The 57671-nt window shown below is 67.6% G+C and carries 50 protein-coding genes and 3 pseudogenes (2 of these 53 running past the window's edge); 23 read left to right on the top strand and 30 right to left on the bottom strand.

Annotated features, from left to right (window positions below; translation table 11 throughout):
• Together ACFQGD_RS18910 and ACFQGD_RS18905 are read left to right on the top strand one after the other, a co-directional pair.
• A protein-coding gene (locus ACFQGD_RS18910; RefSeq protein WP_345402857.1) for an ABC-F family ATP-binding cassette domain-containing protein crosses the window boundary here: on the top strand, nt 1-1365 show its 3' portion. The gene continues 264 nt to the left of window position 1, outside the view; the window shows 1365 of its 1629 coding nt (coding positions 265-1629); the start codon falls outside the window, past its left edge; its stop codon occupies nt 1363-1365.
• Nucleotides 1366-1617: 252 nt separating this feature from the next.
• Complete coding sequence (locus tag ACFQGD_RS18905; RefSeq protein ID WP_345402860.1) at nt 1618-1827, top strand: helix-turn-helix domain-containing protein; 210 nt, start codon at nt 1618-1620, stop codon at nt 1825-1827.
• 6 nt (nt 1828-1833) lie between these two features.
• Here the strand turns inward: ACFQGD_RS18905 and ACFQGD_RS18900 are convergent, their stop codons facing one another.
• A complete protein-coding gene (locus ACFQGD_RS18900) occupies nt 1834-3141 on the bottom strand; it encodes a glycosyltransferase 87 family protein (RefSeq protein WP_345402863.1) in 1308 nt (435 codons plus the stop codon).
• A gap of 78 nt (nt 3142-3219) precedes the next feature.
• Nucleotides 3220-3438 (bottom strand): hypothetical protein, encoded by a 219-nt coding sequence (locus ACFQGD_RS18895; protein ID WP_345402866.1) that lies wholly within the window; start codon nt 3436-3438, stop codon nt 3220-3222.
• Nucleotides 3439-3511: 73 nt separating this feature from the next.
• Between ACFQGD_RS18895 and ACFQGD_RS18890 the strand changes: the two genes are divergently transcribed.
• The 3 genes from ACFQGD_RS18890 to ACFQGD_RS18880 all read left to right on the top strand — a co-directional run bounded on the left by ACFQGD_RS18890 (nt 3512) and on the right by ACFQGD_RS18880 (nt 7452).
• Nucleotides 3512-5404: an ABC transporter ATP-binding protein gene (locus tag ACFQGD_RS18890; RefSeq protein ID WP_345402869.1), complete on the top strand. Its 1893-nt coding sequence runs from the start codon at nt 3512-3514 to the stop codon at nt 5402-5404.
• 45 nt (nt 5405-5449) lie between these two features.
• Nucleotides 5450-6172, top strand: a complete 723-nt coding sequence (locus tag ACFQGD_RS18885; RefSeq protein ID WP_345402871.1) for an alpha/beta hydrolase — start codon at nt 5450-5452, stop codon at nt 6170-6172.
• A 107-nt stretch (nt 6173-6279) separates the two neighbouring features.
• Entirely contained in the window at nt 6280-7452 is a 1173-nt protein-coding gene (locus ACFQGD_RS18880; RefSeq protein ID WP_390183386.1) for an LCP family protein, read from the top strand.
• Nucleotides 7453-7550: 98 nt separating this feature from the next.
• Here the strand turns inward: ACFQGD_RS18880 and ACFQGD_RS18875 are convergent, their stop codons facing one another.
• The 3 genes from ACFQGD_RS18875 to ACFQGD_RS18865 form a co-directional block, all read right to left on the bottom strand.
• On the bottom strand, nt 7551-8030 hold the full coding sequence (locus ACFQGD_RS18875; RefSeq protein WP_345402874.1) for a peroxiredoxin: 480 nt from the start codon (nt 8028-8030) through the stop codon (nt 7551-7553).
• Between the two features lie 74 nt (nt 8031-8104).
• Nucleotides 8105-9829 (bottom strand): EAL domain-containing protein, encoded by a 1725-nt coding sequence (locus ACFQGD_RS18870; protein ID WP_345402876.1) that lies wholly within the window; start codon nt 9827-9829, stop codon nt 8105-8107.
• A gap of 177 nt (nt 9830-10006) precedes the next feature.
• Nucleotides 10007-11464 carry a cytochrome P450 gene (locus ACFQGD_RS18865; RefSeq protein WP_345402879.1) on the bottom strand — a complete coding sequence of 486 codons (1458 nt, stop codon included), beginning with the start codon at nt 11462-11464 and terminating at the stop codon, nt 10007-10009.
• Between the two features lie 233 nt (nt 11465-11697).
• Between ACFQGD_RS18865 and ACFQGD_RS18860 the strand changes: the two genes are divergently transcribed.
• The 9 genes from ACFQGD_RS18860 to ACFQGD_RS18820 all read left to right on the top strand — a co-directional run bounded on the left by ACFQGD_RS18860 (nt 11698) and on the right by ACFQGD_RS18820 (nt 22695).
• Entirely contained in the window at nt 11698-12504 is an 807-nt protein-coding gene (locus ACFQGD_RS18860; RefSeq protein ID WP_345402882.1) for a TIGR03084 family metal-binding protein, read from the top strand.
• A complete protein-coding gene (locus ACFQGD_RS18855; RefSeq protein WP_345402884.1) occupies nt 12501-14189 on the top strand; it encodes an acyclic terpene utilization AtuA family protein in 1689 nt (562 codons plus the stop codon). Before ACFQGD_RS18860 ends, ACFQGD_RS18855 begins: the two co-directional genes overlap by 4 nt.
• Nucleotides 14186-15331, top strand: coding sequence for an acyl-CoA dehydrogenase family protein (locus tag ACFQGD_RS18850; RefSeq protein ID WP_345402887.1), 1146 nt, complete (start codon nt 14186-14188; stop codon nt 15329-15331). The genes ACFQGD_RS18855 and ACFQGD_RS18850 overlap by 4 nt, the downstream gene beginning before the upstream one ends.
• 100 nt (nt 15332-15431) lie before the next feature.
• On the top strand, nt 15432-17030 hold the full coding sequence (locus ACFQGD_RS18845; protein ID WP_345402890.1) for an acyl-CoA carboxylase subunit beta: 1599 nt from the start codon (nt 15432-15434) through the stop codon (nt 17028-17030).
• A 4-nt stretch (nt 17031-17034) separates the two neighbouring features.
• Nucleotides 17035-18996, top strand: a complete 1962-nt coding sequence (locus ACFQGD_RS18840; protein ID WP_345402975.1) for an acetyl/propionyl/methylcrotonyl-CoA carboxylase subunit alpha — start codon at nt 17035-17037, stop codon at nt 18994-18996.
• 3 nt (nt 18997-18999) lie between these two features.
• Nucleotides 19000-20163, top strand: coding sequence for an acyl-CoA dehydrogenase family protein (locus ACFQGD_RS18835; protein WP_345402893.1), 1164 nt, complete (start codon nt 19000-19002; stop codon nt 20161-20163).
• Nucleotides 20164-20173: 10 nt separating this feature from the next.
• Entirely contained in the window at nt 20174-21010 is an 837-nt protein-coding gene (locus ACFQGD_RS18830; RefSeq protein WP_345402896.1) for an SDR family oxidoreductase, read from the top strand.
• A gap of 2 nt (nt 21011-21012) precedes the next feature.
• On the top strand, nt 21013-21627 hold the full coding sequence (locus ACFQGD_RS18825; protein ID WP_345402899.1) for a TetR/AcrR family transcriptional regulator: 615 nt from the start codon (nt 21013-21015) through the stop codon (nt 21625-21627).
• A gap of 186 nt (nt 21628-21813) precedes the next feature.
• Nucleotides 21814-22695 (top strand): hypothetical protein, encoded by an 882-nt coding sequence (locus ACFQGD_RS18820; RefSeq protein WP_345402902.1) that lies wholly within the window; start codon nt 21814-21816, stop codon nt 22693-22695.
• Between the two features lie 62 nt (nt 22696-22757).
• Here the strand turns inward: ACFQGD_RS18820 and ACFQGD_RS18815 are convergent, their stop codons facing one another.
• Together ACFQGD_RS18815 and ACFQGD_RS18810 are read right to left on the bottom strand one after the other, a co-directional pair.
• Nucleotides 22758-23735 carry a helix-turn-helix transcriptional regulator gene (locus tag ACFQGD_RS18815; RefSeq protein ID WP_345402905.1) on the bottom strand — a complete coding sequence of 326 codons (978 nt, stop codon included), beginning with the start codon at nt 23733-23735 and terminating at the stop codon, nt 22758-22760.
• A gap of 324 nt (nt 23736-24059) precedes the next feature.
• Nucleotides 24060-24506: a heavy metal-responsive transcriptional regulator gene (locus tag ACFQGD_RS18810; RefSeq protein ID WP_345402908.1), complete on the bottom strand. Its 447-nt coding sequence runs from the start codon at nt 24504-24506 to the stop codon at nt 24060-24062.
• A gap of 177 nt (nt 24507-24683) precedes the next feature.
• Here ACFQGD_RS18810 and ACFQGD_RS18805 point away from each other — a divergent pair, with 177 nt between their 5' ends.
• The gene (locus tag ACFQGD_RS18805; RefSeq protein WP_345402910.1) at nt 24684-27293 is read left to right on the top strand and encodes an AMP-binding protein; all 2610 of its coding nucleotides are present in this window, start codon (nt 24684-24686) and stop codon (nt 27291-27293) included.
• A 69-nt stretch (nt 27294-27362) separates the two neighbouring features.
• Here the strand turns inward: ACFQGD_RS18805 and ACFQGD_RS18800 are convergent, their stop codons facing one another.
• The 6 genes from ACFQGD_RS18800 to ACFQGD_RS18775 form a co-directional block, all read right to left on the bottom strand.
• Nucleotides 27363-27986 (bottom strand): superoxide dismutase family protein, encoded by a 624-nt coding sequence (locus tag ACFQGD_RS18800; protein WP_345402912.1) that lies wholly within the window; start codon nt 27984-27986, stop codon nt 27363-27365.
• Between the two features lie 194 nt (nt 27987-28180).
• Nucleotides 28181-29434 (bottom strand): PucR family transcriptional regulator, encoded by a 1254-nt coding sequence (locus ACFQGD_RS18795; RefSeq protein ID WP_465261639.1) that lies wholly within the window; start codon nt 29432-29434, stop codon nt 28181-28183.
• 142 nt (nt 29435-29576) lie between these two features.
• Nucleotides 29577-30191 carry a GTP-binding protein gene (locus tag ACFQGD_RS18790; RefSeq protein WP_345402917.1) on the bottom strand — a complete coding sequence of 205 codons (615 nt, stop codon included), beginning with the start codon at nt 30189-30191 and terminating at the stop codon, nt 29577-29579.
• Nucleotides 30172-30543: a DUF742 domain-containing protein gene (locus ACFQGD_RS18785; RefSeq protein ID WP_345402920.1), complete on the bottom strand. Its 372-nt coding sequence runs from the start codon at nt 30541-30543 to the stop codon at nt 30172-30174. Before ACFQGD_RS18785 ends, ACFQGD_RS18790 begins: the two co-directional genes overlap by 20 nt.
• The gene (locus ACFQGD_RS18780; RefSeq protein WP_345402923.1) at nt 30540-30971 is read right to left on the bottom strand and encodes a roadblock/LC7 domain-containing protein; all 432 of its coding nucleotides are present in this window, start codon (nt 30969-30971) and stop codon (nt 30540-30542) included. Before ACFQGD_RS18780 ends, ACFQGD_RS18785 begins: the two co-directional genes overlap by 4 nt.
• A complete protein-coding gene (locus ACFQGD_RS18775) occupies nt 30968-33643 on the bottom strand; it encodes a sensor histidine kinase (RefSeq protein ID WP_345402926.1) in 2676 nt (891 codons plus the stop codon). Before ACFQGD_RS18775 ends, ACFQGD_RS18780 begins: the two co-directional genes overlap by 4 nt.
• Before the next feature lie 334 nt (nt 33644-33977).
• On the opposite strand from ACFQGD_RS18775, the gene ACFQGD_RS18770 reads away from it, so the two are divergent.
• Both ACFQGD_RS18770 and ACFQGD_RS18765 read left to right on the top strand, forming a co-directional pair.
• The gene (locus ACFQGD_RS18770; RefSeq protein ID WP_345402929.1) at nt 33978-36161 is read left to right on the top strand and encodes a xanthine dehydrogenase family protein molybdopterin-binding subunit; all 2184 of its coding nucleotides are present in this window, start codon (nt 33978-33980) and stop codon (nt 36159-36161) included.
• A gap of 11 nt (nt 36162-36172) precedes the next feature.
• Nucleotides 36173-36619 (top strand): annotated as a pseudogene (locus tag ACFQGD_RS18765) ((2Fe-2S)-binding protein); the annotation flags it as partial.
• 374 nt (nt 36620-36993) lie between these two features.
• On the opposite strand, the gene ACFQGD_RS18760 reads toward ACFQGD_RS18765, so the two are convergent.
• Nucleotides 36994-38388: a KamA family radical SAM protein gene (locus ACFQGD_RS18760; protein ID WP_345402932.1), complete on the bottom strand. Its 1395-nt coding sequence runs from the start codon at nt 38386-38388 to the stop codon at nt 36994-36996.
• A gap of 146 nt (nt 38389-38534) precedes the next feature.
• Between ACFQGD_RS18760 and ACFQGD_RS18755 the strand changes: the two genes are divergently transcribed.
• Genes ACFQGD_RS18755 through ACFQGD_RS18745 form a run of 3 tightly spaced genes read left to right on the top strand, consistent with a single transcriptional unit; the run spans nt 38535 to nt 42519 of the window.
• Complete coding sequence (locus ACFQGD_RS18755) at nt 38535-40154, top strand: amidohydrolase (protein WP_345402935.1); 1620 nt, start codon at nt 38535-38537, stop codon at nt 40152-40154.
• Complete coding sequence (gene lnt, locus ACFQGD_RS18750) at nt 40151-41758, top strand: apolipoprotein N-acyltransferase (protein WP_345402938.1); 1608 nt, start codon at nt 40151-40153, stop codon at nt 41756-41758. Before ACFQGD_RS18755 ends, lnt begins: the two co-directional genes overlap by 4 nt.
• Nucleotides 41755-42519, top strand: coding sequence for a polyprenol monophosphomannose synthase (locus ACFQGD_RS18745; protein WP_345402941.1), 765 nt, complete (start codon nt 41755-41757; stop codon nt 42517-42519). The genes lnt and ACFQGD_RS18745 overlap by 4 nt, the downstream gene beginning before the upstream one ends.
• 120 nt (nt 42520-42639) lie before the next feature.
• On the opposite strand, the gene ACFQGD_RS18740 is transcribed toward ACFQGD_RS18745, so the two are convergent.
• Both ACFQGD_RS18740 and ACFQGD_RS18735 read right to left on the bottom strand, forming a co-directional pair.
• Nucleotides 42640-42984 (bottom strand): RNA polymerase-binding protein RbpA, encoded by a 345-nt coding sequence (locus ACFQGD_RS18740; protein ID WP_345402943.1) that lies wholly within the window; start codon nt 42982-42984, stop codon nt 42640-42642.
• A gap of 335 nt (nt 42985-43319) precedes the next feature.
• On the bottom strand, nt 43320-44744 hold the full coding sequence (locus tag ACFQGD_RS18735) for an MFS transporter (RefSeq protein ID WP_345402946.1): 1425 nt from the start codon (nt 44742-44744) through the stop codon (nt 43320-43322).
• A 248-nt stretch (nt 44745-44992) separates the two neighbouring features.
• Here ACFQGD_RS18735 and ACFQGD_RS18730 point away from each other — a divergent pair, with 248 nt between their 5' ends.
• Nucleotides 44993-45700: a transglycosylase family protein gene (locus ACFQGD_RS18730; protein ID WP_345402949.1), complete on the top strand. Its 708-nt coding sequence runs from the start codon at nt 44993-44995 to the stop codon at nt 45698-45700.
• Here ACFQGD_RS18730 and ACFQGD_RS18725 read toward each other — a convergent pair.
• Nucleotides 45630-46481 (bottom strand): glycerophosphodiester phosphodiesterase, encoded by an 852-nt coding sequence (locus ACFQGD_RS18725; protein WP_345402952.1) that lies wholly within the window; start codon nt 46479-46481, stop codon nt 45630-45632. The two genes, ACFQGD_RS18730 and ACFQGD_RS18725, sit on opposite strands and share 71 nt — an antisense overlap.
• A 67-nt stretch (nt 46482-46548) precedes the next feature.
• Between ACFQGD_RS18725 and ACFQGD_RS18720 the strand changes: the two genes are divergently transcribed.
• Nucleotides 46549-46938, top strand: coding sequence for a hypothetical protein (locus ACFQGD_RS18720; RefSeq protein WP_345402955.1), 390 nt, complete (start codon nt 46549-46551; stop codon nt 46936-46938).
• A 457-nt stretch (nt 46939-47395) separates the two neighbouring features.
• Here ACFQGD_RS18720 and ACFQGD_RS18715 read toward each other — a convergent pair whose 3' ends face one another.
• The 5 genes and pseudogenes from ACFQGD_RS18715 to ACFQGD_RS18695 all read right to left on the bottom strand — a co-directional run bounded on the left by ACFQGD_RS18715 (nt 47396) and on the right by ACFQGD_RS18695 (nt 50839).
• Nucleotides 47396-47983 carry a TIGR03086 family metal-binding protein gene (locus ACFQGD_RS18715; RefSeq protein WP_345402958.1) on the bottom strand — a complete coding sequence of 196 codons (588 nt, stop codon included), beginning with the start codon at nt 47981-47983 and terminating at the stop codon, nt 47396-47398.
• A gap of 30 nt (nt 47984-48013) precedes the next feature.
• Complete coding sequence (locus ACFQGD_RS18710) at nt 48014-48625, bottom strand: SRPBCC family protein (protein ID WP_390183393.1); 612 nt, start codon at nt 48623-48625, stop codon at nt 48014-48016.
• 9 nt (nt 48626-48634) lie between these two features.
• Nucleotides 48635-48730 (bottom strand): annotated as a pseudogene (locus ACFQGD_RS18705) (helix-turn-helix domain-containing protein); the annotation flags it as partial.
• A gap of 30 nt (nt 48731-48760) precedes the next feature.
• Nucleotides 48761-50031, bottom strand: a protein-coding gene (locus ACFQGD_RS18700) for an IS3 family transposase (RefSeq protein WP_345398866.1) whose coding sequence is annotated in 2 segments (ribosomal slippage) — nt 48761-49749 and nt 49749-50031 — 1272 coding nt in all. Because the reading frame shifts where the segments join, the coding sequence is not laid out codon by codon here.
• 271 nt (nt 50032-50302) lie between these two features.
• On the bottom strand, nt 50303-50839 hold the full coding sequence (locus ACFQGD_RS18695) for a VOC family protein (RefSeq protein ID WP_390221077.1): 537 nt from the start codon (nt 50837-50839) through the stop codon (nt 50303-50305).
• Here ACFQGD_RS18695 and ACFQGD_RS18690 point away from each other — a divergent pair.
• A pseudogene (locus ACFQGD_RS18690) lies at nt 50817-51675 on the top strand (IS5 family transposase). The gene ACFQGD_RS18695 and the pseudogene ACFQGD_RS18690 overlap by 23 nt on opposite strands.
• On the opposite strand, the gene ACFQGD_RS18685 reads toward ACFQGD_RS18690, so the two are convergent.
• The 8 genes from ACFQGD_RS18685 to ACFQGD_RS18650 form a co-directional block, all read right to left on the bottom strand.
• Nucleotides 51659-51946, bottom strand: a complete 288-nt coding sequence (locus ACFQGD_RS18685) for a VOC family protein (RefSeq protein ID WP_345393317.1) — start codon at nt 51944-51946, stop codon at nt 51659-51661. The pseudogene ACFQGD_RS18690 and the gene ACFQGD_RS18685 overlap by 17 nt on opposite strands.
• A gap of 33 nt (nt 51947-51979) precedes the next feature.
• Complete coding sequence (locus ACFQGD_RS18680; protein WP_345393320.1) at nt 51980-52771, bottom strand: ABC transporter permease; 792 nt, start codon at nt 52769-52771, stop codon at nt 51980-51982.
• Nucleotides 52768-53742 carry an ATP-binding cassette domain-containing protein gene (locus ACFQGD_RS18675; protein WP_345393323.1) on the bottom strand — a complete coding sequence of 325 codons (975 nt, stop codon included), beginning with the start codon at nt 53740-53742 and terminating at the stop codon, nt 52768-52770. Before ACFQGD_RS18675 ends, ACFQGD_RS18680 begins: the two co-directional genes overlap by 4 nt.
• A gap of 98 nt (nt 53743-53840) precedes the next feature.
• Complete coding sequence (locus tag ACFQGD_RS18670; RefSeq protein ID WP_345393326.1) at nt 53841-54251, bottom strand: PPOX class F420-dependent oxidoreductase; 411 nt, start codon at nt 54249-54251, stop codon at nt 53841-53843.
• Nucleotides 54252-54419: 168 nt separating this feature from the next.
• A complete protein-coding gene (locus tag ACFQGD_RS18665; RefSeq protein ID WP_345393329.1) occupies nt 54420-55712 on the bottom strand; it encodes an SPFH domain-containing protein in 1293 nt (430 codons plus the stop codon).
• 94 nt (nt 55713-55806) lie between these two features.
• Nucleotides 55807-56235 carry an NfeD family protein gene (locus tag ACFQGD_RS18660; protein ID WP_345393331.1) on the bottom strand — a complete coding sequence of 143 codons (429 nt, stop codon included), beginning with the start codon at nt 56233-56235 and terminating at the stop codon, nt 55807-55809.
• A 55-nt stretch (nt 56236-56290) separates the two neighbouring features.
• Nucleotides 56291-57106 (bottom strand): DUF3097 domain-containing protein, encoded by an 816-nt coding sequence (locus ACFQGD_RS18655; RefSeq protein ID WP_345393334.1) that lies wholly within the window; start codon nt 57104-57106, stop codon nt 56291-56293.
• 71 nt (nt 57107-57177) lie between these two features.
• Nucleotides 57178-57671 carry the 3' portion of an MBL fold metallo-hydrolase gene (locus ACFQGD_RS18650; protein ID WP_345393337.1) on the bottom strand. It continues 427 nt past the right edge of the window, so 494 of the gene's 921 nt are visible here — the last part of the coding sequence; its start codon lies beyond the right edge, outside the window; it ends in the stop codon at nt 57178-57180.

The raw sequence follows: 57671 nt of genomic DNA, 5'->3' as shown, positions 1-57671 counted from the left end.
GGCCTCGATCAGATCGCCCGCGATATGGAGAAGGTGCAGCTCGCGATGGCCGAGCTGGCCGACGACGCGGAGCGGGATAAGGCGGTGCGCCGTTACGGCAAGCTGGAGGAGCGTTTCGCCTCGCTCGGCGGATACGCGGCAGAGAGCGAAGCCGCCCGGATCTGCACCAATCTGGGTCTTGAGGACCGCGTGCTCGGGCAGCCGCTGCGCACACTCTCCGGTGGGCAGCGCAGGCGCGTCGAGTTGTCGCGGATCCTGTTCGCCGCGTCCGAGGCCGGGGCGAGCGGCAAGTCCAACCGCATCCTGCTGCTGGACGAGCCAACCAACCACCTCGACGCCGACTCGATCTCCTGGCTGCGCGGTTTCCTCAAGCAGCACGCGGGCGGCCTCGTTGTGATCAGCCACGACGTCGAGTTGCTGGACGAGGTCGTCAACAAGGTCTGGTTCCTGGACGCGACGCGCGCCGAACTGGATGTCTACAACATGAACTGGCGACGCTACCAGGACGCGCGTGCCACCGACGAGAAGCGGCGCAGGCGCGAACGTGCGAACGCCGAGAAGAAGGCGTCGGCACTGCAAGCGCAGGCGGCGAAGCTCGGCGCGAAGGCGACCAAGGCGGTGGCGGCGAAGAACATGGCGCGCCGCGCGGACGAGATGTTGGCGAATCTGGACGAGACTCGTCAGGCGGACAAGGTAGCCAAGATCAGCTTCCCGGCGCCCGCGTCGTGCGGGAAGACGCCGCTGACGGCGTCCGGGCTGTCGAAGTCCTACGGTTCACTGGAGATCTTCACCGGCGTCGACCTGGCCATCGACCGGGGTTCGAAGGTGGTCGTGCTCGGTCTCAACGGCGCTGGCAAGACGACGTTGCTGCGGCTGCTCGGCGGCATGGAACAGCCGGACACCGGCGAGCGCGTGCTCGGCCACGGGCTTCGGCTGGGCTACTACGCGCAGGAGCACGAGACGCTGGACCACGATCGCTCGGTGTGGGAGAACATCCGCGGCCTCGCGCCCGACACCGGCGAGCAGGAGCTGCGCACGCTGCTTGGGACGTTCCTGTTCACCGGGGAACAGCTGGACCAACCGGCCGGGACACTCTCCGGTGGTGAGAAGACCCGGCTGGCGCTCGCGGGACTGGTCTCGAGCGCGGCCAACGTGCTGTTGCTGGACGAGCCGACCAACAACCTCGATCCGGCCAGCCGCGAGCAGGTGCTCGACGCGCTCCGCAGCTACACCGGCGCGGTCGTCCTCGTGACCCACGACCCGGGCGCGGTGGAAGCGCTGGAACCCGAGCGGGTGATCTTGTTGCCGGATGGTACCGAGGATCACTGGTCGGACGAGTACCTGGAACTGGTCCAGCTCGCCTGAGTCGCGTGCCCTAGCTGTCCCGCGAATGGGGTACCGCTGGCGTCAACGGGATGGAGATGTTCCGCGTCCCATCGTGGGGCCGATCGCATACCGGCAGGTAGCCGCCACTGAGCGCGTTCGAGATTAGGCCGTACGTGGTGCGTTAGCCGCTATTTGCGTTCCCGTCTGGCGTTAAGCCGCGCAGTGTTCGATCATTGCGGCTAGAAGGGGCCTCTTCTGGCCCAGAACACTCCGGCGGGAGGCGTGACAACCGTGGCTGATCTGAAGAAAGGCGCGCGCATCACCGGTAACACGCGCGAGAAGTTGGCGTCTGACCTGAAGAAGAAGTACGAGAAGGGTGCGAGCATCCGTGCCCTCGCCGAGTCGACAGGGCGGTCTTACGGTTTCGTGCACCGTGTGCTGTGCGAGTCCGGCGTACAGTTGCGCGGCCGTGGCGGGGCTACCACGCGAAAGAAAAAGTAGTCGCACTTACCCGGCGCGTGGACGGGTGTGGTGCGGCGCCGTGGTCGGCTGCCCACGGAAGCACAGCCACGCGCCGAGCAGCACCAACGGATAGACGAGGTAGCCCCACCTCGTTGCCGGTGTCAGCAGGGTGGCGGCACCGAGACCGACGGCGATTCGCAGGGCCGCGTCGGAGGCGATCATCGGAGGTCGCAGCACGAGCCATCCCGTGATCGCGACGGCCGCGACGCCGAGCAGCGTAAGCGCTAGCGCATGCCCCAGCGGTCCCGTGCTCGCGAGCAGATGTCCCGGCAGCGGGCTGGCGGCGGGTGAGGCGACCTCGGCCGCGCCCAACGGGAACCGGAGGACGTTCTCGACGAACGCCCGTGGTTCCGTTGCCAGGAACGGCACGGTCACGGCCGCGCCCGTGATGAACAGCGCGCCGGCGAACGCCGCTGTCACACGGGCACCGTACCGGACCACCAGCAGAATGAGCAGCACCAGGATCGCTGGTGCCGCCGTGAGTTTCGCGCTCACCACGAGTGCCAGCGTCAGCCCGGACGTGATCGGGTTGCCGCGCGCCGCCAGCGCGATCGCCACCAGCAGCAGCCCGAGCACCGCGAGGTCGGGTCCGGCGGCGGCGAAGGTGAGCGCGGTCGCGGGGGAGACCAGGGCCAGCTGCGCTGCCCCGATCGGCACCGACGGCCTGCCAAGCAGCCGCCACGCCAGCAGCGCGCCCGCCGCCGCGACCAGTGCGAACCCGATTCTGGAGTCGGTGAGCGCCAGCGCCGCGGCGTTGTCTGCGCCGAGTTCGGTCACCAGCGCTCTCGGCAGGCCGAACAGGGCCATCACCGGGCCGTACGGGGTGTAGTCGTCGACCACCGGTTGCCGGTCGAGCGCCGCGACGTCGAGATACGGGCTACCGTCACGCAACAGCAACAGCGCCGATCGCTCGATCACCCACACCTCGGGCTGCGCCCCCCACGCCGCGGGGTTGTCGCTCCAGTCGCCGCCCCCGAGCCGGCGAAGCACGAGGTGTGCCAGTGGCGCGAGGAGGCCGAGCACCGTCGCTAACGCCACCGAGACCCACCGCGAGTGGAACCACTGGCGGGGCACGGTGGCGCGGTGTGCGTACCCCACAAGGACGACGGCGTGGACGGTGGCGAGCCCGTAGCCAACCGCCGCGTAGCCGCCCCAGATACGGTGGGTCGCGAACTCCGAGGCGAGCGCGGTGATCACCGCGAACCCAGTGAAGCCCACGTAGACGGCGAGATCGAGCCAGCGCGCGCGAACCGCGGCGTGGCGGTGCGCCTGCCGCTCTGCCGTGTCCGTCACGCCGCACCCCACTTTTGTCCGCTCGGCCCGCGCTCCGCAGCCTACTGCCGTGTCGGTGTGCGACACGGCAGTAGGTTGTCAGGTGCGGTGATCGCGGTTTCGGAGCGGGACCTTGTTCGTAAGGTCTCGCAACACATCCGGCGTGTACGAGAACGGTGCCCGCGCCGCCCGACGCAGTTGGACGTCGCGGTCTTCTCGGCGACGGTTGCGCTGCCTGTCGGTCCCGGCGTGCATGATGGAGGACGCCGTAGCGACGAGATCGGGAATGAACATCTGGATCTCGACGTTACGCTGCACGGACGGCGCGCGATCTTGGAGTTAGGTCAAGGTTTGCCGCGCGGGCGATGGCGACGACGAGGAGCTGATCGGCGTGGACAACGCGTGGATGTTGATGCGGGGCAGTATGCGCAGCGCGGACGCGCCTCGAAGTCTCCGGCCAGGCACCGTGAGCAGGATCGTGACGTTCGCGCGACCCCACTGGCGCAGGCTGATCGTCTTCTTGCTGCTCACCGTGATCTCCGCCGTGCTCGCCGTGAGCACCCCGCTGCTCGCGGGTCGCGTCGTTGACACCATCGTCAGCGGTGAGGACGCCAGTATCGTCGTCCTCCTCGCGCTCGCTATCGCGGGCATCGCCATCGCGGACGCCGGGATCGGGCTCGCCGAAAGGTGGCAGTCCGCCCATATCGGTGAGGGGCTGATCTACGACCTGCGTCGCGCCGTGTTCGAACACGTCCAGCGCATGCCGATCGCGTTCTTCAACCGCACTCGCACTGGCGCACTGGTGAGCAGGCTCAACAACGACGTCATAGGCGCGCAGCGCACCTTCACCGCGACGCTCTCCGGGTTTGTCACCAACATCATCCAGCTCGCACTGTCCCTTGTGGTCATGATGACGTTGTCGTGGCAGGTGACCCTGTGCGCGCTCGTGCTGCTGCCGATCTTCGTGCTGCCCGCGAGGCGGATTGGCCGCAAGATGGCTGACCTGCAACGTGACGCCGCGACACACAACGCCACGATGACCACCCAGATGACGGAGCGGTTCTCCGCACCGGGTGCGACGCTGGTGAAACTCTTCGGGCGACCGGTGGCCGAGGCGGACGAGTTCGGCGAGCGCGCGGGCAAAGTCCGTGACATCGGTATCCGCACCGCGATGCTCACTCGCTGGTTCTTGACCAGCCTGACGCTGGTGTCCTCACTCGCGCTCGCGCTGGTGTACGGCCTCGGCGGCTGGCTGGCGATCGGCGGCGACCTGCGAGCGGGCACCGTCGTCTCGCTCGCGCTGCTGCTCACCCGGCTCTACACGCCGCTGACCGCGCTGGCCAACGTTCGCGTGGACGTGATGACCGCGCTGGTGTCGTTCGAGCGGATCTTCGAGGTGCTCGACGTCAAGCCACGCATCACAGAGAAGCCCGATGCCACGTCGCTGCCGGACGGTCCCGTATCGGTCGAGTTCGAGAACGTGCGGTTCTCCTACCCGTCGGCGGAAGAGGTCTCGCTCGCATCGCTGGAGGAAGTCGCCACACTCGACACCCGGGGCGGCGAGGAGGTACTGCACGGCGTTGACCTGCACGCGGCGGCCGGGCAGATGGTCGCGCTGGTCGGCTCGTCCGGCGCGGGCAAGTCCACCATCGCCTCGTTAGTGCCGCGACTCTACGACGTCGACAGCGGGTCGGTTCGCCTCGGTGGGATCGACGTGCGGGATCTGCGTTTCGACACGCTGCGGCAGACAGTCGGCGTCGTTACCCAGGACGGCCATCTGTTCCACGACACGATCCGCGCCAACCTGGCCTATGCCCGGCCGGAGGCCAGCGACAAGGAGATCTGGAGCGCGCTGCGCAGGGCGCGGCTCGACGATCTGGTGCTGTCGCTGGCGGACGGGCTCGACACCGTCGTCGGCGAGCGCGGTTACCGGCTCTCCGGCGGCGAGCGGCAGCGGCTCACGATCGCTCGGCTGCTGCTGGCGCGGCCGAGGGTCGTCGTGCTGGACGAAGCCACCGCGCATCTGGATTCCGAGTCGGAGACGGCGGTGAGTGCCGCATTGGCCGATGCGCTCGATGGCAGGACGTCGATCGTCATCGCCCACCGGCTCTCCACGGTGCGGGCCGCCGATCAGATCCTCGTGGTCGAGGACGGCACGATTGTCGAACGCGGGACGCATGAGGAACTGCTCGGGGCATCCGGCCGCTACGCTGAGTTGTATCGGACTCAGTTCGCCACCGATGGTCCGAAGAATGACGAAGCGTTGGACTCGGTGGCGTCGTGACGACCCGCCGTGCCACCGGGCTCCCGCGTGGGTGAGGATGCTCGGGTGAGTGACGAAGCGGTCGAGATCGAACACGATGCCAGCCTGACGGTGCTGCGGGCACGCACGACGGTGCGCGCGGTGGCGCTGGTGCTCCACGGTGGAGCCGAGCACGGCCATGAGCGCATCCGGCCGTGGTCGCACGCCTACCTGCGGATGGTGCCGTTCGCTCGTGCGCTGCACCGGGCGGGCAGGACGCACGGGCTCGAGGTGCGGCTGGTGCGTAACCGGGTGCGTGGCTGGAACAAGCCCCACCTGCATCCGGTACACGACGCAAGGGACGCGTTGGCCGAGATCCGTCGCGACCACCCTGACGTGCCGGTCGTGCTCATCGGGCACTCCATGGGCGGCCGCGTCGCACTGCGAGTGGCCGACGACCCGAACGTGGTCGCGGTGTGCGCGCTGGCTCCGTGGACCACTGAGAAGGACTGGGTCGAGCCGGTCGCCGACGTGCGGGTGTTGATCGCCCACGGTACCCAGGACGCCATCACGTCGCCGGAAGCGTCGCACGAGTACGCGCGGCGGGCCGACCACGTGACCGACGTCGTTCGCGCGGAGGTACGGCGCGAGGGTCACGCGCTGCTGCGGCGACCCGGAATCTGGACGCGACTCATTCTCGAGTTCACACTGGACGCGGCGGGAATAGAAACCCGAAACAGGCAGCGAGAACCCCTCCTGACCCGGGCGTGGGATCTTCCCGCGCCCGACAGACTCCGCTTCCGGGTGTAATTCACCGCCTCGCCGGGGCACCTCTGCGGCTCTCCCGACGTTGGTGGAATGATGCGCCCCATCCGAACGCGGCTTGACGCCGTCGGCACGGCGGCGTACGGGAGAGGATGAGGCTGATGGCAGACATGCGTGGATCACGGGGCGGCCCCGCGGGCGGGGGGAGAGCCAGACGGCACCAGGACGCGCAGATGATGCCGCTACCGGGCGCGCAGCGAAACCAGCCCCCGAGAACCCGCGCGATGCCGACGCCTCCACGGCAGCCGCCGCCCGCGCCAGCGCGATCGTCGCGGCGCGGTGGGCAGCCCCCTGCCCCGCCCGCGAATCGGAAGCGCTGGGGCTTTCGCCGTGTGGCGAGCCTGATCGCGATCGTGCTGGTGGCACTACTCGTCGCCATGTGGCTGTACCTGGAGTTCTCGATCAATCGGGTCGACGCGCTCCCGGACTACGAGGGCAAGCCCGTCGCCGCCGAGGGCACCAACTGGCTGATCGTTGGCTCCGACAGCAGGGCCGGGCTGACCCCGGAGCAAGTGAAGCGGCTGCGCAGTGGCGACGAGAGTGCCGCGAGCGGGCAGCGTACTGACACGATCATGCTCGCGCACCTCCCGGATAACGGCACCAAGCCCACCCTTGTCAGCTTCCCGCGTGACTCGGTGGTCGACATCCCCGGCCATGGCGCGAACAAAATCAACGCCGCGTTCGCGTTCGGCGGCCCGACGTTGCTGGCACGTACCATCGAGCAGGCTACGGGGCTGCGCATCGATCACTACGCCGAGATCGGATTCGGTGGGTTCGCGCGGATCGTCGACGCGATCGGCGGCGTCGAGATGACGATTCCGGAGAAGATGGTCGATACCAAGACGGGCGTGACGATCCCGAAGGGCAAGCAGGAACTCGACGGCGCGCAGGCGCTCGGCTTCGTCCGGATGCGCCACAGTTCGGCGACACCGCGCTCTGACCTGGACCGGGTGGTCAACCAGCGCAAGTTCATCGGGGCGCTCGCGGGCGAGATGGCCAGCCCCGCCACGTTCCTCAACCCGTTCGACGTCGTGCCGCTGCTGGGTGCGGCGCCGGACGCGTTGACGATCGATGAGGGCGACCACTTGCACAACGTCGTCGGACTTGGCTGGGCGCTACGCGGGATCTCGTCCGGCGGGACGGTCACCACGACCGTGCCGGTCACCTCCGGCGCGGCGACGAACTGGGACCCGGCGAAGTCCGAGCAGCTGTTCACCGCGTTGCGCAACGACAAACCCATTCCCAAGGACGTCATCGTGAACTGACGCGATGGACGTCGACACGACGCGGGCCCGGCACCGAAACAGGTGCCGGGCCCGCGTGACGTCGTGACCGTGAGGTGGACGTGGATCGTGTCGGACTCCTAGCCGCCGGCGCTGTCCGTGCCGTCGGTTCGCAGCGCTCGGAGCGTCGCCAGCGCCTTGTCGGCGTGCACGCTCATGCGAAACTCGCTCTTGATGACGTCGACGATGCGACTGTCGGTTCCGATCACGTACGTCTTGCGCTTGGTCCGCAGTGGGCCGAGGTCGCGGTTGGCGCCGAATCGCGCGGCGATCTCGCCGTCCGGATCGGACAACAGCGGATAGTCGAAGTCATAGCGCTGGGCGAACTTGGCCTGGGTGTTGACCGAATCACGGCTGATGCCGATGCGCTGCGCGCCAACCTCCGCGAACTCGGTGGCGAGGTCGCGGAAGTGACAGCTCTCCGCGGTGCACCCCGGCGTCATCGCGGCGGGATAGAAGAACAGCACGACCGGCCCCTTCTCGAGGAACTCGGACAGGCTGCGGGGCGTGCCGTGCTGGTCCTGCGCCGTGAAGTCGGCGACGAGATCACCTCTCTGCATACCCGACATCGTGCCTGATCACCTCGGGTTACGTGTTCGGCGTACTGGGTGGGCGCGGCACGGCTTCGCCGCGGTCAGTTCGCGTTGATCAGCTCGGCCAGATCCTCGGCGGGCAGCGGGCCACGGAAGAACCGGCCCCGGGCCGCCACCACGCCCATGCCCGCGAGCGCGTTGGCCTGCTCCTCGGTGCGCACGCCTGCCGCGCCGATCCGCACTCCGAGCTGCTGCGCGCTGCGGACCAGGTGTGCCAGGTGCTCGTACTGCGTCGACCCGGACTCGACCGCGTCCAGCAGCGCATCGACGATCTGCCCGTTCAGGGACACGTAGTCCACCGGCATGTCGTTGCGACGGATCAGTTCGAGATCGGCCGCCGCCGAGACCGCTAGCACCAGCTTGACGCCGATCTCGTTGAGCACGCTCAGCGAGTCATGGACCTCGCCTCGGGCGTCGACAAGGGTTCCGCCGTCCGCGCACAGCCGTAGGGCCGTCGACGGGACGTCGTGCTTGTCGAGCTGGGAGCGGACGATCTTCACTAGGTCGTCGTCGATCGCGAGTCGTCGAGGGGGCCGCACGCACAGGTCTGGCGCGCGGTCTCCCGCATGCCGCCGCCACTCGGCGTAGTCCTTGAGTGCCTGGTCGAGCATCCACGTGCCAATGCGGACGGTCATGCCTGTCGCGTCTGCCAACGGCACGAAGTCGTCGCAGTCAAGGCGGCCCTCTGTGGGATGGTTCCAGTACAGCATGGCGTTGACCACCGGCACGACCCGTGACCCGTCCAGGCGCACGGTCGGCTGGTAGTGCACCTCGAATTCGCCGCGTTCCAGACCGCCCGCGACACCAGCGCCGAGCCGGTAGCGACGCCGGTCCTCGGTGTCGAGGTCGGTCTCGAACAACATCCATCTCGCTCTGCCCGCTTCCTTCGCGCGGTGCAGCGTGACCTCGGCGGCGCGCAGCATGTCCCTGTCCGACGCGCCGCCGGGAGCGCGCAATACGATGCCCGCGCTGGCGCTGATGCCGACACCGGTGTCACCGAAGTAGATCGGCTCGGCGAGCCGGTCGAACGCGTGCTCGACGCGCTTGATGACGTGTTGCGGTGTGAGGTCGCCCTTGAGCAGCACGCCGAAGCCGTCCCCGGTCAGCCTGGCGACGTTCTCGTCTACGCCGTCGAACACCTGACGCAAAGTGGTCGCGACCCCTTTGAGGATCTTGTCGCCAGCCTCGGAACCAAGACCGTCATTGATCACGCGGAAGCCGTCGATGTCGAGCAGGACCAGCGCCACGACAGCGCGCGACGTATCGACCATGGCCGACTCGAGCTGACCGTGGAAGCTCGTTCCGTTGGGCAGCCCGGTCAGTGGGTCGTGCAGGTTCTGATGCCGCAACCGCTCATGCAGCAGGTTCAGATCCGTGACGTCTTCGACCATTACGACCGGGTAGGACATGCCCGCTTGGTCGGCGGGCAGCGAACTGAGCGTGAGTCTGGCGCGCATGTCGCCGTCGTCGGTTTGTTCCAACGCGGTCTCGAACCGGGTCGGCTCGGCGGGGTCGGTGCCGAAATAGCTCCCGAGCAACGCGTCCAGTGCGGCGGCATCGGGTTTGCTCGTGACGTAGCTGGTGAATTTCGTGTCAGCCAACGCTTCGGGCGCGATACCGAGCAAAGTGCCGAGCGCGGGATTGGCGCTCACGATGCCGCCGTCGGCATCGAGCAGCGCGATACCGACGGGAGCGTGGGAGAAGAGGGCGACGAACCGATCGCTGGCCGCGCTTCGCGTGTCAAGCGGAGCACACGGGTCGTTCAAGGTGCACCTCGTCGGGGTGTTGCCGATTGAACCGCTGCGCGTGCGGCCCAGTCGGGGTGGGCAGGCCGGACAGAGCCAACAGTGAGTATGGCGGAGAGCGAACCCTTGCTAAATCACCATGAACCGTGTGACGTGTCTACCGGCCGATAGAGTGACCTTGAGCTATTACCGGTTACATTATGTGGTTTCGCGGGAAATCCTGTGCAGATGCACTGGAAGGCCGTCCACCGGTACCGGCAATGCGACATAATCCCACCGAGATTCGTACTTTTCCGGCAGTTTCCAACGGTAGGTTCGCACCAATTCGTGTAGTAGGGCTTTCACTTCGATGGTGCCGAATTGCATCCCGATACATTTGTGAGCACCCCCTCCGAAGGGAACCCAGGCGAACCGATGCGACTTGTCCTCCCTGCGGTGCTCGGCGAAGCGCTCCGGATCGAACCGCATCGGGTGAGTCCAGTACTCGGGCAGGAAGTGCGTCACCATCGGTGACAGGCCGACGAAAGACCCCGCTGGTATGTAGTGCCCGAGGACGTCGACGTCCTTGACGGTCTTGCGCGGCAGGCTGGGCACCGGGGCGATGAGGCGCAGGGCCTCCTTGATCACCAGGTCGAGCGAGTGCAGTGACTCCAGCGCGGCGAGATCGGGCAGGTCGTCGCCCAAGGCGAGTGACTCCTCCCGGACCCGTTCCTGCCACTCGGGGTGCTTGCCGAGGTAGTACAACGCGGCGGTGCTGGTGATCGTGGACGTGTCGTGCGCGGCCATCATCAAGAAGATCATGTGGTTGACGACGTCGGCGTCGTCGAAGCGCTCGCCGTCCTCGGTCGTGGCATGGCACAGCGCGGTGAACAGGTCAGAGCCGTCACTGGCGCGTTTCGCGGGTAGCCGCTCGGTGAAGTAGTCCTCAAGTAGCCGCCTGCCGCGCAGGCCCGCCGACCACCGGCCGAACGGCACCGGGTAGCGGACGACGGCGGTGCTCGCGCGCACCGTGTCGACGAACGCGCGGTTGAGGCGCTCGGTCTGCCCACCGGGCTGCGCGTCCATGAACACTCGTGCGGCGATGTCGAGAGTGAGTCGCTTGAGCCGCCAGTACATCCGCAGTCGTTGGCCCGTGGGCCAGTCACGCATACCTTCTCGCACGGCGGCGGCGACGTGGTCGGCGTATCCGGCCATGCGAGGGCGGGTGAACGCCTGCTGCATGATCCTGCGGTGGAACTTGTGCTCGTCGAAGTCGAGCAGCATCAGGCCCCGGTGGAAGAACCGGTCGATGAAGAAATGCCAGCCCTCCTGGGAGAACGCCTTGTCGCCGTTGGCGAGCACCTGCTGCGCGGCGTCCGGGCCGACCAGGTTGACCATCCGCTCACCGAGAATGCCCGACCACGACACCGGGCCGTAGCGCTCGTAGCGACGCAGGGCGAAATCGAGCCCGTAACGCATGTACTCCAGGCTGTGTCCGACGAACGGCATGCCGAAGTCGCCGGGCACCGGTTTGAGGCCGCTGCCGGATGGTGGTTCGGCGAACGGTTCCGATGGCCAGGTCTTGTTGAGCACCTTGTTGTCGACGGCGCGGGGGAGTGGCACCGAGGTCAGCGTCGGGACGCGTTCGCGGAGGCCGGTCACGAGTTCGTTCGGCATCGAGTCCTCCCAAGAGGTGCGCTATACGCATGTACAGCTCACCGTTCCCCGTTGTTGGCCGCGCGTCAAGAGGGAGCAGCTGGGTGGGCGACGTCGCGTTGTAGGTGAGTTCACCGTCCCGGTGCTGCGCGACTGGTCCAAAACAAGCACGCATGCTTGCTTTTTTCTTGTCCGAGTGCCAGGGTGAGCGAACAAGCGCAGGATGCGTCCAGGCAATGAAGCAGGAGGACCGCATGGTCGAACTGTCGGCTGTCCTCGCCGATCTGGCGGCCGAGAGCGAAGAACTGGACCAGGTCGTGGCCGGGTTGTCCGATCAGCAGTGGAGGCTCGACACCCCGGCTGCCGGCTGGACCATCGCGCACCAAATCGCCCATCTCGCCTGGACTGATGAGCAGGCGCTGCTCGCCGCGAGCAAGCCGGACGTCTTCGTCAGCGAGTTGGAGCGAGTCGCCGCCGAGGCCGACCCACAGACGCTGGTCGACGACGCCGCGGCAGCCGGGGCGCGACGTGACCCGGCCGAGCTGCTGGCCGCGTGGCGGCAGGTCCGGGCCGAGTTGAGCGACGCGCTGGCCAGCGTGCCCGACGGCACCAAGGTGCCGTGGTTCGGGCCGCCGATGAGTCCGGCGTCCATGGCCACCGCGCGCATCATGGAGACCTGGGCGCACGGCCAGGACGTCTATGACACGCTCGGCCTGACTCGCCAGCCCGCCGCCCGGCTCCGGCACGTCGCCCACATCGGCGTGCGCACTCGAGACTTCGCCTACGCCGTCAACGGCAGGCCGGCCCCGTCCGAGCCGTTCCGCGTCGAGCTGACCGGCCCGGACGGCGACATCTGGACCTGGGGACCCGACGACGCCACCCAGCGGGTCACCGGCGACGCGCTGGAGTTCTGCCTACTGGTCACGCAGCGCAGGCATCGCGACGACACCACCCTGACCACCGAGGGCAGCGATGCGGACACGTGGCTTAGCATCGCGCAGGCCTTCGCGGGTCCGCCTGGCGGCGGCAGGGAACCACAGCACGGTGGGGGTGCGTCGTGATCCGCATCGGCAACGCCTCCGGCTTCTACGGCGACCGCTTCGCCGCCGTCAACGAGATGCTCACCGGCGGTGAGCTGGACTACCTCACCGGCGACTACCTCGCCGAACTGACCATGCTCATCCTTGGCCGCGACCTCATGAAGGACCCGAACCGCGGCTACGCCAAGACGTTCCTGCGGCAGATGCGGGAGAACCTAGCGCTCGCCGTCGAGAAAGACGTGAAAGTCGTCGTCAACGCTGGCGGGCTCAACCCGGCCGGGCTCGCGCACGCGCTGCGGGAGCTGGCCACTGAACTGGACGTCGACGCCAGGATCGCGCACGTCGAGGGCGATGACCTGCGGTCTCGCGCCGAGGAACTGGACCTCGGCCAGCCGCTGACCGCCAACGCCTATCTCGGCGCGTGGGGGATCGTTGAGTGCTTGCGCGGCGGCGCGAACGTCGTCGTGACCGGCCGGGTCACCGACGCGTCGCTGGTCGTCGGACCCGCTGCCGCCCACTACGGCTGGAGCCCGGAGGACTACGACGCGCTCGCGGGCGCGGTCGTCGCGGGCCACGTCATCGAGTGCGGTGCGCAGGCAACGGGCGGCAACTACGCGTTCTTCACCGAGTTGGACTCACTCGACCGGCCTGGCTTCCCGATCGCGGAAATCGCTGCGGACGGCAGCAGCGTCATCACCAAGCACGACGGCACGGGCGGCGCGGTAAGCCTCGGCACGGTCACCGCGCAACTGCTGTACGAAATCGCGGGCCCGCGCTACGCCGGACCGGACGTCACCGCGCGGTTCGACACGATCCAACTCGCCGAGGACGGCCCCGACCGCGTCAGGATCTCCGAAGTGCGCGGTGAGCCGCCACCTCCGGATCTGAAAGTGTGCCTGAATACCCTCGGCGGGTTCCGCAACGCCGTGATGTTCGTGCTCACCGGACTCGATATCGAGGCTAAAGCCGAGCTGATCAAACGTCAGGTGCACGCGGCCCTCGCGGACAATCCGCCTGCCGAGATCGACTGGACCCTGGCGCGCACGGACGTCGAGGACGCGCCAACCGAGCAGCGGGCCAGCGCGCTGTTGCAGTGCGCGGTCAAGGACACCGACGCCGCCAAGATCGGCAGGCCGTTCAGTGGCGCGGCGATCGAGCTGGCGCTGGCCAGCTACCCAGGCTTCACCGTCACCGCGCCGCCGTCGGACGCCTCGCCGTACGGCGTGTACCGGGCGGCGTTCGTGGACGCCAAGGCGGTGCCGCACGTGGCGGTAGCACCGGACGGAACCCGCACCGACATCGCCCCGGCGGCACGCACGCAGCAACTCACCGAGGTTGCGGAACCCGCGCTGCCTGAGCCGCTGGCAGTCGGACCGACGCGCCGCGTCCCACTGGGCACGATCGCTGGCGCACGCAGCGGTGACAAGGGCGGCAGTGCCAATCTCGGCGTCTGGGTGCGCTCCGAGCAGGCCTGGCGCTGGCTGGTGCACACGCTCACCGTCGACGAGCTGCGGCGGCTGCTGCCGGAGACCGCCGAGCTGCCGGTCACGCGGCACGTGTTCGGCAACCTGTTGGCACTGAACTTCGTCATCGACGACATCCTCGGCCAGGGTGTCGCGTCCCAGGCCCGGTTCGACCCGCAGGCCAAGGGCCTCGGCGAGTGGCTGCGGTCCCGCCACATCGACATCCCGGAGGAACTTCTGTGACCGACTTGTTCGAGACGCCGGAACGCATGGCGTTGCGGGAGACCGTGCGGCGGTTCACCCGTGAGCAGATCCTGCCGCACCAGGACGACTGGGAGCGCGAGGGCGAGCTGCCGCGCGACCTGCACCGCAAGGCGGCCGAGATCGGGCTGCTGGGGCTGGCGTTCCCGGAAGAACACGGCGGCGGTGGTGGCGACGCGATCGACGCGCTGGTCGTGGCCGAGGAGATGATCTACGCGGGCGCGTCCGGTGGCCTGATCGCGTCACTGTTCACGCACGGCATCGCGCTGCCGCACATCGCGACCGCGAACGACCCGGCGCAGATCGACCGCTGGGTACGGCCCACGCTCGCCGGGGAGACGATCGGCTCGCTGGCGATCACCGAACCGGATGGCGGCTCCGACGTCGCTGGTATCCGCACCACCGCCAAGCGCGACGGCGATGACTACGTCGTCAACGGCGCCAAGACGTTCATCACCTCCGGCTGCCGGGCGGACTTCGTGACGACGGCGGTGCGCACAGGCGGGCCGGGAGCACATGGCGTGTCGTTGCTAGTGATCGAGCGGGACACGCCGGGCTTCACGGTGTCACGCAAGCTGGACAAGATGGGGTGGCGCTGCTCGGACACCGCCGAGCTGTCGTTCGCCGACTGCCGGGTGCCCGCGTCGAACCTGGTCGGTGAGGAGAACACCGGCTTCGTCCAGATCGCGCAGAACTTCGTGAGCGAACGGCTCAGCCTCGCGGTGCAGGCCTACGCGGCGGCGCAGCGGTGTCTCGACGTGACCGTGGCGTGGTGTCGTGACAGGGAGACGTTCGGACGGCCACTGATCTCGCGGCAACTGGTGCAGCACAAACTCACCGAAATGGCGCGGCGCACCGATGTCGCCCGGGTCTACACCCGCGACCTGGCACGCCGGTACATCGCGGGCGAGAACGTGCTGACGCAGGTGGCGTTCGCGAAGAACACCGCCGTCGAGGCGGGCGAGTGGGTCGCCAACGAGGCGGTCCAGCTGCACGGCGGGCTCGGCTACATGACCGAGTCCGAAGTGGAGCGTCAGTACCGGGACATGCGGATCCTGGGCATCGGTGGCGGCACGAACGAGATCATGAACGGTCTCGCGGCGAAGTTGTTGGGGTACTCATGAGGACTGCTCGCGGGTCCGAATCATTGGGCTTTGGGACTGCTCGCAGGCGTGAGGGCCGCTCGCGGGCCCGAACTGAAGCGCCGGAATCATCGGAGGCAGCATGACGGCACTGCGCACCAGCGTCGATCCGGCGGCAGAGGACTTCGCGGAGTACCGCGATGCGATGCTGACCAAGCTCGACGAGCTGGAAACCGAACACGCCAAGGCCATCGAGGGCGGTGGCGAGAAGTACACCGAACGGCACCGCAAACGCGGCAAACTGCTCGCGCGGGAACGTATCGAGCTGCTGATCGACGAGGACTCACCGTTCCTGGAGCTGTCGCCACTCGCGGCGTGGGGCTCGGACTACAAGGTCGGGGCGAGCATGGTCACCGGCATCGGCGTCGTGGAAGGCGTCGAGTGCATGATCATCGCCAGCGACCCGACGGTCAAAGGCGGGTCGATGAACCCATGGAGCGTCAAGAAGGGCTTCCGCGCCGCCGACATCGCCGCGCAGAACCGGCTACCGACGATCAACCTGGTCGAGTCGGGCGGCGCTGACCTGCCGACGCAGAAGGAGATCTTCATCCCGGGCGGCCGCACCTTCCGTGACCTGACCCGCGCGTCGAAGGAGCGAGTGCCCACCGTGGCGCTGGTGTTCGGCAACTCGACAGCAGGCGGCGCGTACCTGCCTGGCATGTCGGACTACGTCGTCATGGTCAAGGAACAGGCGAAGGTGTTCCTGGGCGGTCCACCGCTGGTCAAGATGGCCACCGGAGAGGAATCGGACGACGAGTCGTTGGGCGGCGCGGAAATGCACGCCAGGACTTCTGGCCTCGCGGACTATCTCGCGGTGGACGAGGAGGACGCGATCAGGCTCGGCCGCAGCATCATCAAGCGGCTCAACTGGAACAAGAAGGGGCCGTCGCCGAAGCCGTCCTACTCCGAGCCGCGTTACGACGCCGAGGATCTGCTCGGCATCGTGCCCACCGACCTGAAGGTGCCGTTCGATCCGCGCGAGGTCATCGCCCGCGTCGTGGACGGCTCTGACTTCGACGAGTTCAAGCCGCTGTACGGATCGAGCCTGGTCACCGGGTGGGCGGACATCCACGGCTACCCGGTCGGCATCCTCGCCAACGCGCGTGGCGTGCTGTTCAGCGAGGAATCACAGAAAGCCACGCAGTTCATTCAGTTGGCGAACCAGTCAGACACGCCGTTGCTGTTCCTGCACAACACCACCGGCTACATGGTCGGCAAGAACTACGAGCAGAACGGCATCATCAAGCATGGCGCGATGATGATCAACGCGGTGTCGAACTCGACGGTGCCGCACATCTCGGTGCTCATGGGCGCGTCGTACGGCGCGGGCCACTACGGCATGTGCGGGCGCGCGTACGACCCGAGGTTCCTGTTCGCGTGGCCGAGTGCGAAGTCCGCCGTGATGGGTGGTCAGCAGCTCGCCGGGGTGCTCTCGATCGTCGCGCGGGCGTCCGCCGAGAGCAGGGGACAGGCCTACGACGAGGACCAGGACGCCGCGATGCGCGCCATGGTCGAGGGCCAGATCGAAGCGGAGTCGGTGCCGACGTTCCTCTCGGGGATGCTCTACGACGACGGCATCATCGACCCCCGCGACACCCGCACCGTGCTCGGCATGAGCCTGTCCGCGATCCACAACGGACCAGTCGAAGGAGCGAGGGGCTATGGCGTCTTCCGCATGTAACCCAATGATCAACTCCGTGCTGGTGGCCAACCGGGGTGAGATCGCGCGCCGCGTGTTCCGCAGCTGCGCGGACGCCGGGATCGGCACCGTCGCCGTGTACTCGGACGCGGACGCCGATCTGCCGCACACCCGCGAGGCCGACGCCGCGGTCCGGCTGCCGGGCAACACGCCCGCCGAGACATACCTGCGGGGAGACCTCATTATCGAGGCCGCGCGGCAGGCGGGCGCGGACGCCATTCACCCCGGCTACGGCTTCCTGTCTGAGAACGCCGACTTCGCGCGGGCCGTCGTCGATGCCGGACTCACGTGGATCGGACCACCACCCGCCGCGATCGCCTCGATGGGGTCCAAGGTCGAGGCCAAGCGCATCATGGCGGACGCCGGTGTACCGGTGCTGTCCGAACTGGACCCCGCCGAGATCACCGAGGACCAACTCCCGGTGCTGGTCAAGGCGTCCGCCGGTGGTGGTGGGCGCGGCATGCGCGTGGTCCACGACCTCAACGCGCTGGATGACGCTGTGAAGGCCGCTTCCGCCGAGGCGGGGTCCGCGTTCGGCGATGCCACGGTGTTCTGCGAGCGCTACCTACCCACCGGACGTCACATCGAGGTGCAGGTGCTTGCCGACGAGCACGGCACCATCTGGGCGGTTGGCGAGCGCGAGTGCTCCATCCAGCGCCGCCACCAGAAGGTCATCGAGGAAGCGCCGTCGCCGCTGGTGGACGACGCGATGCGGCAGCAACTCTTCGACGCCGCTCGCGCCGCCGCCAAGGCCATCGGCTACGTCGGCGCCGGCACGGTCGAGTTCCTGGCGACCGACGACGGCGAGTTCTTCTTCCTCGAGATGAACACCCGCCTCCAGGTCGAACACCCGGTCACCGAGTGTGTCACTGGCCTCGACCTGGTCGGGCTGCAACTGCGGATCGCGGAGTCCGACCGTCTGCCACCGGAGCCGCCTGCCCAGCACGGACACGCCATCGAGGTGCGTCTCTACGCCGAGGACCCTGCCCATGCCTGGCAGCCGCAGAGCGGCACCATCCACGCGCTCGACGTCCCGCGCGTCGCTACGGAGTTCCGCATCCCACCGCGCGGCGGCATCCGGCTCGACTCCGGGTTCGAGAGCGGCTCGGTCGTCGGGGTGCACTACGACCCAATGCTGGCCAAGGTCATCGCGATGGCACCCACGCGCGGGGAGGCCGCGAGGGCGCTCGCGGCGGCGCTGGCGGGCAGCAAGATCCACGGCCTCGTGACCAACCGGGACCTATTGGTCACCGTGTTGCGGCACCCGGCGTTCCTGGCGGGGGAGACCGACACCGCGTTCTTCGAGCGCCACGGCCTCGACACGTTGGCCACACCGCTGGCCGACGACCGCGCGCGCCAGCTCAGCGCGTTGGCGGCGGCGCTCGCGGAGGCCGCAGCCAACCGGGCGCAGGCGAAGGTCCTCGCGGGACTGCCGAGCGGCTGGCGCAACGTCCCCTCGCAGCGGCAGCGCAAGAGCTACCGCGTCGGTGAGGACACCGTCGACGTCGACTACCGCATCACGCGCACCGGACTCACCGCGGCGGGCTACGACGACGTCGAGCTGGTGTCGTCCACACCGGACCGGGTCGTGCTCACCGTCGCCGGGGTGCGGCGCACCTTCGACGTCGCCCGCTACGGCGACCTCACCTGCGTCGACTCACCACTCGGGCCGGTCAGCCTGCGCAGACTGCCGCGCTACACCGACCCGGACGCCGCCGTGCCCGCCGGGTCGCTGCTCGCGCCGATGCCCGGCTCGGTGCTGCGGGTCGCCGTGGCGCAGGGCGACACCGTCCAGTCAGGACAACCGCTGCTGTGGCTCGAGGCGATGAAGATGGAACACCAGATCAGCGCACCGGCTGACGGCGTCGTCGCCGAACTACCGGTCAGCCAGGGACAACAGGTCGACGTCGGCACCGTGCTCGCCGTCGTGCACGCCGAGGAGGGCTAACGCATGAACAACTTCACCGAGACCGAAGAACGCCAGGCGCTGCGCAAGGCGGTGTATGACTTCGGCAGCAAGTACGGCCACGAGTACTACCTCAAGGTGGCCCGCGAAGGTGGCCACACCACCGAGGTCTGGGACGAAGCCGGCAAGCTCGGCTACATGGGCGTCGCCGTGCCGGAGGAATACGGCGGCGGTGGCGGCGGCATCGGTGACCTCGCCGCCGTCTGCGAGGAGCTGTGCGCCGCGGGGACGCCGCTGCTGCTGATGGTCGTCTCGCCCGCGATCTGCGGCACGGTCATCGCCCGCTACGGCACCGACGAGCAGAAGCAGCACTGGCTGCCCCGGTTCGCCACCGGCGAGCTACGGATGGCGTTCGCCATCACCGAGCCCGACGCGGGTTCCAACTCGCACAAGATCACCACCACCGCGCGGCAGGACGGTGACGACTGGGTCCTCAACGGCCAGAAGGTGTTCATCTCCGGCGTCGATGAGGCGGAAGCCGTGCTGGTGGTCGGCCGCACCGAAGACGCGAGGACCGGCAAGCTGAAGCCCGCGTTGTTCATCGTGCCCACCGACGCGCCCGGCTTCGAGGCCCAGCACATCCCGATGGACATCGTCTCCGCCGACAAGCAGTTCACGCTCTTCTTCGACAACCTCAGGCTGCCCAAGAACGCGCTGGTCGGGGAGAGCACCGACACCGCGCTGCTGCAGCTGTTCGCCGGGCTCAACCCGGAACGCATCATGGGCGCGGCGTTCTCGCTCGGCCTGGCGCGATTGGCGCTGAACAAGGCCACCGAGTACGCCAAGACGCGCAACGTGTGGGGTGCGCCGATCGGCTCCCACCAGGGCATCGCGCACCCGCTCGCGCAGATCAAGGTGGAGATCGAGCTAGCGAAGCTGATGACGCAGAAGGCGGCCGCGCTCTACGAAGCCGGCGACGACATGGGCGCGGGCGAGGCAGCCAACATGGCCAAGTACGCCGCCGCCGAAGCCGCTGTGCACGCCGTTGACCAGGCGGTGCACACCCACGGTGGCAACGGGCTCGCCACCGAGTACGGCCTGGGTGCGATGATCGCGGCCGTGCGGGTCGGGCGAATCGCGCCGGTGAGCAGGGAGATGATCCTGAACTTCGTGGCGCAGCATAGCCTTGACCTGCCGAAGTCGTACTAAGGAGTCATCCATGACATCGCTCGCGGGCAAGACGCTCATCATGTCGGGCGGCAGCAGGGGCATCGGTGAGGCGATCGCCCTGCGCGCCGCCGCCGACGGCGCCAACGTCGCCATGATCGCCAAGACGGCCGAGCCGCACCCGAAGCTGCCCGGCACGATCTACACCGCCGCGAAAGCCGTGGAAGAAGCAGGCGGGCAGGCGCTGCCGATCGTTGGTGACATCCGCGACGACGAGTCCGTCGCCAAGGCGGTCGAAGACACCGTCGCGCGGTTCGGCGGCATCGACGTCGTCGTCAACAACGCCAGCGCGATCGACCTGTCACCGACCGAGCACATCAAGATGAAGAGCTACGACCTGATGCTCGACATCAACACGCGTGGCTCATTCCTGCTGTCGAAGCTGTCGATCCCGCATCTGCGGCACTCCGACAACCCGCACATCCTGACGTTGTCGCCGCCGATCAGCCTCGACCCGAAGTGGTTCGGCCGCATCGGCACCGGCTACACGATCGCGAAGTACGGCATGAGCCTGGTGACGCTCGGACTGTCCGAGGAACTGCGCGGCGACGGCATCGCGGCGAACTCGCTGTGGCCCCGGACCACGATCGACACCGCGGCGATCCGCAACGTCGTCGGCGCGGAACTCGCGAACACGTCGCGTACGCCGCGGATCATGGCGGACGCGGCGCACGCGATCGTCACCAAGCCCAGCAAGGAGACGAGCGGGCAGTTCTTCATCGACGATGAGGTGCTGGCCGCCGCGGGCGTCACCGACTTCGCGCAGTACCGGCTGTGCGAGCGAGAGGAAGACCTCTCGCCGGACCTGTGGGTCGAGGGGAGCCGCTGAGTATGACGTCGGTGCGGCAGCCGCAGCAGGATCGGAGCAGGCAGACGCGGCGGCGGTTGCTGGAGGCCGCCGTCGAGTGCCTGACCGAGCTGGGCTGGACCCGCACCACCGTGGTGGTCGTCGCCGAGCGGGCCGGGGTGTCGCGCGGCGCGGCACAGCACCACTTCCCGACCCGTGAGGACCTGATCAACGCCGCCGTCAACTACGTCTCCGAGGTGCAGCTCGAAGAGCTGGCGGAGCAGGTGGCGGCGTTGCCCACCGACGGCACTCGACGTCGTGCCGTGGTGGAGATGCTGCTCAACCTCTACACCGGGCCGTCGTTCCGCGCCGCGCTGCACCTGTGGGTGGCCGCGTCCACGGACGAGCCGCTGGGTGCGGTGATCAAGCCGTTGGAGCGGCAGGTGGGTCGGGAGGCGCACCGGATGGCGGTGAGCCTGCTCGACGTCGATGAGTCCGTGCCTGGCGTGCGCGAGACGGTCCAGGCGACGCTGGACCTCGCGCGCGGGCTCGGGCTGGCGAACCTGCTTTCCGACGACACCGCCCGTCGCGCCCGTATCGTCGCGCAGTGGACGTCGATGTTGGAGGCGGAGCTGGGCGCCGCCACGATGTCGTCGTAGCGCTCGGCCTGCTCGAAACTCACCCCGCGCCGAGTGTGAGTCATTGTGGTCGCGCCAACGACCAGAATGACTCACACTCGCTCCGCGCTGTGGACAGCAATCCCACCAAGAACGCGCCGAGCCCGAGTTGTCCACAGATTTGCGATAACGGCCCGCGCGGTCGGCCGCTCCTGGATCGTTGCTGGGATGAGCCCTTTCGACGTCCAGTGCGGGGTGGTGACGGTCGCGCAAGCGCTGGCCTGCATGAGTCGCGGACAGGTTCGTGCGCGGGTCGCTGCTGGCCGGTGGCAGCGGCCGCACCATGGTGTGCTTGTCACGCACAATGGCCCGCTGACCTGGGAACAGGAGCTGTGGGTGTGCTTGCTGGCCGCACCGCCGGGTTCAGCGCTCGCCGGACCGACTGCCGCGCAACTCGACGGTCTGCTCGGCCTGGAATCGCGGCGGCCGTGGATCGTCGTCCCGTATGGACGACGCAAGCCCCAGCGCGGCGGTGTCGTCGTGCTCCAGTCGCGGCATCTCGGCGACGACGACGTGCACCCGGAACGGAGTCCGCGACGTACGCGGATCGAGCGCAGCATCCTGGACATGAGCACCAACGCCGTGAGCGCGAAGGCAGCGCGCGTGCCCGTGTTGGCGGCTGTGCAGCAGGCGCTTACTGTGCCCGAGAAGTTGCGCGCGGCACTGGCGCGTCGTGCCACCTGCTCCCATCGCGCGCTGATCGCCGAGACTATCGATGATGCCGAGGGTGGGGTCCACTCACTGCCAGAACGGGAGTTCGCCCAGATTCTTCGTGGCCGTCGCTTACCGGCGCCGGTACGTCAGCGGCGGCTGCGCAGACCGGACGGCCGATACTACCTCGATGCCGACTGGGACACCTACGACCTCTCGGTAGAGATCCACGGCCTTCCGCACCTGGAGATTCGCAACTGGGACGCGGATCTCGACCGGCACAACGAGCTGAGCATCGACGGTAGACGACTGTTGCAGTTCGCCTCCTACGCCGTGCGTCACCACCCCGGTCGCGTCGCCGACCAGGTCGAACGAGGTCTCAGCCGGGGCGGACTGTGAGTCGTTGCGGTTGTTGACGCGACCATAATGACTCACACTCCTGAGCAGGCGCGAGGACGTCTTCAGATCCAGCCGTTCCGGCAGGCGTAGACGGCCAGCTGGAAGCGGTTTACCACTCCAGCGCGAGTGGTCAAGCTCTCCAGGTTCCGCGACAGCGTGCGACGGCTGATACCAAGCAGTTCCGCGATCGCGTGATCGGTGATGCCGCTCGCGAGCAGTTCGATGATCTTGCGTTCGATCGGCCGCAGCGAGGACGGCTCCTTGGTGCCAAGGTGCATCGGCAGCGCCGCGCGCCAGGAGCTCTCGAACAGCCCGATCAGCGCGTCGAGCAGGCTGGACTGCCGGATCAGCAGGCTGGATCGACTGATCTCCATCTCCGCGTCCGACAGCGACACCAGCGCGAGGCGGCCGTCATAGATGCTGAGTTTGACCGGCACATCCGGCAGCACCCGCGCCTGCTCACCGGCGGCGATACAGGGCTGGATGTTCTCGGCATAGTAGTCCGGCTGCCGCACCGCCGCGCGGGCGTACACGCAGCGGTACGACACGCCGCGCCCCAGATTCTCCACCTCGAGGTCGTTCGGGCCTCGCTGCGTGGTGTACGGCGGCGAGTCGAACCGCAGCACCTCCTTGGTGGCGGCGGATTCCTCCAGGTGTACCCGCTCCGCGACGTAGGGTGCGGTGATCACCTCGACCAGATCGTCCGGCGATTGCTGCCACACCGAACGGCGGAACTGCCGGTAGGCGTTCGTGGCGGCGAGTTCGGCGGCGCGCAGCTCGGATTCCCGCGCCCGCGCGAGCCGTTGCAGACCGGTGCTTGGCTCGATCGGCGCGATGGTGTCGACGTCCGTTGTCGCGACAAGCCCTGCTTTGGTCAGACTCTCCACCGCGGCCGCGGTGTCCGCTTCGGACAGGTCGAGCGCGCTGGCGATCGCGCTGTGCGTGGCGGGGCCAGTACCGAGTAGCCACTGATACAGCCGGACATCCTCGCGGCCAAGCCCCAACCTGCGCAGATGGATGTCCAGCTCATCGTCTGACATGAAGAACCTCACCCATGTATCGCCTGCCGATCACGATGGTACGGGCAGGCGGCACGGGCCGCTGAGGCGGTACGGGCGCGACAAGGGCTCCGGCAGCTTCTGACTGTCGGAGCCCTTCTCGCTGATCCCGTGCGGGGCGAACCACGACGCCCCGGAGAGGATCACCCTCGGATCCGAAGAAATTTCTACATGCTCCGACGGGTCCGTGGTGTCGCAGCGTTGCCAGTGGCCTCAGATCGCCACGAACCCGGCCGGTTCAGCAGCAGTTCTCGCAGTCCTCGCAGCAGTCGTCGCCACCGTTGAGCAGCGGGTTCGTGTCGCGCATCACTCACACCTCCCTTCCGATTGGTCGTTCGAGTCATCGGGTGGACACCATTCGCCGGGACTGACGTCGGGGCACCGCCCGCTCGGCAGTCCGGCGAGCGTCTCGGCCAGCTCGGCCCGCAACGCGGTGAGCCGTGCCAGCTCGTCGTCGATGTCGTCAATGCGCCTGCGCAGCAACCCTTCGGCGGGCTCGCACGGACATACGCCGGTATCGCGCACGCTGAGGAGGTCGGCGATCTCCCGCAGTCGCAGCCCGAGCCGTTGACAGCCTTGAATGAAGCCGACCCGCTCCACCGTCTCGGTGGGGTAGAGGCGGTAGCCGGACGGCGTGCGCGGCGGTGGAGCGAGTAGCCCTGCGCGCTCGTAGTACCTGATCGTGTCCGGCCGGACCCCGACACGGGCGGCCAGTTCGGCCACGCGCAGGCCCGGTGCTGTCTTCGTCGTCACGCTATCGACGGTAAACCTGGGAGCGCGCTCCAAGGTCAAGCAAACGAACCAGAAAGATCCGATGCCAATGCGGTCGCGGCCCGACATGCGTCGTCTGCGCCACAGGACTAGGTTATCCGGATTGGTTAGCCTATGCTTGCTTAGCGAAGCCTAAGCTCCGCTATGACGAGGTGGCCCATGTCGGTCGATGCCGCACCGCACCGGACGGTGGAGGACCGCGGCGTCGCTGGTGTTCCGTTCGCGACGAGCTTGGCCCAGCACGGCGAGCGCACCGCGCTCATCGACGCGCACGGGCAGCGCCTGACATATCGTGAGCTCGCCGACAGGGTCGCGGCGATGCGCGCCAGGCTCGGCACCACGCGCAGGCTAGTGCTGGTCGCCGCCGCCAACGACGTCGATCCGATCGTGGCTTATCTGGCGGCGCTGTCCGGCGGACACCCCGTGCTGCTGGCCAGCGCGCACGACGCCGCGTACCGCGAGGAACTGATCGCCAGCTACGACCCCGATGTCGTCATCGACGAGAAGTTCACCGAGCGCCGCGTCGGCACCGCCCATACGCTGCATCCCTCGCTCGCACTGCTGCTGTCGACGTCCGGCTCCACCGGTTCGCCCAAGCTGGTGCGGCTTTCGGCGCGCAACGTGCAGGCCAACGCCGAGTCAATCGCGCGATACCTGGAGATCGAGCCGACCGATCGGCCGATTACCTCGCTGCCGATGCAATACTGCTACGGGCTGTCAGTGATCAACAGCAACCTGCTGCGCGGCGCGGGCCTTGTGCTGACCGACGCGTCGGTGATCGAGCCGGAGTTCTGGGCGCTGTTTCGCGAGCACGGCTGCACCAGTCTGCACGGTGTGCCCTACACGTTTGACCTGCTTGACCGCGCGGATTTCGCGGAGATGGACTTGCCGAGCTTGCGGTATGTCACCCAGGCAGGCGGCAAGCTCGCACCCGAGCGGGTACGAGAGTTCGCCCGCCTCGGGCGACGCGACGGCTGGCGGCTGTTCGTCATGTACGGCCAGACTGAAGCCACCGCCCGCATGGCGTACCTGCCACCCGAACAGGCCGAACGCCATCCCGATGCCATCGGCGTCGCCATCCCCGGCGGCGACTTCGAACTCGCCTTCGTGTCGGACGGCGGTGATCAGGGCGAGCTGATCTACCGGGGCCCGAACGTGATGCTCGGCTACGCCGAACACCCGGAAGACCTCGCCGAGGGCAGGACCGTCACGGCGCTGGCGACCGGTGACCTCGCGCGCCGCACCCCGGACGGGCTCTACGTCATCACCGGGCGTGCCAGCCGGTTCGTCAAGGTCTACGGCCTACGCATCGACCTGGACCGTGTCGAGCGGCTGTGCGCCGAGCAGGGGATCGTCGCGCACTGCACCGGTGAGGACGAGCGGGTGCTCGTCGCGGTATCCACGGACGACGATGTCGCCCCGGTGACTGACCTCGTCACCGCGGCGCTCGGATTGCCCGCCGCGTCGGTACGGGTGGGCGTCGTTGGCGAGGTGCCCAGATTGGCGTCCGGGAAGGTCGACTACGCGGCACTCTCCGCCAGCCTGGCAGCCTCCGACGTCCAATCCGAGGACCCACCACCCGCCGCGGGGGTGCGGGAAATTTTCGCGTCGGTCCTGCCGCACTACACGCCTGGAGACATCCGCGACGGCGACAGTTTCGTCACCCTCGGCGGGGACTCACTGTCCTACGTGCGTGCGTCCGTCGCCCTGGAGAAGCTGCTCGGCGAGCTTCCTGCCGACTGGCCGTCGCTACCAGTGGCGGAACTGGAGCGGCACCGGCCGCGGCGCCGGGCGTTCGCCGTCGTCGAGACCAACATCATTCTGCGCGCGATCGCCATCGTGCTCGTCGTCAGCGGTCACGTCGGCTTGTTCCACATCCTCGGCGGGGCCCATCTGCTGCTGATGCTCGCCGGGTGGAGTTTCGCCCGGTTCGTCCTGGGGGCAGGTGCGGCGAAGGGCTTCCTTATCGCATCTGACGCAAGAAAGGAGCCCTTCACGACGCCCCGCGCCATCCTCCGCAGCGCCGCCCGCATCGCCGTACCCAGCGTGGCGTGGCTGGCGTGGCGGGCAGCGGTGACCGAGGACGTCGGATGGGCGAATGTCCTGCTCGTCCACAACTACCTCGGCACGTCGCCGGCCAACGGGTATTGGTTCGTCGAGGTGCTGGTGCAGACGTTGCTGCTGCTGAGCCTGCTGTTCGCGATCCCGGCCGTGCGGCGGTTCGAGCGGCGCCACCCGTTCCTGATGCCGCTGGTGGTATTGGCGGTGTCGCTGACCGGGCGGCTGTTCGTCGGCGACATGGCGCACTTCTTCGACTGGGCGCTGACCACCCACGCGATGCTGTGGTTCTTCGCATTGGGCTGGCTGGTGTTCCGTGCGCGTACGTGGCCGCAGCAGCTCGTCGTCGTGGCCGCGGCGCTGGTGACCGTCCCCGGATTCTTCGACGACCTCGCCCGTGAGGGCATCGTCCTCGTCGGACTGGTGCTGGTGCTGTTCGTCCCTCGGCTGCGGGTTCCCCGTGTCCTGGTCGCACCGATCGGGCTGATCGCCAGCGCTTCGCTCTACATCTACCTCACGCACTACGTTCTGTTGCCCGGCATGCTCGCCATCGCGTCGCGGCTGGTGGTGACGGCGGCCGGCATCGCGCTCGGCGTCGCGGTGTGGTTCATCGTCGAGCGCGGGACGGCGACCGCGGTGCGGCTCTGGCGGAGCAAGGTCACCAGCGGCGAACAGCTAGGAATCGAATCCGACGTCCGTGCGGGAGGCTGACGCGGCGCTACGAGGTCCACGAACAGCGAGGGCCCGCCACCGTGAGGTGACGGGCCCTCGTGTGCGGTGTTAGTGCGAGTGTGGCAGGGAAAGACAAGCGATCCGGTCGCCCGAGGCACCGGCGTTGCCTGGTGCGGCCGACGTCTTCTGGGCGGAGTGCACGACAACCGACCTTGGTCGGTCCCAGTCGGTGACCTCGAAGTCGAGCGTGACCTCGGAACGGCCGTTACCGTCGGCGTCGGTGTTCAGATCCAGCCAGAACTCGTTCTCCGGGTTGACGTACTTGGGATCGGGCGTGTTCGCCCCGTTCTCAGGGGCGGTCTGGTGCTGGTAGTGCCCGCCGGACGCGTCAGGGTTCGGTCCGCATTTGTCGGTGTGCGCGTGTGCGGCGTAGCCCCGGTTGGGAAGCATTCCGCTGACCTCGAGCGAAAACGTCGTGCTGCTATCAGTGGGCGTCATCTCGATGGCCATCTCGGCGCCAACCGGTGCGAGTCGCTGGTTGTAGGTGAAGGCGTCGCTGGCATTCGCAGGAGTTTCCAGCGCGCCCGAATGGCTCAGGGCATGACCCGAATGGGCGTCCGCTGCCTGGGTGTCCTCGTTGGCGCCCGCGCCGGAGTCACACGCGGTGGCAAGCAGGCCGAACGCCGCCACGGCCAGCACCACCGGAGTTTTGCGGTGGAATGTTTTTCGCATACCGCGAGTATTACCGATGGGTAAGTACGGCCCGGTACGTACCCCCATTTCCTGTGCTCCGTTTCCGGGTGTTAGCCACGGTCGGCTTGTGGATTGTGACGAATAATTTCGTGACGCAAGGTTGGTTTTTGTGCGGCGCGAGCAAAAACCACTTTTTTATGGGTTGACGGCCGCTTGTGACGTGCGGGGCGACGTCACAAGCGAATGTCCGAGCCGTCGGAGCCGCGCACGTGGACGGCCCGCAACGCTATGTCGAGAAGGAATCGTTCGTCCGGATTGTCGAGTGTGCCACCAAGCAGGTTCGTGATCTGGTTCATGCGATAGCGGACTGTCTGCGGATGCACGTCGAGGCGGGCCGCGACGTCGCTGATGCCGCCGCCGGCGTCGAGCCACGCCCGCAACGTCTCGGACAGCCGGGAGCGTTGTCGGGTGGTGAGATCGGCGAACGGTCGGAACGCACGTTCAGTCAGCTGCTTGAGGATGAACTCGTCGGCGTGTATCGCGAGGGTGGGCAGATGCTCCGAGCAGTCGATCACGCCACTGCTGGGCAGCACGCCTTTACGTCCGAGTTCGAGCGCCTTGTGTGCGCACTCGAGCGACTTGACGGCCTGGGGGATCGGGACCAGCGGGCCGACTGCCGCAAGCCTGCCGCGCAGGGTGCGTCGCAGCTCGGAAAAGTGACGCTCGGGCTGGCCGAGCACCAGACACGGCTCGGCGCGGTCCGCGTCGGCGAGTACGTCAGGGCCGAACGCGCTCGCCTGCAGCGGGCGCTGTCCCGGGCGCTGGTCGACGGCGACGAGAGCGACGGAGTCGGGCATTGTCCAGCCTGCGTCCGCTGCCAGATCCGCGATCGCCTGCGGTGAGATCGGTGGGTCGGCCAGGATCATGCGTACCAGCCGCTGCCTGATCCGCTCGGCGGTCCCGTCCGCACGCGCCTGCGCCTCGCTGTGTCCGGCGATGGCCGCCGCGGACAGTTCGTCCGAGTAGTGAAAGAGCGCGTCCGCGAGGGTGTTGAAGGTGCTGCTCGGCACCCCGGCGGCGGCGCCCGCTCGCCACAAATGCCGCCACGCCACTCGGGTGCCGATGCGTACGGCGGTTTGCATCGCGTCCATACTGCGGCCCGCGTAATATTCCATTCGTCCGATTCGTCGAAACCAATCCTCGTTGGTGCGACCATCGGTACGCGGTGTGTCTTTTCCGTCGACGAGTCGGCGCACGGCGCGTTCGACCGATGCCACGAGCAGCTGCGTCAATTCGTCGTCGCGTGGTTGACCATACGCGGGCACACTCGCTCGGATTTCCTTGACGATTTCAGTGATCATTCGTCCCGCGACCGGCCGCACGATAGCCGCTATCTGCGAAGGCGGAATCGTAGACAGGATCTCCTGTGCCGTCCCGCCCGCGCGCTCGCCGGGAACGTGGACTTGCTGGCGATGAGCTGATGTCAACGAGAGCCACCCCAGGTGTTCAAAGTTACCAAGCCTTTACGCCGTATGGGCGACAACTATCGATCGGCGCGGTGATACTAGGGATGATCAACTGCCGAGTCAAGCCGCCCTGCGTAGGCAGGGTGTCCGCGGAGTGGGTGACTCAGTTGTCCACGGCGGCGGCGCGCTGCGCGTGGCCCGTGAGCGACATGATGTGCTCCAGCAGGGTGGTGAGCACCTTCTTCGTCGACTCCCGCTGTCTGACGTCGCAGAGCAGCACCGGGACGAACGGGTCGACGTCGAGGGCGGCGCGTACCTCGTCGACGGTGTACATCTGGGTGCCGTCGAAGCAGTTCACCCCGACGACGAACGGCACGTGACGTTCCTCGAAGAAGTCGATCGCGGCGAAGCAACTGGCGAGGCGCCGGGTGTCGGCGAGGACGATCGCACCGAGCGCTCCTTGGGCGAGCTCGTCCCACATGAACCAGAACCGGTCCTGGCCGGGGGTCCCGAAGAGGTACAGGATCAGTTCCTGGTTGATCGTGATCCTGCCGAAGTCGAGCGCGACGGTGGTGGTGCGCTTCCGCTCGACGCCGGTGATGTCGTCGACGCCCGCGCCGCGCTCGGTGAGCTGCTCCTCGGTACGCAGCGGCTCGATCTCACTGACCGAGCCGACCAGCGTGGTCTTGCCGACGCCGAACCCGCCAGCGATCAGTATCTTGAGCGCCGTCGCGTTGATCGCGGGTCGAATCATGCGGTCAGAGCTCGCGAATTCCATCCAGCACCTTCTGCAGCGTGTCCGGGCTCGCAGCCGATGAGTGCTTGGCCAAGCCGGTCCGGAAAATGACGTAGTTTTGCTCGATCAGGTCGCTGAGCAACACTTTGACGACGCCGAGTGGTAGATCAGCGCCGGCGGCGACCTCGGCGATCGAGATGGGGTCCTGACAGCACTCGAGGATGCGTTCATGGGCGTGGTCCAGCTCGCCGCCGTGATTTCCGCGTAGCGCGACGACGAGCGTGATCATGTTCAGGTCATCGCGCGCGACGTGGGTCCGGCCACGGGTGAACGTGTAGGGGCGGGCGAGCGGTCCAGCGTCTTCGTCGAACCAGGCGCTGTCTTCGCCGCTCATGATGCTTCGGAGTTTCTCGCATAGTCAGCGGCCGGGTTGCGCGGCGCGGTCGCCATGTGCTTCCCGACACTCGCCACCATGCGGTTCACCTCGTAGGCGATCAACCCGAGGTCCGCGTCCGCCTGTGCGAGCACGGCGATGCATGCGCCGGTTCCCGCCTCCGTGACGACGAGGAAGGCGCGTTCCAGTTCGACGACCGTCTGGTGGACCGCGCCGCCGTCGAAATACTTCCCCGTGCCTTTGGCGAGGCTCTGCAACGCGGACGCGACCGCGGCCAGATGTTCCGCGTCCGCCACGGACATGTCGTGCGACTTGCCCATGAGCAGGCCGTCCGAGGAGAGCAGTACCGCGCGGTTGGCGCCGGTAGCTCGGCGCAGCAGATCATCGAGCAGCCAGTTGGACTCCTTCGGTGACAGATTGACCGTCATGACGTCTCGCCTCCGGGCCAGCGTGGTGGGTGAGGGGTATCCGTGTCGTCGGTGCGCGCCCGTCGCGTTCCGCGCTGGAACGCCGACATCGTGGCCTGGAATCTCTCCGGGCTCGGGTCACCCGGTTGTTCGTCAGGTGGTTCCGGTTTCGCGGGCGGTTCCGGTTCGGTGGACTCCTCGGTGTCGGCCTGCAGTTGCGGAGCGAGGCTCTCCCGCCGCCTGCGCTGCGGCAACGGCGGCTTGCCGTTCCCGCCGTCGCCGTTGCCCGCCGCGGGACCCGGCCTTGGCGGTGTGTACTGCTCGGTGTGCGAGGACGCGCCCGGCGAACCTGCTGCGCCATTGCCGACTGCCGAACCCAGGGAGGAGAACCGCATGGTGTCGTTGCCGCCACTGGCGTGGCGGCCCGTGTGGGTTGACGGGCTACCGTTGCCGTTGGTCGGCGGTCCCGCGTTCGCGGGTGCCATGCCGTTGTCGTGCTCCGGCGGCACCGCGGGGATGTCCTTCTGGGTGTCCTCGAACCTCGGTTCGGGAAGGCGTTCCGGCTTGGCGCGCCGCTGCGACGGCGGTGGCATCGGGACCACGCGGTCGTTGATGTCGGGATCAGGGTGCCCGCCAGGAGCGGGCGCGTAGCCGGAGTCGTACGCCCGTCCCGTGCCAGGAACGAAGCCCGGCTCGGCGTGGCGCCTCGAGCCGCGGCCAGCGTCGGCACCGTGCCCGATGGTCGTTCCGCCCGCGGAGTCGGCGCCGAAGTCCGTACTGAAGTCGGGACCGAATTCGGCGCTGGCGTCCTCTGGCGCGGGAGCTGGCATGGTCTCGGACGCGAGCGTCTTGGTTGGGATCAGCACGACCGCGTTGATGCCGCCGTACAGCGACTCCCGCAGCGTGACCTTGGTGTCGTGCTTGGCGGCCAGCCGGGCGACAACGAACAGCCCGATCCGGGCTTCCTCCGACAGCGACATCACACTGAAGTCGGGCGGAGTGCGCAGCATGGCGTTGATCTCGTCGAGCGTCTCGGCGTCCATGCCGAGTCCCTGGTCCTCGATCTCGATCACGACGCCTCTGCCAACGATCGCAGAGCGCACGTCGACGTCGGTCTGTGGCGGTGAGAACGACGTCGCGTTGTCCAACAGCTCGGCGAGCAGGTGGATCATGTCGGCGACGGCGTCGCCGCGCACCGCGACGTCGGCGACCTTGCTGATGTTGACCTTGGTGTACTGGGCGGTTTCGGCGACCGCCCCGTTGATCACGTCGCGCAGTTCGACCGGCTTGCGCCACTGCCTGCCGGGCTGTTTGCCGCCGAGGATGATCAGGCTTTCCGCGTTGCGCCTGCCTTGGGTGGCGAGATGGTCGAGCTCGAAGAGGAGCTGCAGTTGCTCCGGGTCTTCCTGGGAGCGCTCGGCCTGATCGAGCACCTGCAGCTGCCGGTGTGCGGTGACCTGGTTGCGGTGGGCGATGTTGAGGAACACCGCCCGCACACCGGACCGGATCTCATTCTCTCGCACCGTGGCGGCGATGGCCTGGCGTTGTGCCTGGTTGAAGGCGGTGGCGACCTGACCGATCTCGTCATCACCGTGATCGAGCCACGGCACGTCAGTGTCGATGTCGACTGGCTCACCGTGGTTGAGCCGGTCGACTACCTCCGGCATCCTGTGCTCGGCGAGGTCGAGGGTGTCGTCCCGCAATCGGGTCAGCCTGCGGGCGAGCTTCCTGGACCACCGCAGCGCGACCACCATCGACGTCGCGGTGACCAGCAACAGGATCCCGCCAGCGGCGAGTGAGGTGGTGAGGAGCTGGTTACCACTGTTGGCGCCGAGTCCTGCGGCATGGGAGGAGTGCGACGCGTACAGCCCGCGCAGTCCGTCGGACAGCTTCGCGGCCGCGTTTTGCCAGGCCCTGAAGTTGAATGTCACCGGGTGCTGGCCGGGGCCGCGGGCCATGATGCTGTTGTCGCCGGAGACGACCGTGTCCCACCACCGCGCTTCCTTCATCTGGTCGTAGCGCTGCTGCTCGGTGGGGGTCATGCGCGGATACATGGTTTCCGCGATCTCGTGGTAGGTACCCATCTGGTGCGCCAGCTCGTGGAACTCGTCCAGGTCGAGACCCTGGGCGATGCCACGCAGCAGCAGCGCGTGTGAGCGGGACTGCGCTTCGGTCGAGCGGAACAGGTCGTAGCTGATCATCTGCTCGAAGCCGACCTCGGCGTCACTCGCGGATCGGGCGACACCCTGGATGCCAGCGCCGACCAGCTCGATCATCTCGCCGTAGAACTCGTAGACCTGCTCGGCGTCCGCGCCGCCGGAGTCGATGCGCTGCCGGAACGCGGGCAGCTCCGCGGTGAGGGCCTTTAGGTCCTGCAGCGGACCAGCTAGCTGGTCCGGGGCGGTCTCGGCCAGTTCGGCGGTGACGTCGGTCATCTCGCGCACCGCACCATCCACTTTGGTGCGTTGGTCGGCGAGCAGCCCGTCACCGGGCCGGAGACCGTCGACGACTTTGAGCGTGCTGAGCCTGCGTTCCTCCTGCACCGTCGCGATGAAGTGGGTCGAAGGCTCAAGTGACTTCCGCACGTTCTCCGCGAACGTACGGGTGTTGAGGCCTTGCAACGCCAGGTAGCCGGACAGTCCAATGCCGACGATCATCAGCGCGACGCTGGGAATCAGTGCGATGCGCAGCACGCGAGCGTTGATCGTGCTAGATCCGCGCGAACGCGAGAGTACTCCCATAGGGGTTATTCCAGAACCTTCCATCATTACTGTGCGTGAGCATCCAGCGTGCATCGCAGATGTCTCGGCGCAGGGTAGCGACAGCCACGATGGCGATCGAGAGCGCCTCCGGATGTTTTGCGCTAGCTACAAGAAAAACCGGTGCCATGCCGAGAAAGTTCGTTGTGTGGCGACAACGAAACGCGACATGCGATTAGATGCGTGACGCACCCGGTCGGGTGACGAAATGCTTGCTTGCCATTGACGCTGACATCTCGTGTTTTTTGGCGTTTTGAGAGGAGATTGGATGGCTGAACCGGAGCCAGCAGCCCAGGACAAGGGTCGTGGGCTGAGGCGGCGAAAGTTCCTGACGTTCCTTGTCGCCGCCCCAACGCTCACTGTCGCGGGGCGGTTCGGGTTCGATGCGTTGACCGAGGCGTCAGCGGTGCCGAGCCTGCCGTCGCTGGAGGAGGTCGCGGACCTCGGCGAGGTGATCCGCCTGGCCAGCATGCCGACGACCCACCTGATGGTCCTCGAGGTCACCGAGGACACCAGGGTGCGGTTCGAGCTGCCGAGGGTCGAGGTTGGTCAAGGCATCTCGACCTCGATCGCGATGGTCCTCGCCGAGGAAATGGACGCCAGGCTCGATGACGTCGACGTCGAGCTGGCCGATTCCCGGCCAGCGCTGCACTTCAACCAGATCACCGCCGCGTCGACGACGATGCGGGTGCTGTGGGACCCGGTGCGGCGGATGGCGGCTGATGCGCGTGCGCGGCTCGTCAACGCGGCGGCGAAGCAGTGGGACCTGCCCGCCGAGCGGTTGACCACGAACGACTCGGCGGTGCATGCCCCCGACGGGCGCACCCTCAGCTACGGGGAACTGTCGGCCGCGGCACGGGAGGAATCCGGTAACGGCGAACCGAAGCCCGCGTCCGAGTACACAGTGGTCGGCACCCCGGTCACCAGGACGGACGCCCGCGACGTCGTGACGGGCAAGGCGCGGTACGCCATGGATCTGAACATCGAAGGCGCACTGCCGACGGTGGTGGCACGGCCACCGACGATCAATGGCACCGTTGGCGCTGTCGATGACGCGAAGGCGAGGGCCATGCCTGGTGTCGTCGCGGTCACCGAGATTCCCACCGGTGTCGCGGTGAGCGCGGAGACGTTTTATGACGCGATTCGTGCCAAGGACGCGCTGGAGATTTCCTGGAATCCGGGCCCGATCGACAATGTGTCGGATTCGGACATTCGTAAGAAACTGAAGAATGCGTCCCATCCGCTCGCCGCGCCGAAATTGCGCGGCAGGCATCTGGACGCGAGTTTCGACTTCGCGTTCGTCAATCACGCGCCGATGGAAGTCGAAAGCGCGGTCGCATCGGTGCCCGGTGACGGCACGGCCGAGGTGTGGATGCCCTCGCAGACACCGATCTGGGCGCAAGGCGCCATCGCAACGGAACTCGGCCTCAGCCGTGATGCCGTCGCAGTGCATGTGACCCGTGCTGGCGGCTCGTTCGGGCGCAGGCTGTTCGCGGATGTGGGTCTTGAGGCAGCACGGGTGTCGCAGGCGATCGGTCGCCCGGTCAAGCTGATGCGGACCCGCGAGGATGACATGAAGCACGGCAGGATGCGTCCCGCGTATCACCAGAAGATCAGGGCCAGCTACACCAAGGGGGAGGTGCTGTCCTTCGAGCACCGGGTCACCGGTGTCGGGCTCGACTTCGATCACGGTCTCGGCGAGGCGCTGACGTCGACGTTGGCGCAGACCGTGGAAGGCGGCGCGAGCCAGTACTACTTCACCGCCTCCCAGTCGATGCCGTACCACGTCGGCATCGTGAACCACACACTGCAGGAAGTGCGGCTCGACATCCCCACGAGCAGCTTCCGATCGGTGTTCTCGGGCACGGTGCGCGCGGCCGAGGAAGTCATCATGGACGAACTCGCGGAGCGGATGGGCAAAGACCCGCTCGAGTTTCGGCGTCAGGTGGCCAAGGCGGACTCCGGCAAAGCCGTGCTGACGAAGGTCGCCGAGGTGGCCGGCTGGGGTAGGAAGCTGCCGCCAGGGCACGCGCTGGGGGTTGGCTATCACTCGGAGTACCGCTCGCACGCCGCGTGCGTCGTCGAGATCAACGCGACGGACAAGGCGAACCCGAGGGTCACCAAGGCGTTCATCGCCGCCGACGTCGGTCAGGTGGTCAACCCGAAGGGCCTTGAGGCGCAGCTGATGGGCGCCACGATGGACGGAATCGCCACGATCCTGCAAGCGGGTGTGCACATCGACAACGGCGCGGTACGGGAGAGCAGCTACGGCGACTACCACTGGACGAAGCAGGGCGACTCCCCGACGCGGTTCGAGGTCCACCTCATTCGCACGGATTGGGAGCCAGGTGGCGCGGGCGAACTGGCCCTGCCTGCCGCGGCGGGTGCGGTGGCGAACGCGTACGCCAGGGCGACCGGCACAAGGCCCCGTAGCTTCCCGATCAACCACTAGAGGAGACTTTCGTGCCGAAGAAGCACACATTTCGCGTCAACGGCGAGCAGGTCCAGGTTGACGCCGACGAGAACATGCCGTTGTTGTGGGTGTTGCGGGACAAGCTCGGCATCACCGGCCCGAAGTACGGCTGTGGCGTCGGCCTGTGCCGTGCCTGTACCAGCCATCTCAACGGCGACGAGATTCAGCCGTGCGTCGTGCCGGTCTCGGAGTGCCAGGGCCAAGAGGTCACCACCATCGAGGGGCTGGCCAACGGCGACGAGCTGCACCCGGTGCAGCAGGCGTGGGTCGACGCCGACGTCGGTCAGTGCGGGTTCTGCCAGCCTGGCCAGATCATGGCGGCCGTCTCGCTGTTGCGGCGCAAGCCCAAGCCGACCGACGCCGACATCGACGCCATCGAGAACATGTGCCGGTGCGGCACCTATCCTCGGCTACGTGCCGCGATCAAGGAAATCGCTGGCATTCCGACCGACCCGCCGGGCAACGGCGAGCCGCCGAAAGGGCCGCCGGGGGACAAGCCGCCGAACGGTAAGGGGCCGGACGGTAAGGGCCCAGACGGGCGTCCCGGTAAGCAGCCGCGCCAGGACGACGCATCGTCCGCTGAGGGCGAGCAGTCCGGCGAGAAGGAGTCGGGCGGGCTGTTCGACGGCATCAAGTCGGCGTTCGGCTGAGCGTCCTGACCGTCATGCCCGAAGTCGGGGTCGGGCATGACGATCATGAGGCTTCGTGGCGATACGGATCGTTGGGACGCCTCAAGATCCATCCACACGGGCGCTGCTCGTGCGGTGACAGACGTCTTCGCTGCGGTGAAGGCGTCTGCCACCGCACCGGCTCAGCTCGCGCCGTGCTCTGCCCACCAGCGCTGGCCCGACTCCGGCAGCGTCGAGATGGGGTCGTAGTACTCATAGCGGCGCTCCAGCGCCTCCGGGTCGTCCAGCTCGATGCCGGTGCGATAGTTCTTCGTCCAGTACGAGATGCCGCGCTCGCGGTCGTACTCCGCGACCTGGTGGACCCAACGCTTCCCGACGTACGGCACGTCGCAGATGATGCGCGGTGTCGCGTAGCCCGGCAGGTACCCCATGATCGAGTGCTGTAGCCGTTGCGCCTCCCACACCGCGACGCGCCAGTGCTCCGAGTTCGGGATCATGTCGCACATGTAGAAGTAGTACGGCAGGATGCTGGCCTCGCCTTGCAGCGCGAAGCACAGGTCGAGTAGCGCGTCCGAGGTGTCGTTCACCCCGCGCATCAACACACCCTGGTTACGGACGTCGCGCACGCCGACGTCGAGCATCGCCCGCGCCGCCTCCGCGACCAGGGGCGTCACCGACTGCACGTGGTTGACGTGGGTGTGGATCGCCAGGTTCACGCCGCGCCGCGCCGCCGTGCGGGCGACCCGCTCCATGCCCTCGACGACCTTCGGCTGCAGCCAGTGCTGCGGCAGACCGGCCAGCGCCTTGGTGGCGAGCCGGATGTCACGCACCGTCTCGACGTCGAGCAGCCGCATCAGGAACGACTCCAGCTGGTGCCACGGCACGTTCGCGACGTCACCCCCAGAGACGACGACGTCCCGGACACCGGGAGTGTTTCTGAGGTAGTCGATCATCGCGTCCTGCCGGTCCACCGGTTTGAGCGCGAGCTTGTGCTTGTCGATCTGCGGCGTCGAGTTGCCCACCAGGTCCATGCGCGTGCAGTGCCCGCAGTACTGCGGACACGTCGACAGTAGCTCGGCGAGCACCTTGGTGGGGTAGCGGTGGGTCAGGCCCTCGACCACCCACATCTCCGCCTCGTGCAGCGAGTCGCGCTCGGCGTGCGGGTGCGACGGCCAGCGCGGGTCGCGGTCGGAGCGCACCGGCATCATGTAGTGCCGGATCGGGTCCGCGAACAGCGCGTCGGTGAGCTCGCCTCCGCTGGCCTCCGGCGCCATGGTGTTGAGCATCTGCGGCGGCAGCAGCATCGACATGGTCGCCATGTCCTGCTGGTCGGCCGCCAAGTCCTCGTAGAAGCGCTCATCGACGGTGTCACCGAGCACCTTCCTGAGCTGCTTGATGTTGCGCACGCAGTTCACCCGCTGCCATTGCGCGTCGCGCCACTGCGCCTCGGTGACGTCGGCCCAGCCGGGGAAGCGGCGCCAGTCGGGCTCGGTCAGCTCTCTGCGCCGGTAGACGTAGGGCTGCTCCAGGTGCTGATCGCTGGTGACGGCCTGTTCTGGCCCGGCAACGGCGGTCATGTGTTCTCCTCCTTATGGGGGCGAGTAACACAAATAATCCTGTCATACTGAGTTAAGAACGCAAATCTTGCGGCGTTGCGTGATCGTGCTGTGATGCGGAACGACCGGCCCTGCGCCGCTGAGCTGCGACAAGGCAAACTGCACTCGTGACCGATACGACCCTGCTGACCGGCGGACGGATTCACTCACCCAGCTCACCCGACGCGACCGCGATGGCCGTCACGGACGGCACCGTGGTGTGGGTGGGCCAGGACGGTCCCGGTCGCGCGTTACACCCGGACGCCGAGGAGATCGAGCTGGACGGCGCGTTCGTCGCGCCCGCCTTCGTCGACGCCCACGTGCACGCCACCGCTACCGGACTGCACCTGTCGGGCGTCGACCTGGAGCGGGTCCGGGACGCGGGTGAGCTGCTGGCCGCTATCGCCGACGCCGCGCGCGACGTGCCACCGGGCGGGGTGCTGATCGCGCACGGCTGGGACGAGACCACCTGGATGTCGCCGCGGCTGCCGAGCAGGGCCGACATCGACGACGCCGTTGGCGCGGTGCCCACCTACCTGAGCCGCATAGACGTTCACTCCGCGCTGGTTTCCACCGCGCTGCTCGACCTCGCGCCCGACGTCACCGACGTCGGCGGCTACACCCCGGACGGTCCGCTCACGGCCGCCGCGCACCACCACGTGCGCGCCATGGTTCGCCACAACATCGCCCCTGAGCAGCGGGCCACCGCGCAGCGCGCGTTCCTCGACACCGCCGCCGCGCACGGCATCGTCAGCGTCCACGAGTGCGCCGGACCGGACATCAGCGGCCAGGCCGATCTCGCCGCGCTCATCGACCTCGCGGAAGACCCCGGTCTGCCGGACGTCGTGCCGTACTGGGGCGAGCTCGCCACTTCCGAGGACAGCACCGACGTGGTGCTGCGCGCCAAGGAGCTCGGCGCGCGGGGCCTCGCGGGTGACCTGTTCGCCGATGGCGCCATCGGCTCGCGCACCGCGTGTCTGCACGAGCCGTACACCGACGCGGGCGGCATCGGGGAGCGCTACCTCGACGCCGAGCAGATCGCCGCGCACGTCATCGCCTGCACCGACGCCGGATTGCAGGCCGGGTTCCACGTCATCGGCGACGCCGCGCTGTCCGAGATCATCGCCGGGTTCGCCGAGGCGGAACGCCAACGCGGCAGGCGCGCCATCGTCGCGGGCAGGCACCGCCTCGAACACGTCGAGATGATCGACGAAGATCAGGCCGCCCAGCTCGCCGCGTGGAACGTCACCGCGTCGGTGCAGCCGCGGTTCGACGCGCTGTGGGGTGGCGAGAACGGCATGTACGTCCAGCGCCTGGGTGCCGACCGCGCCGAGCTGATGAACCCGTTCGCGATGCTCGCCGCCACCGGCGTGCTGCTCGCGGGCGGCTCCGACGCGCCGGTCACGCCGATCGACCCGTGGGCCAGCGTGCGCGCTGCCGCGGCCCACCGCACACCCCGCCACTCACTGTCCGCCCGCGCCGCGTTCAACGCCCACACCAGGGGTGGGCACCGGGCGGCAGGCGTCAACGACGGCGTCAGCGGCAGCCTTGTGCCCGGCGCGCCCGCGCACTACGCCGTGTGGGACGCGGGCGAGCTGCACGTCGCCGCCGCTGACTCGCGGGTGCAGCGCTGGTCTACCGACCCGCGCTCCCGCGTGCCACCGCTGCCCGCGCTCGGCCCGGACGACCCGCTGCCACGCTGCATGCGGACCGTGCGGGCGGGCGTGACCATCTACGAGTCGTCATGACCGACACCATGAGCGCTGCCGCCCAGCAGACGTCGCCAGCGCCAAGCCGCGCGCGGCTGCTGCCGGTCGCCGGACTGGTGCTGGCCGCCGCCGCGTCCGGTGTGCTGCTGTTTCTGAGCCACCCGCCGCGCGAGCTGTGGTGGCTCGCCCCGCTGGCGTTCGCCGGGCTGGGGCTGGTGCTGCACGGCAGGCGCGCCCGCGCCGGGTTCGGGCTCGGGCTGGTGTTCGGGCTCGCGTTCACGCTGCCGCACCTGGTCTGGATCAACGACTTCCTCGGCGCACAGCTCGGTCTCGCGCCGTGGCTGGCGCTGAGCACGATCGTCGCGTTGTTCGCGGCGTTGGCGGGAGCGGCGATGGCCGTGGTCGCGCCGCTGCGCGGTGGGCCGGTGTGGATGGCGGCGTTGTGGCTCGTATTCGAAACCGCGCGCGGTGCGGTGCCGCTCAACGGCTTCCCATGGGGGCGGGTCGCCTACAGCCAGCCGGAAGGCGTGTTCACGTCGTTGGCCGCGCTCGGTGGTGTCCCGCTAGTTACCTTCGCCGTGGTCCTCACCGGATTCGGCCTCGCCCGGCTGGTGCTCGCCGTCGCCGACCGCGCGCGGGGCCGGGCGCTCGCGATCGCCGCGCTCGCCGTCGTCGTCCCGGTCGCCGCAGGCGGGATCATGTGGCCGTTCATCGGCACCGCGTCGACGTCCGGCACCGTCACGGTCGCCGCCGTGCAGGGCAACGCCCCCAATGTCGGCCTCGATTTGCTCGGCATGCGCGACGTCCTCCGCCGCAACCACCTCGCCGAGAGCGAACGACTCCAGGCGGCCATCGAGTCAGGCGAACAGCCGCGGCCGGACCTCGTCGTGTGGCCCGAGACCGCCACCGCCGTCGTAGGCGAGGACCCCGGACTGGACGCCATGGTGGAAGGTTTCGGTGTCCCCGCCCTGATCGGTGCGCTCTACGGCCGCGACGACGGCAAGTCGGAGAACGCCGTCATCTCCTGGGATCCGGAGACCGGGCAGGACGGTCGCTACGCCAAGCAGGAACTGGTGCCGTTCGCGGAGTACGTGCCGCTGCGCCCGATCGCGGCGTGGTTCACGCCGTTCCTGGACAACACCGCCGACATGCGCTGGGGGAGCGGCCCCGCCGTGCTCGACGCCGGTGAGGTGCGGGCGGGGCTGGCGATCTGCTACGAGGTCGCCTACGACTATGTGCTGCGTGACGCGGTGCGCGACGGGGCAGAGCTGCTGGTCATCCCCACCAACAACGCCTGGTACGGGCCGGGGGAGATGACCTACCAGCAGCTGTCGATGTCCCGGTTGCGCGCGGTGGAGCACGGCAGGGCGGCCGTCGTCGCGGCGACCAGTGGGGTGAGCGCTATCGTCGCGCCGGACGGCAGCGTGCTCCAGGAGACCGGTCTCTACACCCCGGACTCGCTCGTGGCCGACATCCCGTTGCGCGATACCACCACCATCGCCACGGTCGTCGGCGCGTGGCCGGAGTGGATCATCATCGGTGCCGGACTTGCCGCGTTGCTGGGTCGGATAGGGTGGCGGGTCCGTGGCCGCGGTTCCTCGAGAGGATCCAGCGGCCGGGCCGAGTCGGGGAGGAGTCCATGAGCGAAATCGGTGACACCACGACACCCGTGTTGGTGGTGATCCCGACCTACAACGAGCGCGACACACTGGGCGGCGTCATCGAACGCCTTCTCGAGACCGTGCCCGCGGCGCACGTGCTGGTCGTCGACGACGGCAGCCCTGACGGCACTGGAGAGCTGGCCGACGAGCTCGCGGCGGACGACGAGCGGGTGCACGTGCTGCACCGCACCGAGAAAGCAGGGCTCGGCGCCGCCTACATCGCGGGATTCCGCTGGGGGCTGGCACGGCAGTACGCCACGCTCGTCGAGATGGACGCCGATGGCTCGCACGCGCCGGAGGACCTGCCGCGCGTCCTGGCCGCGCTTCAGGGCGCCGACCTGGTGCTGGGCTCGCGCTACGTGCCCGGCGGCAGGGTGGTGAACTGGCCGAAGCGGCGGCAGCTGCTCTCGCGCGGCGGCAACCTGTACTCCCGGCTCGCCCTCGGCGTCAGCATTCGCGACATCACGGCGGGCTTCCGGGCGTACCGGGCGTCGGTGCTGGAGAAGCTGCCGCTGGACGATATCGCCTCGCAGGGCTACTGCTTCCAGATCGACCTCGCCTGGCGCACGGTGCGGTCGGGGTTCACCGTCGCCGAGGTGCCGATCACGTTCACCGAACGCGAGCTGGGGCAGTCGAAGATGAGCAAGGACATCGTGCTCGAAGCGGTGTTGCAGGTCGGCCGCTGGGGGTTGCGCCGGCGCGGTGAACAGGTCTCCGGGCTGCTGCGACGTCTGAAACGGTAACGGTCGCCAGCACACGGTGAAGGCCCCGCAGCAGGTCGCTGCGGGGCCTTCACCGTGTCTACGCCGATGCGGGGCCGATCGCGGAGCACGGCGTGCGTAGGCACGCACGCCGGTCAAGCATCAGGCACTGCGGGAACGGCGCTCCTTCAGCTCGGTCAGGCGCTCGTCGAGCAGTTCCTCAAGCTCACCGATGGTGCGGCGCTCCAGCAGCATGTCCCAGTGGGTCCGTGCTGGCTTGGCCTTCTTCTGCTCCTCCTCGGAGCCGTCGATGATCTTCGACTCGGTACCGTGCAGCCGACACTCCCAGACTGAGGGGATCTCGGCGTCGTCCGAGAACGGAACCTCGAACTCGTGGTCCTTGGGGCAGGCGTAGCTGACGGTGCGCCTCGGCGCGAGGTCGTGGTTGCGGTCGGTCTCGTAGCTGACCGCTCCCAGTCTGCTGCCACGGAGAACACGGTCGGCCATGTTGTCGTTCCTTTCTGTTCAGGCTCGCGTCAGCCTGTCGGCGCTTACCCTATGCAACGGTGGGCAGGCCGTCAGGATTCCCGAGTACACCGTCGGAGCGCACTATGCATCGCATCACGCTGTTGTTCTAGCTTGCGGGACTGAGACGCCACTGAACCGCATACGTGATGACGTCGTGCCCTTCGACATGCGGATAACCCCCGTTTGGGTTAAGCATTGTCTTAGCCAGCTTGACAGATAACGGTTGCGGTCAACACCTCCGCCATGAGGGACATCACTCAAGTAACGCTCCGTAGCTGAGTGGTCGCATGCGTCGTGCGACGGTGCGGATGGGCCTAGAGCAGCTCCGGTGGCTGGTTGCCCGCCGCCGTGATCGCCCTGCGTACGGGTACCAGTGCGAGCAGGCAGAAGCCGACGACGAAGAACACCGTCAGCGCGATGATCGCGGGCCGGAACGAGCCAGTCGCATCGGCGATGACCCCGAACAGCAGCGGCCCCATCCACGACGTTCCGCGCTCGGTCATCTCGTAAAGGGAGAAGTACTGGCCCTCCTTACCCGGAGGGATGAGCTGGCTGTACAGCGAGCGGGACAGCGCCTGGGTGCCGCCGAGGACGAAGCCGATGCCGGCCGCGACCGTCCAGAACATCAGTTTGTCACCTGGCTGCAAGTTGTACGCGGCGATCAGGACGCCGATCCAGAGCACAAGACATCCAAGGATGGTGCGTTTGGCGCCCACGCGGAGGGCGACCCTGCCGAGCGCCCACGCGCCGACGAACGCGATCAGCTGGACCACGAGGATGGTCACCGTCAGCACCTCAGGGCCGAACCCGAGCTGCTGGTCGCCGTACTGCGCGGAGACGTTGATGACCGTCGCGACGCCATCGTTGTAGACCAGGTACGCGCCGAGAAACAGCAGCGTCAGCGGAACCGCGACGGTCCCGCGCACCGTGTCGCGCAGTTCGACGAAGCCGCTGACCAGTACCGGACGGCCTTGCACGAGTGGCGGCGGGTCGCTGCGTTGGACGATGCGGCGCAACGGGATCAGCGTGAAGCCCGCCCACCACAGGCCGGACAGCAGGAACGCGATCCGTACCGCCTCACCCTGCGTGAGACCGACGGAGTCATGCAGAAACACCAGTATCAGCTGGATCGCCAGCGCGAGCGCGCCCCCGAGATAGCCAAGCGCCCAGCCGCGCGACGACACGGCGTCTCGTTCGTCGGGATCGGCGATGTCGATCAGGAACGAGTAGTACACGATGATCGACGCGCCCGCAGCGACCTGCCCGATCAGGTAGAGCAACGCGGCGAGTTGCCAGTTGTCACCAGCCGCGAACACCATCAGACCGATCGATGTCGCACCGGTGAACGCGAGCGCACCGAGGATGCCCTTGCGGTTGTGGCTGCGGTCGTTGATCGCCCCAGTGATGGGTAGGACGATGACCTGGGCGATCAACGCCGCCGCGACGAGGTAGTTCCACACCACGCCCGCCGACATCGTCCAGCCCAACAAGCTGACGTCGCAGCTGTGCAGACTGCTCTCGCTGCCATCCGGCATCACGCACGGATTCGGACCGTTGCGGGCGGTGTTCTGTTTGGCGTCTTCCGTGGCCAGCGCGTTGAGGAACAGCGCGCCGAAGGTTGTCGTGACCGACGTGTACATCGGCTGGCTGGCCCAGTCGTAGAAGTACCAGCCGCGCTGTTCGCGCTTGCGGGCTCGAGGGTCGGTCGCCGGAACGGGGCCGACACGGTCGCTGTGCATGCCACCTCGTCAGGGGTTGTCTCGTCTGGTGGGGCAGACATTACTGTGCGCCGCCCTAGCTCGTGGCGCTTGCTGGAGGATCGTGGCCAATTCGCAGTCCCGATGTGGACGCCGCGCCGAACGGACACCGCCGGACGACGGCATCCGTTCGGCGGTGTCGCTCAGGTGGGTGCTTTTCGTCGCGTGTGATGCTGATGTGCTTGTTGTGACTCTTGTGGTGGTTAAGCCCCCTGCTTACCGTGCTGGCTATGGGCCGAGGCTGGCGTGTTCTCCCGCGCATCAAGCGGGGTGCGGTGGTACTCGTGGTCGCGCTGGCGGCGAGCGTGGTGACAGCGCTGCCCGCGGCCTCGGATCCAACCTGGGAGCAGTGGGCGCGGTTGCGCATGTGCGAGTCCAGCGACCGCTATGACATCAACACCGGGACCGGCTACTACGGCGCCTACCAGTTCGACTTGCCGACCTGGCGCAGCGTGGGCGGCACCGGCAAGCCCCACCAGGCCAGCCCCGCCGAGCAGGACTACCGCGCGCTGTATCTGTACCGGATGCGCGGCTGGCAGCCGTGGGAGTGCGCGAACAAGCACTTCCTGAACCTGCGGGAGGATGCCGACGCGCGGAGCAAAGTGGTGCCCTCGTATGAGGACGCGGCCTACATCGGTGGTGAAGGCGAGCTGCCGCCGTTGCCAGACGGCACCGACGTCGATACCGGGCCGGCGGAAATGCCGCCATGGCCGGGCGTCGTGTACGCCTATGGTGACTGCGCGGTGCCGCTGAAGGACTTCCAACTGCGGATGAACGTGTTCGACCTCGGCTACACGTTCACCGGATCGGGCTGCTACCGCGACCAGACCAAACGGGCGGTGCTGGCGTTGCAGCGCGCCAACGGGATCAATGACTCGGGTCGGCTTGGTCCGAAGACGTGGCGTGCGGCGTGGGAGGGGAAGCCGCCTCGTCCGTAGCGCCGTGCGGCCACGCGCCGCGTTCGCGCAGCACGGTGCGCAGGATGTCTGGCCGGTCGGTGATGATGCCGTCGACGCCGATGTCGAGCAATTTCCGCATGGTCGGGGCGTCGTCGACCGTCCAGACGTGCACCTCGGCGCCCATGCGGTGTGCGCGGCGGACGAACGCGGGGGAGACCACGGGGAGTTTGCCCTGGCGCAACGGGACTTGCGCCATCGCGCCTTTGGCGAGGAAACCAAGAGGAACGAGCGGGACCTTGCTGGTCGCCCAGACGATGCCCGCGGAGACCGGGTCCATCGCCTGCACGAGTTGGGGGCCGCCGAACTTTCGGATCCTGGCGAGCCTCCTGGCGGAGAACGACGCCGCCGCGACCCGGTGCACGGCCTTGCATCGCCGAATCGTGCGCAAAAATGGTTCCACCGCGGCATCAGTCTTGATGTCGACGTTGAAGTGCGCGTTCGGTAGCTCCTCGAGAACGTCCTCGAGCCTGCTGACCGGCACCTGGCCGCCGATCTTGGCGCGGCGCACCTCCGACCAGGTGAGCTGGTTGATCGAGCCGCACCGGTCGGTCGTGCGGTCCAGGGTGTCGTCGTGATGGACGACGAGCACGCCGTCGGACGTGGCGTGGACGTCGGTCTCGATGTGGTGGTAGCCCTCGTCCGCGGCGCGGCGGAACGCGGGCAGCGAGTTCTCCATGCCGTGCAGGTCGTCGATGTGCCAGCCTCGGTGCGCGAAGGCGCGCGGGACTGGCGACGCGAGGTAGGGATAGCGCGAAGTCACGACTCCAGTGTGCCGTCTCGGCGTGGCCTACGGGTGAGCGATGGATGTCTGGTTAAGGTCGGATGCTATGAACAGCGGCACTCTCCTCGATTCGTCACGTGACGAAATATATGGCGGCGGGGTAGAGGGGAATGGGCGGCCACGGCACTGTGAGTGGTGCGGTTCGCGGCTGCCGGAATCCAGTGTGGCCGGACGGCGGCGTCGGTACTGCGGGCAGGCGTGCCGGCAGCGAGCCTACGAGCGACGTACCGCAGTGCAACGTGGCGGGCTGCCTGACGACGCCGTCGTGCTGTCCGGCGCCGAGGTGGCGAATCTGCAGGACCGGCTGTTTCAGGTGCGCTGCGCCACAGAGGACGTCCTGACCGCGCTGGACGACGGTGCGTCGTCCAGCGAGCTGAGAACGCTGCTGTCACACGTCGCCGAAGCCGCCAGTCAGGCGGAGCGTTTCCGCGCGTGAGTTGTGTCCGACGTTCAGGGCGTTGTGTTTGGCATTCAGGGCGTTGTGTTCGACACTCACGACACTGTGTCCGGCGTGTTCGACGCTCAGGGCATTCCAGGTCAGGCAGCAAAGACGTACTCCTGATATTAGGCCGATAAGCTACATTATGTTAAGTAGATCCTGTGCGCAGTGAGTATGGCTCTCCCCTGCGCTCAGGTGGAACGGTGTAGCTGAGGACGTTCCGACACCGCTGTGTCCGACTGGCTGCGTGGATCTTGAGCGTCTGTGTCGTCTGAGCAGCCACAGGTGCTCAAGATCCACGTCCCTGCGTGCACCTATGACACCTGACACCATGGGTGCCGCCCCGCCGGACCATCTGCCCCATCGGGCGACGAGTTCGGAACCAGCGCACAGTGTTTCGTCACGTGACGAAATGTCAGTCGTGTAGTCCCCGCTCCCCGCGCGACGCCTCGACCTACGCCCGTAGACCCGGGCGTCGGCCTAGAAACGCGATGAAACGATCGCTCGGACTGGCGGTCGGTGGAACGGAGACGACGGGGCCGAACCGCGGCTTCCTGCTGTCGTCGGCGATGAGTGACATGGCCAACTCGAGGAGTTCAGTGGCCAGTCTTGCGGGGATGGGACGTTCCTCGCCGCAAGCCACGTTGCTGTCCCAGGCGTGTGCCACGAACTCGATCGCGCCAGCATGTGCGGCAGTGGTAGCCCACCCGAGTTGCTCATCGGTGAGCGTGGGGCGCTGAACCGTCGTTTCCAGGACGTCGAGTAGCCGTCGGATCCGGTCGTGCGCGACCGAAACCGGGTCGGGATCGTCGGATCGAGGCGGCGTCGGGAGGCGCAGTTCGCCCGTGGTGACGAGATCCGCGAGGCCATCGGCCGCGTCCGCGAGATGCAGCAGGAGTGCTCGCAAGTCCCAATCGGTGCACGGCGTCGGCCGGGTCAGCGCGTCGTCGGTGATTCCGGACAGTGCCTCCAACGTGTAGTTGGTGGACCGTTCGAACAGGGCGACGCTCTTGGCAAGCGGAGTTGCGGGCGCTTCGGTCACGAATGCTCCTCGAATAGTGATGACGACGGGTCAGACGTTCGTTCGTGGCATGTCCCACGGCGCGTGCGGGAGGACGTCTCCGGTTTCGAGCAGTGACTTGAGGTTGGCCAGTACGGCTGGCCAACCGTTCGCGATTCCGTTGAACATCTCGTGGTTGGGCAGGTTCTCGTGAGTCACGGTCAGCCGGACGATGCCCTCGTGCGGTTCGACGAGGAACGTGACGACGGAGGGGCCGTTCGGTCGTTCCTCGTCGGAGTCCTCGAAGGTGATCACAAGGCGCGTCGGAGGTTCCGCTTCCACTACCCGACCGGAGGCGTCGACGTGTTCGGAGCCATCGACACGCCGGTGTTCCCAGGTAGAACCGGGCTGCCAATCGGAGACGTTGGCATGTCCCCAATAGCGCGCCGTCAGGTCGGCGTCGGTGAGGGCGTGCCACACCTGTTCGGCGCTCGCGTGGATATAGGTGACGTAGACATAGGTCGGCACGGACGTGGTTTCGGTCATGGCGTACTCCTCCGCCTGGCTCTTGATGGCACTGATCGCCTGTAGTCGGGGTCTGTCGAAGCCAGAGATCCAGCGCTGCTCGATCTCGTGAATCGGTGCCGGATTGAGGTAATGGAGCCGTTCCCGTCCGCGCCGCACCACCGTGACGAGGTTGGCCCGTTCGAGGATGTCGAGGTGCTGCGTCGCCGACTGGCGTGCCATGTCGAGGCGTTCACACAGCTCTCGCAGCGTCTGACCGTTGCGCTCTTGAAGCGCCCCGGCGTGTCGGGAGGGTTAGTGTGTTGGGGCTGTTTCGGGATTTAACGTCGCGTGGCGTTGATGGTAGGCCTCCTCTGTTTCTGCGGGGGTGAGGTCGTCGCAGGCGCCGTGAAGGCGCCGGTGGTTGTACCAGTCCACGTATTCCAATGTGGCCAGTTCGACCTGGCTGAGTCCGCGCCAGGGGCCGTGGTTGTCGATGAGTTCGGTCTTGTATAGCCCGATGGTGGTTTCGGCGAGCGCGTTGTCGAGGGCGTCGCCGACGCTGCCGACCGAGGGCCGTGCCCCGGCGTCGGCGAGGCGGTTGGTGAACGCGATCGACGTATATTGACTACCCGCGTCGCTGTGCAGGATCAGCCCATCCCCTAACTGGCCGTGGCATTCCCGGTGCCACAGCGCCATTTCCAGGGCATCCAGCACCAGGCTGGTGCGCATGCGGGTCGAGGCCTGCCAGCCGATGATCTTGCGGGAGAACACATCAACCACGAAGGCGACATACACCGTGCCGCCGTGGGTGGCCACGTAGGTGAAGTCCGCGACCCAACGAGTGTTGGGTGCCGCGGCGGTGAAGTCACGCCGCAGCAGGTCTGCGGCCCGCTGCGCACTCTGATCAGACACGGTGGTGCGCGGTGTGCGGCGCCCGCGCCGGGCGCCTTCGAGCCCGAGGTCATGCATGAGCCGCTCAACCGTGCACCGGGCCACCGTGATTCCCTCGCGGTTGAGCATCAGCCAGACCTTGCGCGCACCGTAGACGCCGTAGTTCTGCGCATGCACTCGTGTGATCTCGGGAATGAGCTGTTCATCGGTCTGCTGGCGCCTGCTCGGGCCCCGCTTGCGGGCCTCGTAGTAGGTCGATGGGGCGATCGGAATCCCATGCTCGGACAACACGCGACAGATCGGCTCGACACCCCACCGCAGCTGCGACTCGAGTCCCACCGCGTCCTTGTGGGTCTCGATGAACCTCACCAGCGTGTCGAGGGCCGGTCGAGCTCGGCCGCGAAAAAAGCCGACGCCGACCGCAGAATCTCGTTAGCCCGCTTCAGCTCGCGGTTCTCGGCCCGCAGCCGCTTGAGCTCGGCCGATTCCTCACTCGTCGTCCCCGGACGCTGCCCAGCGTCGATCTCGGCCTGACGACACCACTTACGCAGCGTCTCGGTGCTACCGATGCCCAGCTTCGTCGCGACCGCGCCCATCGCGGCCCACTCGGTGTCATAGTTCCCGCGCGATTCGGCCACCAGCCGCACCGCGCGCTCACGCAACTCCTGCGGATAGCTCGACCGACGTGCCATGACTCCATCCTCCTCACAAGACGAAGCCTCCAGACACGCCGGGGCGGGTCACTCTCGAAGTCTGTCTAGCAGCAGTCGTCGAGTTGAGTCGGCCAACGCCTTGAAGGCCTGGTCCATCTCCCTCGTCTCACCGTTCACACCAGAATTATGCAGGTATTTACCTGCATAAGTCAATGTGCATATCTGGCGGAACGGGCTAGGTTGCCAGTTATCCGGCCAGTCGCCTCGATGTGCCGGCGCTAGGTCACGATTGAATCTGCGTGACCGTGCCTCACGACCGAGCCGGCAGCACGCACAGCTCGTTGCCCGACGGGTCGGCATAGATCCGCCACGGCACTTCGCCCCAGGCGGGGTGGAGCTCGCGGCCGCCGCGTTCGGCGATGCCTGCCGCGACTTCGTCGGGGTTGTCTCCGGCCTCAAGCCGGATGTCGAGGTGCATCCGATTCTTGGCCGTGCCCTTGGGAGCTGGCTCAGGGCATAGTTCGAGGAGCGGACCTCGCAGCGACGGGTGGCGCAACGTTCGAGGCGCGACCCCAGGAGCGTCAATCCAGCCGGTCAGCCATGACCAGAACTCCCCGTCGCTGTCTGGGTCGGCGGAGTCGAGCGGGAGCGCCGCGATCGGGCCGGTGTCGACGTACGCTGCCCGGTGCTCCATCACGCAGCAGGGATTGTCTTCAGGATCGGCGAGTACCACCCAGGGCACATCGCCCTGGCCGATGTCGAGGTGTCGTGCGCCTAGGGCGTGTCTCCCGAATATCGGCCGGTGGTTCGCTGATGATCGGTGAATGATCAGAACTGGTGTGATCACGGACGAGTTGTGGGAGTCGATCGAGCCGGTGTTGCCGTCTGATGTTGGGCGGCGTGGTGCGCGCTGGCGTGATCACCGTCAGGTGCTGGAAGCGATCGCGTGGCGCTTTCGCACCGGATCGCCGTGGCGTGATGTGCCCGCTGAGTTCGGCCCCTGGCAGACCTTGTGGAAGCGGCATCGCCGCTGGTCAAGCGACGGCACGTACGAGCGGATCTTCGAGCATGTGCTGTCCGACCACGCCGATACGGGCAAGCTGGACTGGTTGCTGTCGGTGGACTCCACCGTCGTGCGGGCGCACCAGCATGCCGCCGGCGCGCCCTCCGCGGACCACACAGGGGGCCAGGTCGAATGACAAGATTTCCGAGCCGGACGACCACGCGATCGGTCGTTCGCGCGGCGGATTGACCACCAAGGTCCACGCCCTGGTCACCTCCGGTGTCCGCCCGGTGGCCATGCTGCTGTCCGCCGGGCAAGCCGGGGACAATCCGCGCCTGGCGCCGTTGCTCGAGGCCCTGGCCGCGACCGGGCACCGGCCGGATCGCCTGCTGGCGGACAAGGCCTACTCACACCCGTCGACTCGCCGCGAACTGCGGCGGCGACGCCTCCGGCACACCATCCCCGAGCGCTCCGACCAGGCCAAACGCCGTAAGGACAAGGGGTCCGCCGGTGGTCGGCCACCGGGTTTCGACCCCGAGCTCTACAAGCAGCGCAACACCGTCGAGCGCGGTTTCGGCCGGTTCAAGCAGTGGCGCGGAATCGCGACCCGCTACGACAAGTACGCGCGGACCTACTTCGGCGGCGTACTCCTCGCCGCCACCGTCATGCTCGCCCGATGAATCGGGAGACACGCTCTAGCCCGAGCAGGCGGTCGACTTCGCTGGTCTGGCGAGCTCCGCCGAGAAGGTCGAGGTGGAGCCGCAGCGGCTCGGAAGGCGGTTCGGGAACTCGCTGGAAGCACAAGTCCAGCACCGGTCCGCCCTCGATGGTGAGTCGGGTCTCGAAGCCATCAGGCTCGTCGGTGAGCCGCTCACCACCGACCACCGCCTCCCAGAACCGGCCCAGCCGCCGCGGTTCGACGGCGTCGACGATCACGTTCTCCAGGTACATGAACCCTCCGTAAGTCTCAGCCGCTCCCCTCGCTCAGACACGACGTTTGAACGCCCACACCGACAGCGGCGCGAACACGAGCACGATCGCGAGCGCCCATAGCAGCGACCCCAACACCGGCTGCGCGACCTCGCCGCCGATCATCAGGCCGCGGCAGGCGTCCGCGAGAATGCTCACCGGATTGACGTCGACAAACGGTTGCAGCCACCCCGGCATCGTGTGTGTCGGCACGAAGACGTTACTGACGAAGGTGACCGGGAACAGCGCGGTGAAGCCGAAGATCTGCACCCGTTCCGGGTCCTTGGCCATCACACCCACCAGCACGGCTACCCAGGAGAACGCCAGTGCGAACGCGAGCAACAACAGCACGGCACCGAGAAGCCCCGCGATGTTGGTCTCGACGCGGAAGCCCAGGATCGCGCCGACACCAAGCACCAGGACGATCGACCACAACTGTTTCACCTGATCGGCCGTGATGCGTCCCGCCAGCGGTGCCCAGCGCGCGATCGGCAGCGAACGCAGCCGGTCGAACACGCCCTTCGTCAGGTCCGTGTTAAGCCCTTGTCCAACGTAGAGCGTCACGAACAGCATGTTCATCACCAGCATGCCGGGCAGCATGAACGTCAGGTACCGCTGGGTATCCCCCGCGATCGCACCGCCGAAGACGTACGTGAACAGCAGCACGAACATAATCGGCTGGATGCTGAAATCGCTCATTTCCCACGGGTTGTGACGCACCTGGACGACGGTGCGCCAGGCCAGCGTCAGCGTCTGCCGCAATCCCTCGATCGGCGTGACCCGCGGCGACAACTCCGGCGCTGTCATGCCGACACCTCCCTGTCTGATACCTGACCGTTGCCGGTTTGCTCCGCGGGGTGTCCGGTCAGCGACAGGAACACTTCGTCCAGACTGGAGCTCCGCAACGCTAGTTCGGTGACCGCGATGCCCTCGTCGTCCAACCTCCGCACCGCGCTAGAAAGAACGTCATGGCCGGTGACGGGCGCGGTGACCAGCAGTCCCCGCACGTCGGGTTCGACACCGGTGAGCTCGCTGATGATGCCACGCACCGTGGCCAGCGCCGAGGCGTCCGTCGGTCGCACGGCTAGGGACTGCGCGCCGATCTTGGCCTTGAGCTCATTCGGTGTGCCGGTTTCGATGACCTTGCCGTGGTCGACGACGGCGATCTCGTCCGCGAGCGCGTCCGCTTCATCAAGGTACTGCGTGGTGAGCAGCACCGTGACGCCTTCCGCGACGAGGTGGCGGATCAGGTCCCACAGTTCCAGCCTGCTGCGGGGGTCGAGGCCGGTCGTCGGTTCGTCCAGGTACAGCAATCGCGGTCGGCCGACGAGGCTGGCGGCGAGGTCGAGTCGCCTGCGCATGCCGCCGGAGTACCCCTTGACCGCACGGTCGGCGGCTTCCGTCAGGTGGAACCGATCGAGCAGCTCACGGGCTCGGTGCTTCGCCTCACGTCGCGGGACGCCGAGCAGCCTGCCGATCAGCAGCAGGTTCTCCGCACCCGTCAACGTCTCATCGACCGAGGCGTACTGCCCGGTCATGCCGATGAGTTGGCGCACCTGATGGGCCTGCCGTACGACGTCATAGCCGCCGACGGTCGCCTGACCGGCGTCCGGTTTGAGCAGGGTCGCCAAGATGCGCACGGCCGTCGTCTTGCCTGCTCCGTTGGGCCCGAGCAAGCCGAACACAGTGCCTGCTTCAACGGCGAGGTCGATCCCGTCAAGCGCGGTTGTTTCGCTGAATCGCTTGACGAGCCCCTCTGCCACAATCGCGTTGGTCATGAAAGTGGTCCCTTGAGAGTCGGGGTTGTGGGACCAGTCTGCCGCAGGACACCGACAGTGTCGGCCGGTTTTCCGCCCACGACACGATCTTTGGCGCGTTATCCCGCCCGGTCGGGACCCGCTCGGGTCGGCGTGATCCGGAGCAACACCCGCTGTTCGGAGCGCATGGCTTCGCGGTATTCGTCCCAGTTCGGGTGTTCGCCGGAGATCGTGCGGTAGTACTCGATGAGGCCGTCCATCGCCTCGGGGAGCTCGACGATGTCCGCGGTGCCGTCGAGTTGCATCCAGTCGCCGAAGAACTCGTCGGGCAGCACGCATAGCGACACACGCGGGTCGCGGCGGACGTTGCGCACCTTGTACGCGGGCGCGCGGGTACTGATCACGGGTGTGCCCGAGGCATCCAGGGCCACGAGCACTGGTGACAGTTGAGGCGAGCCGTCCGCACGCGCGGTCGCCAGTACCGCGCGATGCCTGTGGGCGAGGGTCTCTTGTGCTCGTGCGATGTCCATGGTCGCCAGCATGCCGGTTTGGCGAGACCGGCGCATGTCGCGGATGGCCGGGTGTCCGGAGTGCGCGACATGATGTCGGGAATGCTCAATACAGTGTCGAGAGTGCAGGACACAACGCGCACACGGGTGGCGGCCGGAGAATCCGACCGCCACCCGTGTGCGACGTCGTTAGGGCTGGCTGTAGCCGGGCGGCGGACCACCCTGCGGCCCGCCGCCGCTCGCGGGCGGTCGGGGTGGGTTCGGGGGCTGCTGGGCCTCGTTGTCCGGCTTCTCCCCCAGCACCTTCTGCGCCTCGCTCGGGTCGCCCTTGAGGGTCTTGGCGACGGCGGGTGGCACCGGGCCAGAGCCGGGAGTGGTCATCGGCCCTTCGACTTCCTTGCGCGCGACGGCCTCGGCGGCGCGCACCGCCTCGGCGACCTCGGGGTCGGTTGAGGTGTCGAACCAGCTCGCGACCTCGTCCTCGTCGAGGTGCGGCGGCTCGGTGGTCTCCTCCGGCGGCTCGTAGCGGAAGACGCCGTCTCCGTCCTGCTTGCCGAGGCTGCGCGCGAAGCCCTCGAGGGCTTTGCCGTAGTCGCTGGGCACCAGCCACACCTTGTTGGCGTCGCCCTGCGCCATCTGCGGCAACGTCTGCAGGTACTGATACGCCAGCACTTCCGGCGTTGGCCTGCCCGCCTTGATCGCGGCGAACACCTTCTCGATCGCCTTCGCCTGGCCCTGCGCCTGCAGGTAGCGGGCGGCACGCTCACCCTGGGCGCGCAGGATGCGGGACTGCCGCTCTGCCTCCGCCGACAGGATCGCCGCCTGCTTGGCGCCTTCCGCCGCCAGGATCTGACTCTGCTTCTGACCCTCCGCCTTCTTGATCGCGGACTCCCGGTCACCCTCGGCGTTGAGGATCATCGCGCGCTTCTCCCGGTCGGCGCGCATCTGCTTCTCCATGGAGTCCTGAATGGACGGTGGCGGGTCGATCGCCTTCAGCTCGACACGCGCGACACGGATGCCCCAGCGGCCGGTCGCCTCGTCCAGCACACCGCGCAGCTGCTGGTTGATCTGGTCACGCGAGGTCAAGGTCTCCTCGAGGCTCATCCCACCGACGAGGTTGCGCAGCGTGGTCGTCGTCAGCTGCTCGACACCGACGATGTAGTTGGAGATCTCGTACACGGCCGCGCGCGAGTCGGTGACCTGGAAGTACACCACGGTGTCGATCGACACGGTGAGGTTGTCCTGGGTGATCACCGGTTGCGGCGGGAACGAGACGACTTGCTCACGCAGGTCGATGCGGGCACGCACCTTGTCGAGGAACGGCACCAGGAAGTTGAGCCCTGGTGGCGCCACCGCCTTGAACTTTCCGAGTCGTTCGATGACCGCGGCTTGCGCCTGCGGTACCACCATGATCGCCTTGAAGAGCACCACCGCCACGAACAGGACGATGACGATCAAGACGATGAGGGCTGTCGCTTCCACTGCTCTATCTACTCCCCTGTTTGGTTCCCGCCGACGGCATCGCTGGTTCGCACGGTAGTGCGGTATGCGCGGGCGGGCATGTTGACACTCGCTCCTATGGTTCCGACGACACGACGGCCGTCGCACCCGCGATCTCGACGACCGTGACGGTCGTGCCAGGTTCGATGACCTGACCTTCGATGTAGCTGCGCGCGGACCACTCGTCGCCAGCCAGCTTCACCCTGCCCTGGTGTGAGTCCACAGTGGAGAGGGCGACCGCCCTGGCTCCGACGAGGGCTTCGGCGTTGGTTCGCACTCCGGGGCCGAGCAGGAACCGGCGCTTGAGGGCGGGCCTGGCCAGCACGAGCAAGCCGATGGACGTGACCGCGAATACCGCGACCGCGGCGTACTGGCTTCCGGTCAGCGCGGTCGCCCCCGCGGCGGCGAGCGCACCGGTGCCGAGCATCACCAGCACCAGATCCCCCGAGAGCACCTCGGCCGCGAACAGTGCGATGCCCGCGATTAACCAGATCAGCGCTGCCATGGCTCCATCGTGTCAGAAAACGGCTAGGGGCACGTGCGATTACCGCCGCCGTGACCTACGCGTGATCTTGTTCGGGGTTGGTCACGAAGTCAATCAACCGTTCGACCGACCCGAGCAGTGGTGTCTCCAGGTCGCGAAAACTGGACACCGACGCGAGTACTCGCCGCCAGCCCGCGGCGGGATCGCCCCAGCCCAGCTTCTCGCAGACGCCGTCCTTCCACGGCACTCCCCTCGGCACCTCCGGCCACGCCGGGATACCCACCGCCGCTGGTTTCACGGCCTGCCAGATGTCCACGTACGGATGGCCTGTGACCAGCACGTTCTCGTCCGCGATGGCGTCGACGATGCGCGACTCCTTGCTGCCGTCGACCAGGTGGTCCACCAGCACGCCGAGACGTCGGCCCGGACCGGTACCGAACTCAGCGATGGCGGCCGCGAGGTCGTCCACGCCGTGCAGCGGTTCCACGACGACGCCTTCGACGCGCAGGTCGTGGCCCCATACCCGCTCCACGAGCTCGGCGTCATGGGTGCCTTCCACCCAGATGCGTGAGTCCCGAGCGGTGCGGGCGCGCACCGGACCGACGTGGACCGAACCAGAGGCGGACCGGGCGGGTGTGGTGTCGGTGCGGTGGGTCGGCGGGATCAGCGTTACCGGCTTGCCTTCCAGCAGAAACCCAGCCGGGTGCCGCGGGAAGGCACGCTCAGCGCCGTGGCGATCCTCCAGAATGACGTTGCCGTGCTCGGTCCGGATGACCGCGCCGCAGAACCCGCTGCCTGGATCCTCGACGACAAGACCCGGCTCCGCCTCGACCTCGGGCACGGTCCGCTTGCGCTTGCGGGAAAGGACGTCACCGTAGCTGTGGGAACGCACGGCGGTGACGTTACCGGCGTGCGACGTCGTCCGGGCGTCGCCACGCCGTCAGGCGATGCCTTTCCGAGGCGCTACGAGTCGATCCGCGTCTCCCCGACCGCCAGGGCCCAGAGATCGTCCGGGTCTTTGCCCGCCGCGGCCCAGTCCTTACGGATCACCCGCAAAGGTTCGTCCACTGGCTCCCTGGTCAGCACGAACGTGCCCCAGTGCATCGTCGCCATTCGCCGCGCGCCGAGGTCGTCCAGTGCGCGGATCGCTTCCTCGGGGTTCATGTGCAGGTTCCGCATAAACCAGCGTGGCTCGTACGCGCCGATCGGCATCATGGCGACGTCGATACCGGGATAACGCCTACCGACCTCGGCGAACCGCTCACCGTAGCCGGAGTCGCCCGCGTGGTACGTGCGAGTGCCATCCGGAGCAGTGATCACCCAGCCGCCCCACAGCGTCGCGCAGGTATCGAACGGACCGCGTTTGCTCCAGTGGTGCGTCGGGGTGAAGTCGAATCGCAGCCCCGCGACCTCGGCCGACTCCCACCAGTCCAGCTCGGTCACCGTGTGGAACCCGC

The sequence above is a fragment of the Haloechinothrix salitolerans genome, assembly GCF_042662605.1.
GTDB lineage: Bacteria > Actinomycetota > Actinomycetes > Mycobacteriales > Pseudonocardiaceae > Haloechinothrix_A > Haloechinothrix_A salitolerans.
This window is presented reverse-complemented; position numbering and strand designations above follow the sequence as displayed.

Coding starts and splice junctions, on each gene's coding strand:
- ACFQGD_RS18875 (WP_345402874.1), bottom strand. CDS start 8,030: ATGCAGAGAGGTGATCTCGTCGCCGACTTCACGGCGCAGGACCAGCAC.
- ACFQGD_RS18840 (WP_345402975.1), top strand. CDS start 17,035: ATGATCAACTCCGTGCTGGTGGCCAACCGGGGTGAGATCGCGCGCCGC.
- ACFQGD_RS18805 (WP_345402910.1), top strand. CDS start 24,684: ATGTCGGTCGATGCCGCACCGCACCGGACGGTGGAGGACCGCGGCGTC.
- ACFQGD_RS18790 (WP_345402917.1), bottom strand. CDS start 30,191: ATGGAATTCGCGAGCTCTGACCGCATGATTCGACCCGCGATCAACGCG.
- ACFQGD_RS18880 (WP_390183386.1), top strand. CDS start 6,280: ATGAGGCTGATGGCAGACATGCGTGGATCACGGGGCGGCCCCGCGGGC.
- ACFQGD_RS18770 (WP_345402929.1), top strand. CDS start 33,978: ATGGCTGAACCGGAGCCAGCAGCCCAGGACAAGGGTCGTGGGCTGAGG.
- ACFQGD_RS18675 (WP_345393323.1), bottom strand. CDS start 53,742: ATGACCAACGCGATTGTGGCAGAGGGGCTCGTCAAGCGATTCAGCGAA.
- ACFQGD_RS18835 (WP_345402893.1), top strand. CDS start 19,000: ATGAACAACTTCACCGAGACCGAAGAACGCCAGGCGCTGCGCAAGGCG.
- ACFQGD_RS18735 (WP_345402946.1), bottom strand. CDS start 44,744: ATGCACAGCGACCGTGTCGGCCCCGTTCCGGCGACCGACCCTCGAGCC.
- ACFQGD_RS18800 (WP_345402912.1), bottom strand. CDS start 27,986: ATGCGAAAAACATTCCACCGCAAAACTCCGGTGGTGCTGGCCGTGGCG.
- ACFQGD_RS18785 (WP_345402920.1), bottom strand. CDS start 30,543: ATGAGCGGCGAAGACAGCGCCTGGTTCGACGAAGACGCTGGACCGCTC.
- ACFQGD_RS18865 (WP_345402879.1), bottom strand. CDS start 11,464: ATGCCGAACGAACTCGTGACCGGCCTCCGCGAACGCGTCCCGACGCTG.
- ACFQGD_RS18730 (WP_345402949.1), top strand. CDS start 44,993: ATGGGCCGAGGCTGGCGTGTTCTCCCGCGCATCAAGCGGGGTGCGGTG.
- ACFQGD_RS18815 (WP_345402905.1), bottom strand. CDS start 23,735: ATGTCAGACGATGAGCTGGACATCCATCTGCGCAGGTTGGGGCTTGGC.
- lnt (WP_345402938.1), top strand. CDS start 40,151: ATGACCGACACCATGAGCGCTGCCGCCCAGCAGACGTCGCCAGCGCCA.
- ACFQGD_RS18825 (WP_345402899.1), top strand. CDS start 21,013: ATGACGTCGGTGCGGCAGCCGCAGCAGGATCGGAGCAGGCAGACGCGG.
- ACFQGD_RS18660 (WP_345393331.1), bottom strand. CDS start 56,235: ATGGCAGCGCTGATCTGGTTAATCGCGGGCATCGCACTGTTCGCGGCC.
- ACFQGD_RS18820 (WP_345402902.1), top strand. CDS start 21,814: ATGAGCCCTTTCGACGTCCAGTGCGGGGTGGTGACGGTCGCGCAAGCG.
- ACFQGD_RS18845 (WP_345402890.1), top strand. CDS start 15,432: ATGACGGCACTGCGCACCAGCGTCGATCCGGCGGCAGAGGACTTCGCG.
- ACFQGD_RS18680 (WP_345393320.1), bottom strand. CDS start 52,771: ATGACAGCGCCGGAGTTGTCGCCGCGGGTCACGCCGATCGAGGGATTG.
- ACFQGD_RS18745 (WP_345402941.1), top strand. CDS start 41,755: ATGAGCGAAATCGGTGACACCACGACACCCGTGTTGGTGGTGATCCCG.
- ACFQGD_RS18740 (WP_345402943.1), bottom strand. CDS start 42,984: ATGGCCGACCGTGTTCTCCGTGGCAGCAGACTGGGAGCGGTCAGCTAC.
- ACFQGD_RS18670 (WP_345393326.1), bottom strand. CDS start 54,251: ATGGACATCGCACGAGCACAAGAGACCCTCGCCCACAGGCATCGCGCG.
- ACFQGD_RS18760 (WP_345402932.1), bottom strand. CDS start 38,388: ATGACCGCCGTTGCCGGGCCAGAACAGGCCGTCACCAGCGATCAGCAC.
- ACFQGD_RS18685 (WP_345393317.1), bottom strand. CDS start 51,946: ATGTACCTGGAGAACGTGATCGTCGACGCCGTCGAACCGCGGCGGCTG.
- ACFQGD_RS18830 (WP_345402896.1), top strand. CDS start 20,174: ATGACATCGCTCGCGGGCAAGACGCTCATCATGTCGGGCGGCAGCAGG.
- ACFQGD_RS18860 (WP_345402882.1), top strand. CDS start 11,698: ATGGTCGAACTGTCGGCTGTCCTCGCCGATCTGGCGGCCGAGAGCGAA.
- ACFQGD_RS18780 (WP_345402923.1), bottom strand. CDS start 30,971: ATGACGGTCAATCTGTCACCGAAGGAGTCCAACTGGCTGCTCGATGAT.
- ACFQGD_RS18720 (WP_345402955.1), top strand. CDS start 46,549: ATGAACAGCGGCACTCTCCTCGATTCGTCACGTGACGAAATATATGGC.